General features: G+C 48.9%; 27 protein-coding genes (1 of these 27 cut by a window edge). 23 read left to right on the top strand and 4 right to left on the bottom strand.

Going from position 1 to position 40,962, the window contains the following annotated elements; all coding sequences use genetic code 11:
- Positions 1-340: 340 nt before the first annotated feature.
- Positions 341-532 carry a hypothetical protein gene (locus RBB63_RS17430; protein ID WP_309386269.1) on the top strand — a complete coding sequence of 64 codons (192 nt, stop codon included), beginning with the start codon at positions 341-343 and terminating at the stop codon, positions 530-532.
- Between the two features lie 84 nt (positions 533-616).
- Here the strand turns inward: RBB63_RS17430 and RBB63_RS17425 are convergent, their stop codons facing one another.
- A complete protein-coding gene (locus RBB63_RS17425; protein ID WP_309386268.1) occupies positions 617-1,489 on the bottom strand; it encodes an ArdC family protein in 873 nt (290 codons plus the stop codon).
- A 526-nt stretch (positions 1,490-2,015) separates the two neighbouring features.
- On the opposite strand from RBB63_RS17425, the gene RBB63_RS17420 reads away from it, so the two are divergent.
- The 5 genes from RBB63_RS17420 to RBB63_RS17400 all read left to right on the top strand — a co-directional run bounded on the left by RBB63_RS17420 (position 2,016) and on the right by RBB63_RS17400 (position 7,727).
- Positions 2,016-2,717, top strand: a complete 702-nt coding sequence (locus RBB63_RS17420; protein ID WP_309386267.1) for a hypothetical protein — start codon at positions 2,016-2,018, stop codon at positions 2,715-2,717.
- Complete coding sequence (locus RBB63_RS17415; RefSeq protein WP_309386266.1) at positions 2,714-6,403, top strand: LamG-like jellyroll fold domain-containing protein; 3,690 nt, start codon at positions 2,714-2,716, stop codon at positions 6,401-6,403. Before RBB63_RS17420 ends, RBB63_RS17415 begins: the two co-directional genes overlap by 4 nt.
- A 2-nt stretch (positions 6,404-6,405) precedes the next feature.
- Positions 6,406-7,200: a PEP-CTERM sorting domain-containing protein gene (locus RBB63_RS17410; RefSeq protein ID WP_309386265.1), complete on the top strand. Its 795-nt coding sequence runs from the start codon at positions 6,406-6,408 to the stop codon at positions 7,198-7,200.
- An 18-nt stretch (positions 7,201-7,218) separates the two neighbouring features.
- Positions 7,219-7,446, top strand: a complete 228-nt coding sequence (locus tag RBB63_RS17405) for a hypothetical protein (RefSeq protein ID WP_309386264.1) — start codon at positions 7,219-7,221, stop codon at positions 7,444-7,446.
- Between the two features lie 125 nt (positions 7,447-7,571).
- Positions 7,572-7,727: a hypothetical protein gene (locus RBB63_RS17400; RefSeq protein ID WP_309386263.1), complete on the top strand. Its 156-nt coding sequence runs from the start codon at positions 7,572-7,574 to the stop codon at positions 7,725-7,727.
- A gap of 101 nt (positions 7,728-7,828) precedes the next feature.
- On the opposite strand, the gene RBB63_RS17395 is transcribed toward RBB63_RS17400, so the two are convergent.
- Positions 7,829-8,167 (bottom strand): IS66 family transposase, encoded by a 339-nt coding sequence (locus tag RBB63_RS17395; protein ID WP_309386262.1) that lies wholly within the window; start codon positions 8,165-8,167, stop codon positions 7,829-7,831.
- Between the two features lie 116 nt (positions 8,168-8,283).
- On the opposite strand from RBB63_RS17395, the gene RBB63_RS17390 reads away from it, so the two are divergent.
- The 7 genes from RBB63_RS17390 to RBB63_RS17360 all read left to right on the top strand — a co-directional run bounded on the left by RBB63_RS17390 (position 8,284) and on the right by RBB63_RS17360 (position 20,223).
- On the top strand, positions 8,284-9,252 hold the full coding sequence (locus RBB63_RS17390; RefSeq protein ID WP_309386261.1) for a hypothetical protein: 969 nt from the start codon (positions 8,284-8,286) through the stop codon (positions 9,250-9,252).
- A gap of 121 nt (positions 9,253-9,373) precedes the next feature.
- Entirely contained in the window at positions 9,374-9,517 is a 144-nt protein-coding gene (locus tag RBB63_RS17385) for a hypothetical protein (RefSeq protein WP_309386260.1), read from the top strand.
- Positions 9,518-9,875: 358 nt separating this feature from the next.
- A complete protein-coding gene (locus RBB63_RS17380; protein ID WP_309386259.1) occupies positions 9,876-10,061 on the top strand; it encodes a hypothetical protein in 186 nt (61 codons plus the stop codon).
- 454 nt (positions 10,062-10,515) lie between these two features.
- Positions 10,516-13,314, top strand: coding sequence for a golvesin C-terminal-like domain-containing protein (locus tag RBB63_RS17375; RefSeq protein ID WP_309386258.1), 2,799 nt, complete (start codon positions 10,516-10,518; stop codon positions 13,312-13,314).
- Between the two features lie 113 nt (positions 13,315-13,427).
- Positions 13,428-15,773, top strand: coding sequence for a glycoside hydrolase family 2 TIM barrel-domain containing protein (locus tag RBB63_RS17370; protein WP_309386257.1), 2,346 nt, complete (start codon positions 13,428-13,430; stop codon positions 15,771-15,773).
- 307 nt (positions 15,774-16,080) lie between these two features.
- Entirely contained in the window at positions 16,081-19,518 is a 3,438-nt protein-coding gene (locus tag RBB63_RS17365; protein WP_309386256.1) for a hypothetical protein, read from the top strand.
- A gap of 3 nt (positions 19,519-19,521) precedes the next feature.
- Positions 19,522-20,223, top strand: coding sequence for a hypothetical protein (locus RBB63_RS17360; protein ID WP_309386255.1), 702 nt, complete (start codon positions 19,522-19,524; stop codon positions 20,221-20,223).
- Positions 20,224-20,244: 21 nt separating this feature from the next.
- Here RBB63_RS17360 and RBB63_RS17355 read toward each other — a convergent pair whose 3' ends face one another.
- The gene (locus RBB63_RS17355; protein WP_309386254.1) at positions 20,245-21,174 is read right to left on the bottom strand and encodes a LacI family DNA-binding transcriptional regulator; all 930 of its coding nucleotides are present in this window, start codon (positions 21,172-21,174) and stop codon (positions 20,245-20,247) included.
- A 499-nt stretch (positions 21,175-21,673) separates the two neighbouring features.
- Between RBB63_RS17355 and RBB63_RS17350 the strand changes: the two genes are divergently transcribed.
- The 9 genes from RBB63_RS17350 to RBB63_RS17310 all read left to right on the top strand — a co-directional run bounded on the left by RBB63_RS17350 (position 21,674) and on the right by RBB63_RS17310 (position 36,859).
- Positions 21,674-22,408 (top strand): PEP-CTERM sorting domain-containing protein, encoded by a 735-nt coding sequence (locus tag RBB63_RS17350; protein WP_309386253.1) that lies wholly within the window; start codon positions 21,674-21,676, stop codon positions 22,406-22,408.
- 466 nt (positions 22,409-22,874) lie between these two features.
- Positions 22,875-25,256: an FAD-dependent oxidoreductase gene (locus tag RBB63_RS17345; protein ID WP_309386252.1), complete on the top strand. Its 2,382-nt coding sequence runs from the start codon at positions 22,875-22,877 to the stop codon at positions 25,254-25,256.
- 88 nt (positions 25,257-25,344) lie between these two features.
- Positions 25,345-26,706, top strand: coding sequence for an MFS transporter (locus tag RBB63_RS17340; RefSeq protein WP_309386270.1), 1,362 nt, complete (start codon positions 25,345-25,347; stop codon positions 26,704-26,706).
- Positions 26,707-26,745: 39 nt separating this feature from the next.
- The gene (locus RBB63_RS17335; protein ID WP_309386251.1) at positions 26,746-28,812 is read left to right on the top strand and encodes a beta-galactosidase; all 2,067 of its coding nucleotides are present in this window, start codon (positions 26,746-26,748) and stop codon (positions 28,810-28,812) included.
- A gap of 293 nt (positions 28,813-29,105) precedes the next feature.
- A complete protein-coding gene (locus RBB63_RS17330) occupies positions 29,106-29,855 on the top strand; it encodes a helix-turn-helix transcriptional regulator (RefSeq protein WP_309386250.1) in 750 nt (249 codons plus the stop codon).
- Between the two features lie 186 nt (positions 29,856-30,041).
- A complete protein-coding gene (locus RBB63_RS17325; RefSeq protein WP_309386249.1) occupies positions 30,042-31,700 on the top strand; it encodes an alpha/beta hydrolase in 1,659 nt (552 codons plus the stop codon).
- Positions 31,701-31,849: 149 nt separating this feature from the next.
- The gene (locus RBB63_RS17320) at positions 31,850-34,027 is read left to right on the top strand and encodes a hypothetical protein (protein WP_309386248.1); all 2,178 of its coding nucleotides are present in this window, start codon (positions 31,850-31,852) and stop codon (positions 34,025-34,027) included.
- On the top strand, positions 34,024-35,592 hold the full coding sequence (locus RBB63_RS17315; RefSeq protein WP_309386247.1) for a sulfatase: 1,569 nt from the start codon (positions 34,024-34,026) through the stop codon (positions 35,590-35,592). Before RBB63_RS17320 ends, RBB63_RS17315 begins: the two co-directional genes overlap by 4 nt.
- Before the next feature lie 565 nt (positions 35,593-36,157).
- Positions 36,158-36,859, top strand: coding sequence for an IS5 family transposase (locus RBB63_RS17310; protein ID WP_309386246.1), 702 nt, complete (start codon positions 36,158-36,160; stop codon positions 36,857-36,859).
- 576 nt (positions 36,860-37,435) lie between these two features.
- On the opposite strand, the gene RBB63_RS17305 is transcribed toward RBB63_RS17310, so the two are convergent.
- Positions 37,436-38,473: a LacI family DNA-binding transcriptional regulator gene (locus tag RBB63_RS17305; protein ID WP_309386245.1), complete on the bottom strand. Its 1,038-nt coding sequence runs from the start codon at positions 38,471-38,473 to the stop codon at positions 37,436-37,438.
- Between the two features lie 314 nt (positions 38,474-38,787).
- Here RBB63_RS17305 and RBB63_RS17300 point away from each other — a divergent pair, with 314 nt between their 5' ends.
- On the top strand, positions 38,788-40,962 hold the 5' portion of the coding sequence (locus tag RBB63_RS17300) for a sodium:solute symporter family transporter (protein WP_309386244.1). 72 nt of this gene lie beyond the right edge of the window; 2,175 of the gene's 2,247 nt are visible here — the first part of the coding sequence; it begins with the start codon at positions 38,788-38,790; its stop codon lies off the right edge, out of view.

Raw genomic sequence — 40,962 nt, 5'->3', positions numbered from 1 at the left:
TACTCCTTGGGTTCACGATAGCAAAAATTGGTTAACAATTCGTTGAGAACATCGTTCATCGGAATGCTGTTTGGTGGACATGAAAAATCTTCTTTGGCTGGTGTTGTAGAGCCGATTCCCGGCTCGTGCGATTCCTTTGGTCATATCTCAGCGCCCGCAGTCAATCGAAGCGCGGAGGCTCCGCCCGCAGGCGGAAACCGTGCTGGCAGGTTGACCAGTAGCGGATATGGCCCCATCGCGCTGGAGCCGGAATTCGGTTCCATTCATTTAGCCGAAAATTGCCTTCAGCCCGAAAAGCCACTGGCTCGATACGTATTTCCTAGTGAACCCCAAAATTATTATGCAAAACTCCAAGAATCAATTGACCAAGAACATTCCCGTCGCCTCAATTGGCTCCAAGCTGGGCCAATTCCGTGTGCAGAATCGCAGCAAGATTTTTAGCGGCCTGTCGGTCAATGGGATGAGTCGCGATTTGTTAGAGGGCATGAGTCCATCAGATACCGTGTCCAATGTCCTTCGGGACATCAAATGATTGGCGAAGTACCAATTAGAATGATCGACAATGAAAGCCCCGACTCAGGCCGGGGCTCTCTTTCTCATGTAATATTTAGACCAACTATGCCGCTTTGCTCTCAGTCTCCACATTTCCCAGAATCAGATTGGCGGCCTTTTGCGCAGCGCTGGCGGCGTTGACAACCAGCTTGCTGTCGCCCTTAAGCGTCTTAATCCACCCGCTCAGGTAAGCGGCCTGGTTATTGATCACGCTGTTGTCGATGCCGCATTCTGCGCAAAGGAATGCTGAGGTCATCTCGGCAATTAACTCTTCACGAGAATAGTGGTTGTCGCCGAAACGCTTACCAAACTTCCGATTTAGGCGATGCCTTGCGCCCGTCGAGTGCCCAAGCTCATGAAATAGCGTCGAATAGTATTCCTGCGGTGAGATGAAGCTACTTTGGTTAGGCATATCCACGACATCAATCAACGGGTTATAGCAAGCTCGACCACGGTCTTCCCGGATTTCAGGTCGATCCTCCCATCGGGTGACAATCTGATCCGCAGCCAAAATGGGCTGGAACTCCGTCTGGTTGCGAGGCTCCGGCGTCGGAAAGTCAATGCCTTCGATTTGCGCGGCGTTAAATACCGTGAAATGTTTTAGAAAGGGAATTTCCTTGGTGCGGTTCTTTTCGCTCTGGGCGTGTTCGTCCTCGACGCGAATCGTTCCCCAATAAACGACAGGAAAACCCTTGCTGCCTTTAATGATTTGGCCGCCCTTGTCCCTGACCTGCTTGAAAGTCATGAAAAGGGGAGCCTGAAAGGCCATCGCGTTTAACAGGAATAGGTTGACGCCCGAATACTCATGCCTCGATGCGAAGTTCTGAGGGCGAATGTTCAATATCTGCCACGGCCTGCGCCATGGACAAACGCCCTGTTCAAGTAGATCGATGATGCGCTCAGTTACGCGGTCATAAGCGGATTTGGATGGTTTCATGGTTATGCTCCTTTGGTTACGGCTCCCGTTGTTGGTTCGCCTGTTTTTCCCTGCCAAGCGGCGAGCGCACGCGAAAGCGTTCCCGGAGCGATGGCCTTTAGGCCGCAGTCAAGGTGGAGATTTTTCCGCGTAGAGCGCGGAAGCAAGGAGCGTAGCCGACGAAGCTGCACAAGCGGGGAAAAATACGAGCTTGACGGCTCGGAGCGCAGGGATGGCACCATCTTTTCCTGCATGGCAGGAAAACCAGGCGAAAAGTTGTTTTTACCGTCTACTGATAACCCAAAATCACGCCCTTTGTGAGTGTGGCAAATGCGTTACGGTCAATTCATGAAAGCCCCTAATGTTTAAGGGGGACAAGTTTTATTGGCTATTTTCTAGCTCAATGACCATTGACTAGTGATAGATGTTATAAACTATTCAATTCATGAATTTCCACCCATTGATAGCTGCCTTCCTGTTGCCAATTGTGGTTTCCGCTAACACACCGATCACGGATGCCGAAGCTGACGCCATTGTCGCAACCAAAATGGCGGCTAAGGAAGCAAAGCGGCAGGCCGAAACGCCCAATGTCACGGTGTTGCAACGTCGCCAAATTAGCCTTGGCGGGGGTCAAACTCTAACCATTGAGAAAGCATCGGGAGCGAACCTGCCACAATGGCCCACCAAGCCCGATGCGCCGGAGATGACAGAAGAACAAAAGGTCGCTCTGCAAGCTGAGATGGACGCAATCAAGACGATTTCGGCGAGCGTTTGGGTTTATGATGGGCGTGTGTCGAGGATACATTGGCAGCATAACGATCAAACCTACATCGCGTGGATACCTGCCGACCTTAATCTTTGCCGCACAATCAGAGATTTTTCAGTGGGCGAGCAGCAATATCAGCTATCCTTGTTCTTACAAAATGAAGATACAAAGCTGCTTGAGGAACGTCGGAAGGCCGCGCTGCGCGAAGGCGTTGACCTGAATTTACCGCAAATCCCTGAGCTGCCCGCATCCAGTAGCGGCTTAACGGAGTATTTCGTAGAAAGCGACGATCCAACCATACTTAACAACGCCGATGCGTTTGAGGGCATCGAAGCGCTGCTGAGCTTTATGGATACCAACAAGGCTGATCTTACGGCGGCCCTACATCGTCAAACGGCTCTCTCAAAAGCACAAAAGCGTTACGAGGCGGTACACCCCGATACTAGCGAGCGAAAAATCACTTTCATCAGCAACGAACAATGAGATATTTTTGCTGCACCTTATTTTGCGCCTTGGGCCTACTAGGCTCTGCTTATGCCCAAACCGCAAAGGATTTAGATGCCGGTCTTCGTGTTGTGGAAGGCACTGCTGCCGATACATACAATGCCCAATGGTGGGGCATCGGATCGCATGCATACGTGCTCGAATATTCAGATGATTTGTCCACCTGGCTTTTTGATGATCAAGTCTATGTCGGGCAGGATGCTATTTTAACCAGTGCAGATAGCGTTTTGATCCAAAACGATGATGATAAGCTATTTTGGAAAATTCGTCGATCTCCCACAGCCTTGACTGAGCCTTTGTTTTGGGACCCGGATCAAGATGGAGTCGGGGCACAAGAAGAGTTGGATCACGGCTATAGTCCCGTCAGTTTTGTGAACACTGATAGTGACGTTTTTCCAGATGATTGGGAGATGATCCGGTATGGCAATCTAAACGACACAGGATCCGGTGACTATGACGGCGATCATGTCTCAGATTTTGACGAATTTTCTCAAGGTAGCAACCCCGGTGATTTCGATCAAGACACCGATGGTAACATCGATTTTATCTATCAAGATGACCTGATTGCGTTCTGGAATTTTGATGAAAGGAATGGTGATACGATCATAGACAAATCGGGCAATGGACACGATTTTACTTTGATCGCAGGAAGCGAAGTTGGTGAGCAGGGATATGAAGCATTCCTTCGTCATCCGTTGAGCCAAAATCAGTCAAGCATCCAGATTGCGAATTTTTCTGGAACGCAATTTGTCGATGATTTTTCAATCTCAGTCTGGATCAGATCATATCCGGGACAATATAGGAATTTCACCTTGTCTTTGAGTCAGGTGATTTTCACAGAAACCAGCTTCAACTTTTACTTAAGATCAATCAATTACGATGATTCCACAGGGCAGCTCATGTATTATCACGCTAATGATGCAACCGATCCCGTTGTTGATGTTTATCAGTTTGAGTTGATGGACATTGCCAATACCCTTGGGGATGGACGCTGGCACCATTTGGTGCTGATCGTTAGTAGTGTGTCCGCTGCTATGGATGATGGCACGGTCAAGTTCTATCTGGACGGCTCGCTTCAGCAGACCATTTCAAATCTAGGCAAGATCGACTTTACTGAAGCTTCTCTTCAGCTAAACCAAGCAAGCACTTACATTGATGATATTCGAATATTTGATCGCGTGTTATCTGACGAAGAAATCAGCAGTCTTAATTTTGGTTTGCAGCACTTACCGGTCCGCCTAGATGCGGTTGCGCCATCAACGCCCGCTAATCCATCATTCAGTTCCTTGGGCACAGTAGCATCGGCCAATTGGGATGCGGCAACCGATGATGTGTTGCTAAATGGGTATATCTTGATCCGCAACAATAGGCCTTACCAGTTCCTAAAGGGAGAATCTATGACCGATAAGGTTCATGGAAATTTTAATTATTCGCTTCAATCATTTGACTACGACTTCAACACCTCTGGCTCTGTAGAGCTAGGTGTTCATAATACGAACTTTCCACCGACAGGAAGTCTTAAAATGGGCGTACGGGCTTTCGAGGAGATTGGATTTGACCTCGATCAACTCGTTCTCGGGGATCACCATCAACTGAGAGTTGATTACTCCGAAATCACCGATGAAGATGGAGCCGTGACGCGAGTTGAGCTATACGAAAATGGCATCCTCAAACAAAGTTTAAGCCCTGTTGGATTTCTGAATTTCGTCGAATCTGGCTCCCCGGGCAATTATTCTTATTACCTGAAAGTGTATGATGAATACGGATCATCGGTTCAAACAAACACGATCACCTTTGATATTGTATCAACGCCTGACATTACCATTCAAGATTCAGACTATCCCCTAGAGAGCTTGCTGCTTTCAGCAGAAGCAATGACGTCACCACTGACATCCATTAAGTTGGATTGGCCTGAAGATTCGCGCGTTGCAAATTACATGATTTATAGAAAATCTCTTGCAGATGAAGTATGGCAGCCCATTCAAATTATCACTGGAACAACGACCGAATACACAGATGCAGGTGTAAATACTGGTGAAATTTATGAATACCGTGTTCGTCGAATTTACGCAGGCTACAATGAGGATACGATTAACAAGGGAGCCAACGCATACGTTAGCGCAGCGATTGAGGCACCATTAATCGACAGTAAAGGTGTTGTGCTCCTGCTGATTGATGAAACGGTCGAAGTAAGTCTGCGCACTGAGATAGATCAATTAAAAGAAGATCTAATTGGTGATGGATGGAGCAAAGTAATTGAGCACACAGTTGAGCGTGATGTCGATGCTTATACCTCAACCATTGACGATACGCCCGACCCGCTATACAGTAGCCGTGTTCAAGCGGTTAAAAATCTAATCATTGCTGAACATCAGAATCAACCTGAGGGTATCAGTTCAATTATTCTACTTGGTCGTGTGCCAATTCCTTACTCTGGTCAAACCGCTTGGGATGGCCACGGAGATCACGTCGGGGCATGGCCTGCGGATATGTACTACGGTGATGTATTGCAAATTGAGGGGGATGGAGCTTGGGAAGATGTAGCCGAGTCGGATTCTCAGACAATTCGCTATGCGCGCAACAGAAATCTGCCCGGTGATGGGAAATTTGACAACAGAGAAGCACCATCGGCAATTGAGATTCCGGTAGGGAGAATCGATTTAGCTGATATGAGCTTGTTTTCCTCATCGGAAACGGAGCTTTTGAGGAATTACCTTAACAAGAACCATCAATTCCGGCATGGCGTGCTCGCCGCCCGAGAAAAAGGCATCATCGACATGGATGAATCTTATAGCCAAGGCCAATTTCTTATCAGGGATTATGCAGCACCTGCGTTCAATAATCTGTCAGCTATGTTTGGGCACCAGAATGTTGACGCCAGCAATCGAAACAACGCGGACTACTTTGGCTCTACAATTTCCGCTCTAGCTGGAGACTCCTATTTGTTTGGTTACGGCGCCGGCCCCGGCGGGCCAACTAGCGCGGGAAGGCTTTTCTCTGATAGGAGTGCAGCAACGCCTGCTCGATGTGCTAGTAACTCAACAAGCACTAAAAATGGCTATACTTGTGATTTTGCCGACTACGACCCTCAGATAATGTTTTCTGTGCTATTTGGGAGCTATTTTGGGGATTGGAGCATCAATAATAGCCTTCTTCGCGCCCCTATTGCGGCTGATAGTTATGGTCTATGTAGTTTGTGGGCGTCAAACGGATCGTTTACTAACGCTTGGATATTTCACAGAATGGGCATTGGTTACAATTTTGGTGACTGCTTACTCTTGTCACAGAACAATCGTGGGCTGTTCGGAAATGCATATGCTCAAGTTGGGCAGATTCCTCTAGCCTTAATGGGCGATCCAACCCTTAAACCATTTGTATGTGATCCAATTGATGGTTTAAGCTCGTTGGTGACTGGTAACGACATAGAGCTTTCTTGGAACGCATCTACCAATCCAAACCTAGTGGGCTATCACGTCTATCGTGACAACAACGGCACCTTTGAGCGATTGACCACGGCTCCATTGAGCACCACGATTTATAACGATATCGATTTGGATGCTGGTAGCTATCAATACATGGTTCGCGCCATTGAGTTGCGAACGACCGGGAGCGGATCATTTTTCAATGCAAGTCAGGGCGTATTTGAAGACGTAACGATAAATTAGCCATGAAAAATCTAAATATATCTTTTATTACACTCATTTTACTAGCTGGAACAAGAGCGAGTGCAGGCCTTACAACAGGCGCTTTAGTCACTGGCTGGGATTTTTCTCAGTATGACAACACGGGCGTCACAATGATTGGTAGCGAAGTCGTTGATACGTTGTCAGCCAACTATTCTGACTTCGCGTCAAGCGAGTTTGGGGCTGGACCTAGCGCGGCCTTCTCTGGAACCCTCTATTATGATGGTTCATTCGGATCAAGTTCTGGCAGTGTGGTTCCATTTCTGGTCAGAGCGACATCCACAAATCTTACGAGCAACGTGGATGTCTCGCGTGATACCATATCAAACCCGAATTTAGTTCCCTTCAATTCCCTGCAAACACTGTTGGATGAGGGGCAATCAAATGCCAATCCCTTTGGTTTGCAGATATTCGGTGCCGATACATCACTTGTTTTTCGATCAACACCATCGTTCGGTCTTGAATACAGCGCCTTTTCATTCGCTGGAATGAGCCTTGGAGATGATGTGAGCGTAGACGTGGAGACGTCAGTGGATGGGGTAAATTTTTTCAACGAAGGTTCTTTCATCCTAACCGATACCGATAGTGCGTACCAGTTGGACATCGACTCCTTTGCAAATGAAGTGTTTGTTCGGATGACATTTGATACAGCGCTAAACAGTGTAGTCATCGATAATGTCGCCTTTATTTCATATATTATTCCTGAGCCGTCAACTTACGCTCTGATTGTTGCTACTGGCATCTTTGGAGTGATATTGCTGCGCCGCAAGAGAGCTTGATATACTTATACTGCCCAAATGAATCCACTAAGTTTCCTTGAAAAAGCAATCAACGAACATGGATCGAGCAGTATCCTAAAGGAGCGCCTTCAGTTAGTTAAGGACCAACTTGCCAAGGTGTCTGCTGAGAGGGATCAGCTCCAAACCCAATTAGCCGAAGCTATAGCTGAAATCGTCTGCTTGAAAGAAGCTGCTCCAGATAAACGCTTTGTGGAATATTATGGTGTGAGATTTAGAATACAGTAATCCGGCGACCTTGAGCGAACGGTCTATTGTATTCATTGTGGATAGGGAATGGCGTCTTTGACGCCCGGCCTGCCCTTCTATTTTTCAAAATCTAAGCGTTCATAAGCATCAACCAATATTTTCCGATGAAACGCCACTATTACCAATCCCTTTGCCTGACGCTCGGTTCCTATCTAGTGCTGACTGGCGCTCTTGATGCTTCATTGAGCGTCACCAATAATCGCAGCTTAGCCTATGACATTGCGCTCGATCATTCGCCGCTGATTCTGGATCAATCGTAAACGTCCGGCGCTCGGCCCTATTGACGCGGAGTGCTGCTGGGCAGGTATGACCCTATTTGGCAATGACGTGACGTCATTTACCAAAGATTGATGCCGTGAGGTCACGTGGTTGGTAACGACCATTTGGATGGAGCCAGTGCGCTGATGTCGTCCTGGTTGGTCATCTTGGGCAAGCGGGTCAGGACATCCCGGAGGTAATCGAAGGGATTTACGCCATGGCGCTGACAGGAGACCACGATGGAGTAAATGATGGCGGAGCGTTGTCCGGCGTCGGGATGTCCGATAAACAGGAAGTTCTTTTTGCCCAGAGCCGAGGGGCGGATGGCGTTTTCCTGAAGGTTGTTGTCGATTTCGGCAACACCGTGCTTGAGGTCGGCCACCAGCTTCGTCCACTGCCCGAGCGCATAGGCGCATGCCTTGCCCAGGGCGGATTGAGGCAATGTCCCACCAACTTCAGTAGCCGTTATAGAGAGCTGTGTGCAACGGAAATGTTCTGAGCCTTTAGCGGTATTTCAACCAACAGGAAACTATACCAGGTGCCATTTCTTAGTCGAGTTTGCGAGTTCTCGAGCCAGAGGAGCATCTGCAAGTGCCGCCGCCCAAGCCTCGGACTCGCCGTCAGGGCTTATCCACAGGGCTGCCGACCGAGGCGGTGCGACGCAATCACGTATGGAGCTGGGACTTCGGCGCGAATGGCACCATCAGAAATATGGATGACCTAAACGCCTTCTTTCAATACCATGACCAGTTTTCGCAGTTCAATAACGGCAACGGAAGTTATGGTTCGGATACCATTGCCCCCAATGGCAATACCGCGCTACCGAATCAGCTGATCGAAGGCAGCGCGACAGGCGGGGAATCCGTGCGTGAGTTTTTTGCCGAGCACCTGCGCACTTATCTAGTGCCCTTGTATGGGGCGACCACGGTAGACCCAGAGCAATACAATGTTGGTTGTGGTTCGTTTGTGGCCAAGTGGGAATTGCCCAATGGCGGGTCTTTGCTTGGGCAGGATATTATTTGGGAAACACGCGTGCGCTACGAGACGCCGAAATACTTCTGGTTCGCGATTTGGACGACCGGCAACAAGTGGAAGCAAGGCGCTGAGATGGATCTCGTTGAAAGCTTTGGATACAACAACGGAGGTGGCTACACCAACTACGACGGACGGTATTGGCACTCCGGCAGTGTTGGCGGCACAGATGACACCAGCTACCAAAACTGTGGCAACGCCATGTCTTCAAAAGGTATCGTTAACTATGATACGGCGGAGTATCACATTTGGACCTGGGTCTATCGAAAGGACAATACCTACAGTGCCTATGTCGATGGCATCGAGGTGCAAAGCGGCAGCATTTACTGGACTTTCGAGGCCACCGCGAACGGCGAACCCATCGACATGACCTTTCTCTTTGATGGAGCCTGGGGGCACACCAAAGTCTCCAGCGTCAACTTCTCCATGCCTGCGAGCGAACTGGATGGCGCCTACTATGATTGGGATTACAGTCGCATCTATCTGCGGCCCTGATCAACTATTGGGATGAGGGAGTAAGCGGACTGAGGCCCGTATCTCGTACTACCTAGAAATTCTTCCGACTGCATAAATGCAAGGATTGCGGATGCCATGCTACAGCGTCATTTTTTATCCAATGGAAGGGGAAGTTTTGCTGGCAAAGCTGCTGGCGCTGTTCGCGGATCATTTGAATCAGAAACTGTTGGATTCAATTGATTATCTTCAGGAGGAAATTCGTGTGTTTCAACATCATCTGAAAAAAGTGTCCCAAATTGGTTAATGCTCAACGTAAGGGGCTTGCGGAGAAAGCTAGGGAATTGGGCAAAGTCATTGAGAAATACGCCAATGTTGTCGCACCGGATACGCTGTATTGCTGGCATAGAAGGCTTTTTGCTCAGAAGGTTTATAGTTCGAAGATGTGAAAGTATTTGGGCCGACCGCGAAAACCGAAATTTGTGGAAGAGCTGGTGGTTGATCTTCGGGGGTATGACCGAGAGTCTTACTGGCGAATGGTGCGAGCAGCAAGCCAGATAGCTGACCGGTTTGGGTGGTCCGATTCAAGGCTTTGGCGCAGAGGCTGCCTGATTTATTATCGGGTCAGTTATCTTACCTGAGCATTTGGTAAGGCTTTTCGCAGCGTGAATATCAGGCCGCTCAAACTTCCGACGCGCTCACTCAACCTGAATGCTTTTGCCGACGGTTTGTCCGATCCATCAAGCATGATTGCTTGGAATCAGCTGATCTTGATCGATGAAGGTTCTGTGCGTCGTGCCATCGAGCAGTATTTGGAGCATTATCACTCAGAACAGAATCACCAAGATTAGGATAATATGATTCCCTTTTATGGCCCGGAACATGAACAATCAGTGGGCGACGAGGGTAGGGTGGTCAAGCGCTCTCGATTGGGCGGGCTGTTGATCTATTACCATAGCGAAGCTGCGTAGCTTTTGGTTGGAGAGATTTTGCTGCACTGAATGCAAGTGATATCAGCTTGCCCTTTGTGCTGTACGGGTTCAATGAAAACGGCTGGCTTGACTGAAATTTGCTTACGAGAACTGCAAGAACGAAGTTTCGGATGAAAGTTTGGCGATTTTCGGGGAGTCAGGCAATCTTCAGGTATCATGAAAAATCAGCTGACAGCTGCTGCATTGAGACAGCGACAAGTTTTTGCCGACGAATGCTAAGTAGAAGGAATTGAATAATCGCTATTCGCGTAAAAAATGTAGGGAGGCTGATACCCCTTAAGCAGTCATTCTAAATCTACTGAAAGGTTGCCCCATGAGAAATGTTGGTTACTCAACATGCGTTGATTTCTTGCGTCTAATCAGGTCTGGTTTTGGTTGGGCGTTTGTTACGGCAATCGTATTGATGCTTTCTCCGCTATTAAACGCCGACACATACGAGTGTGTCGATTTGCCGACTTCCGTATCCGCGGGCGATAATTTTGCAGATAAAACAAGCACGGAATCAGAGCTGGCTTCCCATACATATGTGGCGGCTTGGCTGAATGCGGTAGGCGATTATGTCCAGTTCTCAGTGGACGTTCCTGTTGCGGGGAATTATGGGGTTTGTGTTAAGAATCGAAGTCAGGATGATAATGGCGTCTACCAATTGAAATACAGCGAGGATGGAACTTCTTTCGTCGATCTTGCCAATGGCACTTTCGATCAGGGGAATGTCTTTTACCTGCCTGTTCTGGAGACGAATTATCCGGGTTTAGTCACAGTTGAGAGCGCGGGAACGAAATATTTTCGATTTGAAGTAACGGGGCAAAATCCTGATGCAAATGATTTCGATCTAATGCTGTGCGAAATCGAATTGATTCCTGTATTATCCGGCAGTGTTTCAACAGGAAGCCTCAGTTACTATGCGAATGTTGATGCTGAAGAAGGCTACTATCTGCGTTACAATGCAAACGCCGTAAATCAGTCAGTGACCTTTACGTTGAATGCATCTGAAGCCGATGATTATGTAGTCTTGATCAGAAACGTATTCGCGAATAATCGAGGCCAATATCAGTTGTATGTTGATGGAGTGGCTCAGGGCGGTGTGATTGACCAATATGATGCTTCTGTATCGCTTCCATTAACGAATCATGGGGTTGTCAATTTAACGGCTGGCAATCATGATTTCGAACTGCGAACAGTCGGCAAAAACGGTGCATCTAGCAGTTACAAGATCGGGGTAGACAGTGTCATGCTCTGTGAAACGGATGCCATCGTAAGGGTTGACTCAGGCATGAATGCTGAGCGCTATTTTGGCGAATGGGATAAATCCACGTATAACCCGAACTACTATGGCAGCTACTATCGTTATGCGCGACCTGGTTATGATCGCTTCATGTCTTCCTATGAGTCAACCAGCAATATTGCGACGATTGCTTGGAAACCCTGGTTCTCGGATGGGCAGGGGCTGCTCGTTGCCGGGTGGTATGATGTCTCGTATTGGTTGCCTGATGGCTCTAGTAATCGCGCCACGAATGCTCCTTTTACGGTGCATGCTATGGATGCAGATTATACGCATTATGTTAATCAGCGAGGGGCTGGTGGCAGTTGGGTGACATTGGGGACGTATGCTTTTCAAGCAGGTCGTGCAACTGACTCTGGATATGTAACATTGAGTAACGACGCCGATGGGTTTGTGATTGCCGGACCAATTAAGTTCGAGTACCGCGGTGACATTTCGACGCCTTTGCCAACGCCTCGATCAACACAGAGCGGAGGCTCGGGAACTTACAGCGTTCGACACGGTATTCCCAAGCAGACCATTCGTGGCCTCGGTGTTGAAATGCAATTTGAAGATATGAAAACCGGAGATCGGAATCGAGTTAAGGGGATTCCCGGTGCGCTTGTTTCATCTGAGCGAACCCGATTTGCCAACGAGCTTTTGGGATTCGGGAACGGCTTTAGGTATGTTCGCTTCGCTGCAGGGATCTACTACAGTGGAACCAGCTCAAATGACAAGCAACTGCAGCAAAGCTGGAGTACGGAGAATCAAGAACTCAGCGATCTGTTTACGCAGGCGGGTATTGATGGTGTGAATTTTGAGTATTGGTCACCCACTCCATATTTTAAGTCGAATGGCATTTACACGGGCGGAGCCCTCAAGCAATTCGACAGCACGTTCCTTTCCGAGTTTGGGAATGCGATTGTGGCTGATCTGCAATACGTGAATGACAACATTGCGCCGGTTAAAATGTTCTCCTTGCAGAATGAGCCGCATGTCAGTGAAACCAGCTACGCATCCTGTGAGTACACGGACAGCGAATACTATGATACGTTCAGTGTTGTTGCGCCAATCATCAAAAACGCTTTTCCTGATGTTTTCATCCATGCGGATAGTGGGGCGGGTCAGGAAGGGGCAGGATCTGCAGAGATACAGGCTGACGCTACCGCGTTATCCTATGTGGATGGATGGTCATGGCACCGCGTTGGTCGGAGCTCTGATGATCAGATTGTTCGCGCTGGCAATCACTTCAATTACAACTCCAATGGTAAAGAGGTTTTCAGCAGTGAGTTCGAATACCTGACTGGTGCTGGCTCGGCCTGGCGAACTGTAAATACTGCGCAATCGATTATGAACTGGTTTGTGTTTATGGAGTCGGAAACGTGGTTTTGGCTGCATGCTTTGAAACCAACTAGAAACGACCTGACTGAGCGATTCTCGCTTGGGCAGTGGCGACCGGATTCGGACCACGAATACCTAGCCTTCCCCGAACTGAAGAAGGGATACTGGTCATATAACTACTATCATTGGAATTCTGTGGTCGGCTTCTTGAAATACATGCCGTGGAATTCGGCCCTCTATCAAGTTGATGAGGATCAAGTTCGTCATGATAACCGAATTATGGCCTACAAAACACCGCAGGGCAAACTCGTGATCGTGCTGACCAATCGGTCTGCTGACGAAACCTTCACTTTTAATATCAATACTGGAGTGGGGCCTAGTTACACCGGGCGCCGGATTGATTCAGAAACGAGGAACAATTCCGGTTCTTATCTGGCGCGGCAGTATGGGTCTTCGATTAGTTGTGAGGTGCCGCCTCTGTCGATTGAGTTTTGGATTCAAGATCTTTGATTTAAATTGGGGTTCGTCTTTCTACTCGACATAGCAATTTTTATATTGTAAAACATTTACATAAAAAATGAAACAAAAACAAATTGGTTTGTGCAAGGCCATCTGGTTTAGGTATGGAAAAGGAAATCGATAGAGAAGCAGCTCCAGAAGCTGGAGTTGTGTCGCCGAAGGGCATTGCTGGTAATCGGCGTGTTGAATTGGATAAAGACTGGGCCTTCAGCATGGACGGCCAGGAATTTTCTGAGATTTCATTGCCGCATACCCCGCAGCTCTGCGACCTGAACGGTACGGATATGTGGACCGGGATCTGTTTTTACGAGCGTGATTTGCTGGTCGAGAATCTGGATGGCGTTGGGAGCGCACTCTTGCGCTTTGAAGGCCTCATGCAGCAGGCTGAAATTTGGCTGGATGGGCAACTGGTTGGCACGCATTCCGGGGGCTATTTGCCGGCATGTATCGATATTCGAGAGCGCCTTGTTGCTGGCCAAAAGCATCGACTGGCAGTACGCTTAGATAATCGACATAACCCTGAGTTCCCGCCTGGCAAGCAGTTAGACCAGCTTGATTTCTGCTGGCATGGCGGCTTGTACCGTAGCGTTAGCCTTGAGTTGAAGCCGCACCTGCACATTACCGATGAGGCTGAAGCGCAGGTGGTTGCCGGTGGCGGCATATTTGTTCAATTCCCCCGGGTGACGGATGAGATCGCCGATATTTCGGTGAGTGTGGGGGTGCGCAATGGCTATGAGACAAGTGCGCGTGGGGAAATGCGAGTCGAGTTGATCGACACTGAATCCAATGTCGTTTCCAGTGCGAAGAGGGAATTCCAGGTTCAATCGGTTGAAGATGCTCAGGTGACCGTAACGCTTCAGGTTGAAAAGCCTAAACTGTGGTTCCCGGATGATCCTATTTTGTACCGACTGAGAGTCGTGGTGGAAGATGAGTCTAATATAACCGACACAAAAGAGTGCCATATTGGCATTCGCCGATTTCAAGCCAGCCGGAGCAACGGGCTCGAAATTAATGGGAAGCACTATCGGCTGCGGGGGACGAATCGTCATCAGGAGTATCCCTACATTGGTTATGCTTTGTCTGATGCTGCGCAGTGGCGTGACGCTTTGAAGATCAAGAACTCTGGCTTCGATTATGTTCGCTGTGCTCACTATTCGCAATCGCCGGCATTTTTGGATGCCTGCGATGCGCTTGGCATCATTGTTATGAATTGCATTCCAGGTTGGCAGTTTTTCGGAGGACAGGAATTTCAAGCTGCATGTGAAACTGCCGGACGTGAGTTGATTCGCAGGGATCGCAATCATGCGTGTGTATTTTTTTGGGAGTTATCACTGAACGAAACGGAAATGACGGATGAATTCATGGAGCGTATGCAGCGGGCAGGGCATGAAGAATTTCCGGGCGACCAGTTCTACACCTGTGGCTGGATTGATGCATTCGACATTTACATACGCAGTCGTCAGCATGATGGTTTGCACACCTATGAGAATGGTGAGCGGGCCCTAATTATCGCGGAGTACGGGGACTGGGAGTTCCATGCGTCAAATGCCGGCTTTGATCAGCACAATCAGTGGGGGTTGATGGATCCCATTTACTCTAGTCGACACTTCAGGGGGAATGGTGAGCGGGCGTTGCTTCAACAGGCCGACAATTTTGGAGAAGCGCTCAACGAGAACATGACTACGCGGGCAATTGCCTGTGGCCAGTGGGCATTCTGTGACTACACTCGTGGAAATAATCCTGAACGTGCGGCGATGGGGGTGCGTGATATCTTTAGGCTACCCAAATACGCGCACTATCTTTATCGAAGTCAGCGAGGCATAAGTTCTGTGGACAAGCCATGGGATTGTGGAGCTATGGTGTTTATCGCTTCGCAGTGGAGTGAATTATCATCTCCACGGGTTACGGTCTACAGTAATGCTGAGCGGGTTGAGCTATTCCTGAACGGTAAAAGCGTCGGAATTAAGGAGCCGTCAATTTCTTACCATACTCAGCATTTGCCTCAGGCGCCCTTCATTTTTGATTTGGGCAAATTCACACCTGGTAGGCTTGAGGCGCATGCGATGGTAGGAGAAGCGGTTGTGGCGCGTGACATCAAGCAGACTGCTGGTAATGTTGCTGGTTTGCGCATCGTTCCGTCACTTGAGGGCATTGTAGTCTCGACTTTGAATACGGATACGATTCTGCTGCATGTAGAATGTGTTGATGATAAAGGGTTTATGTGCACTGAATTTGAGGGGCCTGTTACGGTTGAAGTCAGTGGCCCGGCACAAGTGGCGTCGCCTTCCCAGCTTCATCTGGAGGCAGGCATCGCTTCCACGGTTCTGCGCACGCTGCCAAAGCCCGGAGACATAGTTGTTACGGCTCGCTCTGGCGATTTGCTCGAATCAACATTTGCTCTGGAGCGCACTCATTTGTCTGCGCTGCCTGAAATTGTTTCCGTATCGTAGGCGTAAAAAGGAGCACTCGGAGGAATCTTTTACTGTATAGTGAGCTATTAAGGAAATGTTCGTGCTTTTGTGTAGTTCAGTTTGGTCGATGGAATAAATGACTAGTTATTTTGAGTTTGTGATATGTTTTTCAACTTGCGTAAGAGTTACATTCCGACGATATTAATTAAATTGCCTCATTGTTAAACCCACCTTATATATGTTTCCCCGAAGAGATAGCTCCGATGTGACGTCATTATCCGCGAGCTCAAAATGCAAGTTTTCTGGCACGCGTAATGGATTCGCTCTGGTTGTAGCGCTCGTATTGATGGGGTTCATTTTAACGCTGATCCTGAGTCTTTCGACGATCCTGCAGACGGAAGTGGCTATTAGTGGCACGACTCAAGTGCAATCTCGAGCACGTCAGGCCGCTTTGCTGTCGCTGAATACCGCCATTGGTAATCTTCAATCGATGGCCGGACCTGATCAGCGGACGACTGCTAGGGCTGATATTTTGGAAGGTGGCTACAGTGGTTTAATACCAGTGGGACCGAAGCAGAATTGGACAGGAGTTTGGCGTACTGATGATGTTGATCCACTGAACCCTGGCAGCAAAACCTTTGTTGGTTGGTTAGCATCAGTTCAGGATAATGAGGAGGTTTTAGGCGAAATTGAAAGCGGGCTGGTTGATCCGCGAGAGTTGGTTAGTCAACGGGTGGATAGCGAGGGTAATATAATAGCGGCCGTAAAGGCGGATGTTATTAGCGTGCCCGAGTCCAATATGGAATACGCTTGGGTTGTCTTGGATGAAGGAGTTAAGGCTAAGGTAAATGCGCGGACATGGGAAGAAGAGGCTGGCGTCTATGCTGGCGAAGACCAATTGAGGCAAAGCCTTCGTTTTGGCCCATCAGAGTCAGCGAAGGCTGGGGTTTTGAGCGGGCTGGAGTCATTTAATACATCAATTCCAGCCTCCATTCGTAGCCATTTTAGTGATGTGTCAGAATTGGATATTGAGCTTGGCGCCGGGGTTGGCGATCCCTACATACACGACCTGACATTGCAGGGGTTTGGATTGTTAGTTGACGTCAAAAATGGAGGTTTGCGTCGTGATTTATCACGTGGCCTGAATGATCAACTTTCTGAGCTTTCTGGGAAGGACGTCATCAGCGCTTTTCCAATGAAGTGGGATAGTCTGGCGGCTTGGGCGACCATGTATAAATTATTGGACGATCCAGCGGCAGATGTCCCCACCCTAAAGCCACGTGATACCCTGCCGGCCTCATGGACTGGCGCACGTGAGGAATTTAACGCGAGCAACATTAATTCCGAGGATATAGCGCTTGGAGGAATTGAGGGCTGGGAGCTAACTTCGCATCCCATTGCTCCCGTAGTTCAGCAATTTATTTGGCGCATTGGCGGTTTGATGGTAGACTATTATAACGAAGAAAACGTTCGTTGGGAATGGCGTAGTGATCGGCCGTCGCCAGGCGGAGCAGATCGCAATAATCGTGAAAAATATACCAATGTCATGACAGGACGTCATGTTCTCAGTCCTCTCGTTGTGCTATGGAATCCATACAACGTTGCACTCGACGCCAGCGACTATCGTATTAGCTACGATCTAGATGCAGATATGCAAATCGTAGTGCGTGATCCAGACACTTCGGACAAACATAGCCTCTACAATTCATCTGAAAGCATCATAGACCTATGGCAGGCAAATGAATCCACCACGCGTTCGGGGCATTTTACCATGTCGCTTTTTGAAGATTATAACCGCAACGGGAAAGAAAATCTGAATCAGACGGTTTTACAACCGGGGGAAATGAAGATTTTCGCACTGCATTTTGCGGATACAACCAGCGGCAGTTGGCAGCAGGTGAATGACAATAGCGGCGGTTTCGGCAAGTGGGGTAATCAGCGTTTACCAACGCAACTCATTGGCCCGGAGAATGGAATCCCTCACAATGGTTTTCGCTCCGTGGTTGGCAGTCGTGATATAGACCTGACCAAGACTCACTCAAAGTGGATTTTTGATAGTCTCGATTTGGACTTCGGTTCAAATCAAAGTGCTACTGATCCGAATGACTTTCGTATGACCTTGGCGTTGACTGACGCCAATTACAATGGAGGGGACCCGAATCCTGGTTTTGTCGTTCGTGATGTCTGGGGGTTGCGACCACCTGCAAATTACTCAGGAAATTTTCCCTTCTCTGAAACAACTGACGGCACGCAAAACTTAAGTCTGTATCGCTACACTACTATTTTAGGAACCAGCAACACCTTCACCTCCGCAACGGAGTCTGACATGTTTTATGCCGCAAGCATCGTTGCGCGCTTAAATACCAGTGATGCTGAGATGGGAGCAGATTCAGTCCCATTCATTGCCAATTATAATCCGCTTGCCTGGCATACGAGACCCAGTGATAGCGATGAGGTTTATTCGCCAATTTGGGATGTCTCCGTTTATAATCGAATCGATTGGAATTCTTACCGTTATAACAACAGTGTAGTAAACGCTGGCATTCCCAAGGGAGGGAATTCGATCACAAGCTTTGGGCAGGATCGCGTAATTTTGAAAGAAATACCGCGCCAGCCACTCCTCTCTGTTGGTCAGTTTATGCATGCGGAAATTGGGGTATTTGACACAGTTCCCCTTTACACCGTTGGCAGTTCCTACGCTCCGCCTTTTGGGCCGCGCAATCAAGTTATCTACGATGGGGCTGAGACGGTCGACGGTCTTGGCACTAATCTCGAGGCAATTGATTTATCCTGGTACTATAATGATGTGCTTTTTGATTCCTATTTCTTCTCTACTGTACCAGAGCCGGGCCAAAGTGTGGCGTATCCTCCGTTTGAAGATTTTGACTTGGACTATGTTGGCAGTGGAAAAAAATTGCCCAATAGTCGCTATCACTATTACTCGAAAGAGAGCCTATTTGATTCAGCTTATATGACGGGTCTTCGCGATATCGACACGGCAGCTTCTAGTTTGATAGTGGATGGCGCTTTTAATGTAAATTCGACTTCGGTCGAGGCTTGGAAGTCTGTATTGGCTACGCTTCTGCAGTCCGAAGATTTTCGATATTTTGATCTAGAAACGAATAGTATTGAGACGCTGACGCCAGCTGATCTCGGCATTCCTGTGCCGCGATTCATGCATCCACTTGCTTCCAATGAGTCAGCTCAAGATGGCGATACTTCTGAGGCGTGGACTGGTTTTCGTTCGCTCGATGATGCTGAGTTGACTGCGCTTAGTGAAGCGATTGTCGAACAGGTAAAGTTACGGGGGCCTTTCCGCTCGCTTTCTGATTTCATAAATCGTCGCCTTGTCGCAGACGACACCGGTAGTAAGGGCGCATTGCAGGCTGCTCTCGATGATACTGTAAATAATGTTGATGATTTTGGCGGTGAGCCAACTCAATCTAAGGTCTGGGGGACAAGCGTCGATTGGGACGATCACGCTCCATCCAGTGGCGCTGGTGCGCCGGGTTGGGTGATGCAAAATGATATTTTACAGGTGCTTGCTCCGGTCCTATCTGCGCGCAGTGACACTTTTCGCATAAGGGCATATGGGGCAGCGTTGAATCCATTGACGCAAGAGCCAGAAGGAACAGCCATGTGCGAAGCTATCGTGCAGCGCGTTCCCGATTATATTGATGGCTCTCAAACTCCGGAGGAGACTCCTATTACTGCGGAAAACATTGGTTTTGGCCGTAAGTTTATTATTGTCAGCTTTCGCTGGCTAACAGAGGACGAGGTATAATTGATGAAACGGTACGTATATCTGGCTGTGGCCATGTTTTTGGCGTTGAGCGATATGGCGCTAGGGAATCTTGTGGCGCAGGAGGATCAGCTATATTCGGCCGAACTAAGATTCTTTAATCCGATGGAGGATACGCGTGGTTTGTATTTTATGTCTGAAGGTGAGGATCAAGAGATCAGGGCCACTTTTAATGGTCCGTCCAAGAGCTATACCTTCAAGTCAAACTCGCCAAACTTGATTCTCTATCGAATTAAAAAAAATGGTGCGGCTGTGGAACGTAATCAAGTTGCACAGATTCCTCTGCCGGAGTCAGGGGGCGAGTTTTTGGTATTCATGTCTCCTAATGGCAGCAATGAAGAAGACCAGTATCTTGGTCGAGTGTTCGACGATAGCTCTACCACTCTAATTAAAGGGAATACGCGTATTCATAATCTGACGGAAGAACCCATTGCCATGAGATATGGCGCCTCAGAATTCCAAGTAGCGCCAAGTGATTCGAAAACATTGCGTACTAGATCTGGTGCTAAAGGTGACAACGGAACTGAAGTTAGCATAGATTTTCCTGTCCATATCGTAATGAATACGGAAGGGCGTTGGAGATCTGTCTATCGGTCGATTTGGTATCCGCGAGAGGATGCCCGCGTGCAGGTATTCATCATGCCGCAGTCGAAAAAGGCGATTCGGGTATACCAAGTTATGAACTAGTGGAGTAGTCTTCGGAGCAGCCTACACGGATTCGCGTTCAACCAAGTTTACGGGAATAACACGTTGGCGTTGAGAAACTGTTTTTCCCTCGCAAAGATCATGCATCATAGTGGATGCGGCTTTAGCCATATCAATGAGAGGCTCATAGACAGTTGTCATCGGCGGTGTCATGAATTCTGATACCGCTTCACTTTCGCTGCCGATGATGGCTACATCCTCTGGGATGCGTTTACCCATAACGTATTGTAGCACGTGCATACCTTGTACTGCTTGCATGCTAGTGCCAGGTATGAAAAGGGCATCGGCGCCATTTCTCACGGCTCGAGTGATCATCGTAAAGATGTTGGTCTTCTCATCCCCAAGAAAGAGCAATTTTTCATTGGGAGTCTGTCCTGCATCCTGAATGGCGTCCCGATAGCCTACGAGTCTTTCTCGGAAGGGCTCTAGGTCGCGGCTAATAAAACCGAGTTTGCTTTTTCCGCGTTCGATAAAATGGCGCGCTGCAATGTAACCAGATGCTCGATGGTCTGAGTTCACGGTCGCTTTTTCTGTTTTGCCTAGAAAATAATCGATGTAAACAACGGGCATGCGTTGTTCTAGGCGCTCAAGCATCTCTAATAGTCTAGTGGAGTAGGTTACGGCAATTACGCCATCGAGGTAGTAGTCGGGTAAAAGGCGCTCTGGATCTGAGGGAAGCAACACTCCAATGCGTTTTTCAGAAAGAGCATAGGCGAGAACCGACGCCATTTTGGCCGAATATCCGGTCTGTCGATCGGGGAACTCAGGCGCCGTAACGATGGCGACCTCGCGGTTTCGAACCGTTGCTTGCGGAGTCAGGCCTATTTCACGAGCTAAGTTCAGCACCCGCTCACGTGTGTCAGGGTGTACGCGCTCGCGATTATTTAATACTCGACTGACTGTGCCGGTTGAAACGTTGGCCGCTTTGGCCAAGTCGTATATGGTCGCTCTGCGCGGTTTTTCTGTATTGTGCCGATTCTGAGGCATTTAAATGATCAATACCTCTAATTCTGCGACAGCAATGAAAAAGTTCAATCTTTAATGGTGTGTGTTCTCTGCGATTGTTCGTGCTTTGTAAGCAGAAAATGGCTCAGAAAGTAATGAATGTGGCAATGACGTGTTTTTGATGGTGATTTCTCGATGAGAGTGTTTTGGGGCAGAGGCGAATTGCGCACTGGATGTATCGAATATTCTTTTTAAGTTACTATTAAACAATGGTTAAAGCTTTTATGGGAGCTTGATCGTTTGCTGGTGCTATTTCACTTTTGATGGCGACTATAGCGGTGAACCTGAGATTTGAGCGCGCACATTTGACAACTATTTTGGGGGCATGGACCATCAATTTGCCTTGATGATTTGGTGGATGTCCTAGAGAGTCTATTCCATGAAAATTCTACCTCTTCTTTCCATTTCTTGTTTAACTCTCACATCTGTGCTGAATGCGCAGGTCATTTATTCCTACGATTTTAATGGTCCTGATACCTCTGTCAGCGGTGTAACGGTTAACCCAGAGGGGGGCTCGTGGGTTACTGGTGGCGGAACCATCGATCAAAATGGTTCGACCGCTGGCACGGGTGGGGCTGTGCTGCCTTACAGTTTTGGTACGGGCATTTACGAGCATACTGCTGATATTAATACGAGCATGCTCGGCACGACTAGCACATCGCTTGCAGCGATTTATTTTACCAACAGTGATCCACTTGCGGCTGGGTATGTAACTAATTCGGTGTCGCCATTTGCAACCTTCGCGCTTCGCGGCAATGGAGACTTCGACATGTGGGCAGGTGAGGGCACCTCTGGGAATGTCGATGGTGGTAATTTGAGTGACTACGGTTACAGTGTCTCGACTTCTACGGATCGTATTGGTCAGCTCCGCTTGGTGCTTGATACAACTGCTACCAACTGGACGTTATCTGCGTATTACACGCCTTCGAGCATTGGAGCTTCCGAGTTTCAGATCGACCTCAATGGAGCCAGTGCGGGTGGCGATTACACCTACAGCACCAATCCTGCGGCTTTCACTGGCTCTGGTGTCATGACTAGCATTTCGACCGGTGATCAAGTTTTCGCTAATTATACGCTGACATCCATTCCAGAGCCTAGTTTTTATGCGATGCTTGTTGGAGTGGGTGTGATGGCTGTCGTGTATCTACGTCGCCGTAACTAGCCTCCACCGTTTACGTTAGTTTGCTTAGCTCGGTAGCTTTTGCTACCGGGCTTTTTTGTGGCTATTGCTGGGAACTCGTAATGACTCAAATCTCGTGGTTGCAGGGCATATAATTTTTCATGCTGCATCTCACTGGGAAGTTGCGGCGTCTTTAAATGAAAATCTCGGCTGCAATTGGGCATGCATGTCATAGGGAGTTAAGCTGAATGACGTATGGTTGCTTAGGTTGATGTATGAGACATAAAGGGGAGTTATTGGTGAAATGCGGTAGCCAATTACTTGTTCCTGATACCTCCATTATAACACTCAATCTGACTGTAAATATTGGTCGAAACTTGTCTTTCATTCGCAAAAAGTTGGCGGTCCGGTGAGGCTGGTTGAAATGACTTGTGCTGGCTCTGCATAAGGCGCTAAAGCCATATGTATACGAGGGCACAGATTGTTGCGGACTCCAAAAAATATAAAGATGAAATACCTCACTGAAGAATACGATGTTGTTGTTTGTGGCGGTGGCTTGGCAGGATTTTCTGCTGCAATTGCTGCTGCACGTCACGGTAGCAAAACTTGCTTAATCCAAGACCGCCCTGTGTTTGGTGGCAATAGCTCCTCGGAGGTGCGTGTAACGCCACACGGAGCAGCGAATTTTCATGCTTACAGTCGTGAAACAGGGATTATTTCCGAAGCGCTGATTGAAGAGCGTGCCCGTAATCATGAGCCGATCAGCGAGAATGGTTGGACGAACAGTGTTTGGGACATGGTGCTCTACGACATGGCGATGGAGACGGAGAACCTGACCTGCCACCTGAACACTGCAGTGCTCGATGTCGTTATGTCTGACGGTTCGCGAGGATCTGAGATGGCTAGCGATATCTCGGAGAAAGAGATGAGCGTTGGCTACATTCACCGTCAGGCCTGCAACTCAAGTCGTGAGATATCTTCCGTCATCGCGTTGGTTGCCAATGCTGAGCTTCAGTTGGAGATTCAAGGCAAGTTCTTCGTTGATTGCACTGGAGACGCGCTTGTCGCTGATCGCGCTGGTTGTGAATGGCGGATGGGGACAGAAGGTAAAGACGAGTTCGGGGAACTTCATGCCCCTGAGAACCCATCTACCGATACGATGGGCAACTCCATTCATTTTAAGGCCAAGAATATGGGGCGTCCTGTTCCGTTCAAGGCTCCCGAATGGGCTGTTAAACACACCGATCCCGACTATTTCTACAAGCAAGGCCGTGCGCCGCATGGTGTTGATAGCGGCTACTGGTGGATTGAAATTGGTGTGCCGTGGAATACGATTTTCCAGTCTGAAGATATCCGTCATGAGCTAACGCGTCATTGCCTTGGTATTTGGGACTGGCTTAAAAACAAGGATCCAAAATGGAAGGAAGAAGCTAAGAACTATGCTCTGGACTGGATCGGACAAGTTCCTGGAAAGCGCGAAAGTCGCCGCATCATCGGTCGCTATTTCATGACGGAAAATGATATTCAGGCCAATACGGCATTTCCGGACGAAGTTGCTTACGGTGGTTGGTTCGTTGATCTTCATACGCCGGGCGGCTTGCTTGCTGCCACGAGTGAAGCCAATAGCGCGGAAGGGTATGCGCAGGATACCGATTATATGGCTAAGAGTTATGTCGGACCCTATAGCATTCCGCTGGGCATCTGTCTGGCAAAAGACGTAGATAACCTGATGATGGCCGGACGCAATGTTTCGGTCAGCCATGCAGCTCTTGGCACCGTACGAGTGATGGCAACCACTGCCTTACTGGGGCAGGCTTGCGGCACGGCAGCAGCTCGCGCCATTGCGGAAGGTAGTTCGCTGGCAAAAGTGGCCGATGAGCGCATCAAACTTATCCAACAGGATTTGCTGCGTGATGGCTGCTTCCTCCCTAACATTCCCAATGTTGATGAAACGGACTTGGCTCGTTCTGCCACTCTTTCCGCGAGCAGTGAAGCGTCAAATCCGGGCGTTGGCCCAGACACGCCTTATGCAACCAACGGACTGATGCGGGGGCCGAGCTCTGAGTTCGCTGAAAACCTTACTCACGACCGAGCTCAATGGATTGGCGCTGGACCTGAGGCTCTTGAAGTTGTTGAGGTCTGTCTTTCTAATATATCCGGGCAAGAGCAAGAAATCTCTTATCATGTGGAGCGGGTTGATTCGATCTGGGATTACCGTGTGGATACCGGCGCAATAATTTGCCAAGGTACGATTTCTGTTCCGCAGGGGGAAAAGCTCTGGCTTCCTTGCGCAGTTAAACCTGAGGGTGCCGATCTACCAAAGTCCGGCTTCATACGCTTAGTTTTGAAGAAAAACGTAGAAGTTGTCTGGCATTCCAGCCCGGCGGTGGAAGTTGGCCAGGTTGCCGCATTCAAAATGAGTGGCAAAAAATACCGGCGCTTCGGTGGAGGTTTTTCCATGTCGTATCGACTCACTCCAGCACAGGCGTGCTATCCTGCAAGTCATGTCTTAAGCGGTCGTACGCGTCCCTATGAGTCGACAAATATATGGCGTTCCGCACCCGAGCAGGCGCTCCCGCAGTATCTGGATTTGAAATGGGGCGAAGAGCAACAGGTTGGAGTTGTGGAACTGACTTTTCCTGGGCATTTATTGCGGGAGTATCATGCGGCCCCTGCATTGTTTGCTGATGCGCAATGCCCTAAGGACTACAGCATCTTGGCTGAGGTTGATGGCAAGTTGACCGAGTTGGTTTCGGTGAAGGGTAACTATCAGCGACATCGCCGACACACTTTGGACAAGAAAGTGAAGGCGAAGCTTGTACGTATCGTAATTTCGGCGACCAACGGCGATCCATCCGCAGCTGTCTACGAAGTGCGTTGCTATTCTTGAACTGAACTCCCAAATTACAATTATACCCCAATAGAGAAGTAAGATGTCTGACACTCCGAGCAACGCGCAGGGCTCCAAAGTGCTGCCGATGTCACAGAAGCTATATTATGGCGTTGGTGCTTTGCTGGCCTTTGCCGGTCCACAGATTCTGGTAGCGCTTACCTTTCCCATTTTCAACATTGAGTTGGGAGTGGATCCGGCGCTGATTGGTTTAGCCATTATGATCGGTCGGATATGGGATACGGTGAGTGATCCAGTTACAGGGGTTATCTCGGATAACACCCGTAGCCGGTTTGGACGCCGACGCCCCTACATGTTCGTTGGGGCGATACTGTGTTTCATTTTCTTGCCAGTGGTATTCTTTGTTGGCGGCGATTGGTCGGAGCAGGATAAGTTTCTCTATTATGCGGTAACGTCGATTCTCTTCCTGACTGCCTATACGGTCTACTCAGTGCCATATTGGGCGCTGGGTAGTGAGATGACGCCTGACTACAATGAGCGAACTCAGGTAGTGGCGATTCGCACGATGATTGGCATGATTGGCGCAAATATCATCGCGGCGTGGGTATACCGTCTGACTCAGCTTGAGGTATTTGGCACTGCCGCCAACGGCGCGCGCTACATAACGATTGTGATTGGCGGCGCATTGGCGTTCTTCGGGCTGATAACGGCTATTAAGACGCGTGAGCCCTATTTCAAAGTCGCTAAAGCGCAGAAAAAGGTGGGGATTTGGGAATCCATACGTGGTGTTTTCACCAATGACCAAGGTGTTCTGGTGCTCGCCGTATTCGTGATTAGCAACATGGGCAATGGAATGGTTCAACACCTCGGGATCTACATCAACACGTATTATATCTTTGGTGGAGACACGATTAAGGCGGCGTCCTATGTGGCGGTGGGTGGTACTATTGGAGCATTTCTTTCGTTCTTTTCAATTCAACCCCTCGCTATGCTGTCCAAAAAGATCGGTAAGCGAAATTTGATGAATCTTTGCTTTATCATTGGGTTTATTGGTTCGCTTCTAAAATACTATTTTTTCAGCGCGACTATTCCCTGGCTACAATACATTCCTGTTGCTTTGATGACTATTGCAGGCTCCGGCGTTGCGTTGATGATCAGCTCCATCAAGGCGGATGTGGTGGATTATGATGAGCTAAAGTGTAGCCTGCGTCGCGAAGGGGCGTTCGGCTCGGCATTTGGCTATATCAACAAGGGCATCTCAGCCTTTACTGCGCTCATTGCTGGTTTGCTTTTAAATTTTGCAGGTTTTGACCAGTCATTGGGCGCGAATCAAAGCGAGGACTCGATTTTCACTATGCGCCTGATGTTTGCCGTCATTCCGGCAGTATTTCTATTAATTGCTTACTTTCTGCTCAGGTATTATAAACTAACTGAGGAGAAAATGGTGGAAATTCGTGGCGAGTTAGAAGCTCGGCGCGGCGAAGTATAATTGTAACCATTTTTTTTTCTGAATGTTGAGCGTTCAGAAGTGACAAAACTCCTAATCTCGGTAACCATGCTTAACCCTTTTCTTGCCCAAGGTCAGCCCCTCTACGGCGCTGATTACAACCCCGACCAGTGGCTTGATCGCCCCGACATTCTGGAAAGGGATATCGAGTTGATGAAGCGCGCTCATTGCACCTCTATGACCTTGGGGGTGTTTTCATGGACCTCGTATGAACCGCGAGAGGGCGTCTATGACTTTTCGTGGTTAGAGGAAGCGTTTGAGCGACTGCATGCCGCTGGCATACGAGTGATCCTTGCGACGCCCACGGGCAGCAAACCCATGTGGCTCTCTGAAGCTCATCCTGAAGTGCGACGGGTTAATCGTGAGGGTGCTCGTGAGCCAAGTGGCGAGCGGCATAATCACTGTCCAAGCTCACCGGTATTTAGAGAGAAGTCGCGAAACATCAACCGACAACTTGCTAAGCGATTTGGGCAGCATCCTGCGCTGATTCTATGGCACTTAAATAATGAGATTAGCGGTGAGTGCTTTTGCAATAATTGTCTGGCGGGCTTTCGCACTTGGCTGAAGGAGCGATACGGCAGCCTTGAGGCGGTCAATGCGGCTTGGTGGGCAGCGTTCTGGAATCATACGGTAACCGATTGGGAACAGATCACGCCTTTCGATATGAGTGTTGATGGGCAGCAGTTGGACTGGCGACGTTATATGAATGAGCTGCATGTCGAGACACTGCAAAACGAAATGGTTCCATTGCGGGAGCTTACTCCACATGTCCCATGCACTACCAATTTCATGAGCACCTTTGACACCAACGATTATTATCGCTGGTCGAAAGTTATCGATATTGTTTCGAATGATCGCTACCCGCTCCACGATGATCGCGAAGAGTCCTGGCGCGTCAGTATGCGGACAGAGTTTATCAATGCGCTTATGCGTGGCATGGCTGATGGAAAATCCTGGATGCAAATGGAGTGTTCGCCCAGCTCAGTCAACTGGTGGCGTGTTAATAAGCTGAAGCGACCGGGCGTACATTTCTCAGAGTCGATGCAGTACCTTGCGCATGGTGCGGACGCGATACATTACTTTCAGTGGCGTAAAGGACGAGGTGGTTGCGAAAAATATCATGGAGCCGTGGTTGACCACGATGGCTCGGCCGACACACGCGTGTTCGCGGATTGCGAGGCGGTGGGAGCTGCTTTGGAACAAGCGGCGCCTTTGGCGGGTGAACCTCGCGATCCGTCACCTGTAGGCATTGTTTATGATTGGGAGTCGAAATGGGCGATTCAATATTCCAACGGTCCGCGAGCGCCACGACTTGAGTATCCGAAACCCGATGATGTTCATACGCAGACTGCTCGCGATCATTACAATGTTCTAGCTCGATTGGGCATCAGTGCTGACATTACCTTTAAGGATCGAGACTGGAGTGCTTTTAAATGCCTGGTGCTTCCGTCATTGTATCTCATCGATGAGGAGTTGGTCGCCAAGGTCAAAGCCTTCGCCGAACAGGGTGGGGTGGTGATTGGCTCCTACCTGACAGGCTATGTGAACCAGTCCAATTGTGTTTGGTTGGGCGGTCTGCCGGGCGCAGGTTTAAGGGAGCTTTTCGGCGTTTGGAATGAAGAGATCGATTACCTTTTTGAGGAAGAGAGTAACACGGCCAATTTTGATGGGGAATCCTATCTCATCCAAGACTATGTCGAGGTTTTACATGCAGAGGCGGCAGAAGTTATCGCGACCCACGCAGGAGATTTCTATGCTGGCAAACCGGTGGTCACCTGTCGTCAGGAAGGGGCCGGGTATGCCTATTATTATGGCGCTCGTATCGAAGAATCTGGTTTGCTGAGTCTCTATCGTAATGCTTTGACGAAAGCAGGTGTTTCGATATTGGCGGATACCCTGCCACAAGGGGTGACTTTTCAGGATCGCCGTGAATCTACGGGGAAGCTGCGTCGCTTCATCTTTAATTTTACTCGCTCATCACAAGTTCTGCCATTGGAGGGTGACTGGGTGAGCTGTTGTGGTGGTGAGCCTATGCCAAATGAGATAACTCTGGATCCTTACGAGGTCCGACAACTTTATTCCGTTTAGACTATTGTTGGCAAAGTATACATTGTCATTGTGCGAAATTTTCATTTAATTTAAGGATTTTGGCGTTAATTTTCGTTGGCTCCCTTATATACCCCAATCAACATTAGGCTTACCGCATGAGTAGCAAATCAGCTTCGAATCGTAAGACGAAGTGGTCCACTCCTTACAAAGAGTGGTTGTACCTGAACTCGCGCTTATTCTGGGTCTACGATGATACAGTCCAGCCTGGCGCGCTTGAGACGGAGCGTTTCATTACGAACTATGCCGTTTGGTATATTCGGGAAGGCAACGTGATGGTTGAGATCGAGGGGCAGGAAATTTCGGCCAAACCTGGAGAATGGGTTTTTCTGCGCCCCGGCATGCGCCGACAGCGTTTCACGCAAAACTCACGTATTATTTCTGTCCATTTCCAGGCATGTTGGCCGAACGGGCGGAATCTCTTCGAAGATGGCTTGAGTTTAGTTGTGAATGGAGCTGACTTTCCTCAGCTTGAAACGAGTGCCCAACGATTGCTCGATAGCTTTCGCCGCTATGTCTCAGTTAGCAAAAAACAGAGTATAAATTGGCTGAATATCGAGGACATCAATCAACGTGAGCTTTCCTTGACGGAGTTTTTGCGTTTTCAAAAGCCGTTTTCCAACTGGTTGTCTGCCTTTTATGACTGCCTGATTGCCAGTGGGCTGATTCCTACTCGGCTCAGTGATATGCACCAGAGTGTATTGCATGGGCTGCAGTTGATCGAGAGCCTGCCTAAATATCAGCCGTTTAGTCGTGATCAACTTGCAGCGCAGCTTGGGATGAGCGCTTCAAATGCAGACCGGCTCTTTCAAAAATATGAAGGGAAAACGATGTTTCAGGTTTATGATGAGACACGTCTACGTTATGCACGTGACCAGCTTTCCTTGGGCATTGTCAGTATAAAGAGCCTCGCATTTGAGATTGGTTTTCACGATCTATCAAACTTTTCACGTTGGTTTAAGCGTCTGACCGGCTTTAGCCCCCGCGATTACAAGAACCGATTCAGCACCACGTTATTGGATTAAGGCATGTCCGGAATGGTTGGAGCACTTTGTCATTTATAGCCCCAGTGTTGATGATATAAGATAAGTTTTTGCCAAGTAGGGACAATCCTTGTAAGTGGACATCTTTCTGGGGCTTGATGAGTATAGATTCTACCGTTTGCTCACCCTAAGCCCATAGACTTTCGTATGAGATTACCGATTTGCTTGATGCTTTTTATATTGGCCTCGACTAGCGTTGTGACTGCCAATCGATTCCCAAGTTGGGAGGAACTTGAGGAGAAATCTGAGAAGCACACCAGAGAATATCTGCAGGAGTATCCCGATGTACGTTCAGACCTCTACGTGTTCAAAACGATCACCTTACCCAACGGAGGTGAACTGGAACTTAACTTGCGAATCGAGCGCCCTAAGGAAGGTGGACCTTTTCCCGTCGTTTTCTATGTCCACGGTGGCGCATGGGTGACTGGGAGCAAAGATAACTTTTACCGTCAATCATTTCGCATGGCCTCGGAGAATGGTATTGCCGGTGTTCGTATGGAATATCGTTGGAAAGGCCACGGTGGCGACTTTGATGATCTGATTGGGGATGTCATGGACTCGATTGAATTCATTCGTAAGCATGCGGATCAACTTAATCTCGACTTTACGCGGGTCGGTATTGCTGGCTCATCGGCGGGTGCACACTTGGGGGCTATCGCCGCACAGCGCACACCGGAGTGCATTGTTTTCGATGGTTTCAACGGGCTCTATGACGTATTGGACCGTAACCAAAGCCGCTTCGGTGGTGACACAGATTTTACGGGGAGTTCAACTGACGAGAAGAAACAGGCTTCAGCCTATTGGAACATCCGCGAAGATTCACCGGACACTTGGTTATATCATGGGACACATGACTTGACCATCGACTGGGTTCAGAGTCGTCGATTTGCTGATAAGTTACGGGAAAACGGAGGCAATGCTGAGTTGCTGATTTACGGAGGTTATGGCCACGGAGTGAATCGATTGGACGCTGAGATTTATGAAGCGACTACGCAGGCATTGCTGGCTCATACTGGCTATGTGTTCGGCATCCGCAATGTTAAGCCAAATCCCACTGATTACATCGTGAATAAAGATATCGAACCGATCCCCGAGGGGTTTTCATTGGAGGGGGTTTGGCATCAGGAATCCAACTTTGATCGCACCTTCACGTTTCTGCCGGATTATTCTGCGATTGGGACAAATGGAGAAGAGCTTGGCTGGAAAAAGCTTAAGGGTCGCTACTATATAGTTTGGCGAAGTGGGCGCTTGGGGGGGATCAAGATTTTAGAAGCAAATAAGGTGGAGATGGCCTCAAGCACTTTTATCAAGGATGAGTCGATGGCAGTTCCAACCGTAAAGGACGCTGCGCCATTTAAGCTCGTGGGAACTTGGCGTCATGTAAAAATACCGGATCGCGAAATGGTTTTTCGCAGCGATATGTCGGCTATTGGTCCGAACGGAAAGGCTCTTGGGTGGTCGGAAAAGGACGGTGAGTATTTCATCGTCTGGCAGAGTGGAAGTTTAGGCGGCATTGAAGTTTTAGGCTCAGACACCATTGAAGTCGCAAATAATACTTACGTAAAAGCTAGCGAAGAGGAAAAGACTCAGATAGGCGGCGCCAAGGCGTTTGACCTTGTTGGCACTTGGCGTCAGTCGAATAATTCTGCGCGCACATACATATTTCGTGATAACCATACGGCCATGGCGCCCAATGGAGATGCTATTGGCTGGAAAGAAGAGGACGGAAAGTATTACCTAGTTTGGCAGAGTGGAAGCTTGGGTAGCATTGAAATTATCGACGAAAATACGGCACGACTTTCAAATGTTACTTACATAAAAGATTAATCTCGTTCGTAGCCGACCGTTACCCCTTGTATAATATGTTTAATCGATTTATAACGCTATCGCTAGTTTCGATTGTTGGATCCTCTTCAGCCTTTAGCGTCGCTCATCTGCCGAAAAGCAAACCACTTCCAGCAAATTCAGTTACCGTTTTGGAAGTAAGCGGTGAGGGGAGTGCGAATGACTTGGCGACGATTGTTGATGGAGACCTTGAGACCTCCTGTGACAGTGTGTTGACCGAGGAGTCCAGTGGAAAAGGCTTCTTACGTTTCGGTTTCGACCAGCCTTATGCCATTCAATCAATTCGCTATCTCGCACGACCAATCAAGGATGTAGGTAAGGAGAACGACATGACGTTCTTTAAGCTCAGTCTCATCCCTGAGTCCGGCGAAGAGGAGCACGTGGCTTATGAAGGAAATTTTCACGGCGCCAAGCCTCGCGTTAGCTTTATTGCGACTCATGCCGAAGGAGCTCGAATTGATTTCGAGCAGTTGAAGTGGAATCCCAACAACCGTCCTCTAAACGTCGCTGAAATTACATTTTACGAGCCTGCTTGGAAAGTTTCAGTGGATGGTCAGCTTACGCCTGAATTAGCCGATGAGCTTCAAGGTGATCCGATCGCGATCGGCATGCAGAAGAAAATTGTTATCGAGCTGGGCGAACCACAGTTGATCAGCGGCATTGCATGGAACGAGTCCCTGCAAGGGACGCAGATTCGACCCTCCGTAAAATTGGACGGAAGACCAGCCGAAGGCATTAAGACCGACCCAAATTGGCGGTCACTACATTTTGATGCAGTTGAAGCTCAAGAGGTAACACTAACTTTCTCCGGTCCATCTGGGGAAACGCTTCCGTTGGCTGAGATTGACCTTTACCAACCCATTGATCGTGAAGGCGCTGAGTTGGTTAAAATTAGCTTTCCGGAGGAGCCCATTGGTGAGCGCATTAGCCCGCTCGTTTACGGGGGGAACATTGAATACTGGATCGACGATGACGCAGTCTTGAGTGACCCACATTTTATCGAGGTCGTGCGTGACACGCCCTTGACGCTGCTACGTTTTCCAGGCGGAACGGAATCCGACCGTTATCTTTGGCGTGAGCACAAGCTCTATGATCCAACGATATGGCCCGAGGTGGACGGTCCACAAACAACCGACACGGATGAGTTTATCCGCTTTTGTCGTGAAGTCGGTGCGGAGTCGATGATTTGCGTGAATACTGAGTATGCATTCCACGAAAATGATATTCAGTTGGGTGCGCAGTATGCTGCCGACTGGGTCCAATACTGCAAAGACAAAGGCTACAACGTTAAGTATTGGACGATTGGAAATGAAATGTATTGGCGGCTATCCTTTACGGTCGAGGAGTATGCTGAGCTGGTTATCGCCTACGCAGAAGCCATGCGGGCTGTTGATCCCGATATCATCATTGCGGTTCCCGGTGAAATCGACCTCGATTCAGTTGGCAAGAAGGATAAGCCGACAGATGAAGGTCTAGCTAAAATGATGGAAGTACAGCGCCTGCAAAATGAGAAAAAGATAACGCCCAAGGAGCGCGTGACTCGGCATAACAAGCTCATGCAGGAGTATCGCGATCCCAATCCGCCTTTGTGGTGGCCCACGTTACTGGAGCGGGTAGGAAAGCACATCGATATGATCGAGGTGCACGTCTATGCTGGGGACGCAGAGAAAGCATTCATTAGCGATGAGGGCTACGCGAAGGAACTACGTGACCTGAAGGCTTTTGCCGAAGAGCTTATGGGGAAGGATCTTTTGTTAGCCGTTACCGAGTATAACAACAGTATCTGGTGGGCAGACGGTAAAGACGCCGTTGGCATGGAGCAGGCGCTCTTCATTGGTGAGATTCTCGGCCGTCTCATTGAAGGTGGGACGGACTTGGCGACGTTTTGGCCAATTACGATGCAAGGACAGTGGATAGCAAAGGCGCTCTATGTGGAGAAGTCTCATGATTTCCTGCCTTCTTACTATACCTTTTCAGCAATGGCGCGTCACCTACGTGGAAACCGCTTGCCGGTTGTGGCTGACAATCCATCAGTCTATGCGATTGCGGCAATAGACGCAGACTCAGCGACTTTGATAGTCATGGCTCGACCCACTCGCATCAAGGGGCCCGTAACGTTACAGATCCCAACTGGCGATGGGCCGCTTGCTGGGATGGCCCCGGTTGGAGCACAAGTGATCTCCGCTCCAGAGCGCCGATCTTATGAAATGACTACCAGCTACCCAGCGTGGGATGAGGTTGAGGAAAGCCATCTCGAGCTCACCGTCCCGCAGCATGCATTCAGCCTCATTAAATTTATCCGTCCGTGAAAAAGTATTCCAATAACTGGTTTTGGTTCATTTGTATTTCTGTAATTTTGTTCGCGTGCTCCCTGCGCGCAACTGAACCAGCAAAACCGAACATCCTCTTTATCATCGTCGATGACCTGATGCCTCGCATCGGCGTTTATGGTGATGATCAAGCAATTACGCCCAACATGGATCGGCTGGGCAATGCGGGCACGGTATTCTTGCGCGCCTATTCGCAACAGGCCTTGTGCAGTCCGTCCAGGGTTAGTTTCTTAACGGGTTTACGTCCAGATTCACACTACGAGGTGCGCACTTCGCAGCGAATGCGCACGCTGAATCCTGACGTTGTCTCCATGCCAGAGTATTTCGCACAAAATGGCTATGGCACAAAGGGGATGGGCAAAGTGTTTGATGGGCGCACGGTGGTAAATAACGACGAACCTTCATGGACTGAACCGTACTTCAGCTCTTGGAATCCAGATTTTCCTGGTCCTCAGGGTTCGCCTGTCGCGCACTACTATCAGAATCCAAAACTCAAAGCCAAGTATGCCGAAGACGAAGGCAATGAGGTATCGCCATGGTGGAAGGAGAGAAACAGGCTCTTGGCAATGGGAATGCGGCCCGCGGTGGAAGCTGAAGATATCCCGGATGCAGCCTATTTTGACGGACTCATGGGAGATGAAGCAAAAGACTATCTGATCGACTATGCCAGTGGTGATCAAGATGAGCCATTCTTCTTGACGGTCGGTTTTCTAAAACCACACCTGCCTTTTGTCGCGCCGAAAAAATATTGGGACCTCTATGACCGCAATGCTATCGAACTAGCTGCGTTGCCAGGCTATCCAGTTGGGGCGCCGGAAATAGCGCAAAATGACTATCACGAGATCAAGGACTACAACACATCAGCAGGCGAATTTGGCGCCTATTCGCCCGATGTGCAGCGTGAGCTCATTCATGGCTATCTGGCCTGCGTTTCGTATGTCGATGCACAGGTTGGCAAGTTGATGAAAACGCTCGTGGAGAAAGGTTTGGCTGACGACACGATCATTGTGCTCGTGGGTGATCACGGTTTTCACTTGGGCGATAAAGGTGAGTGGGGGAAGCATACCAACTATGAAGAGGCCAATCATGTGCCACTGATGTTCTACACACCTGGCATGCCACGCGGCATACGTTGTGATCAACCGGTCGAGCTGATTGATATTTTTCCGACGCTGATTGACTTGGCCGGTTTGCCGTTGCTTCCTGAGCTTCCGGGAGAGAGCCTGCGAGTAGCCCTGGAAGGCAAGCCGCTACCGGAGCCAACTTTCGCCATCAGTCAATACATTCGCAAAGGCTCCATGGGCTATTCAATTCGTGACGAGCGCTATCGCTACATCGAATGGCGCAAGGCTGGAACTGACCGTAAGAGCGTTGAAGAAGTTTCTGGTGAAGTGATTGCCCGTGAACTTTATGACTACGGCAAGGCAACGGACTCAAGTGGTGAAAAGGTAAACCTTATTAACGATCCGCAGTATGCAACCGTTATTGATCGCCTGCAACAGGAGTTGGCTACCACATTGAATTATCTGCCTACAGCAAAGTAGTCGAGTATACGTGATTGAGTCCGCTTGAATCGTTAGTCTGGCGCTTTAGTGAGCTAACATCGATCTACAATGCAGCTTCAAAATACTTACTGAGGCCCACGCAGAAATTGCCTTGCTTCAAGAAACACCCTTTGAGGAGAAAATGGTTGCAGCCCCCCTAAAGCCGGCCCATTGCGAATGAGAAGATTTTCGGTCATAGATACCGTAAAATCATATGAAAAAGGATGCCGCAGCCCCGAATATGGTCTCGCTACGCAAACTAAGCCAGTGCATTTGTTAGTCTGGCTGGGGTGATTGGATGGTATAGTTGGTTAAGGAATTGAAACTATGTTGCGGTAGGGATCTGGCTATTTCAGAAATACAAACAAACATCTGTAAGATTATTATATATTGACCCATAATCTTCTCTTTTATTAGGTCCAGGGAGTGTCTGGGAATTAAGCTGATTAAAAACTTTGCTACATTGCCCGCAGTCGTAAGCTATTGCAGTGCAAAGTTATAAAGAAGAGTTAACTGATGCAGACTTTGAGTCTCTCAAAAAATTAATGACTGGCGTTCGGTCCGGTTGAGTACCCGTGGTCGCAAACCGCAAAACTTGCGGCGAACGTTGGAAGGTATCTTCTGGATTCTTCGAGCCGGATCACCTTGGCGCTATTTGCCATCACATTTTGGACCATGGCAGAGCATATATGACCGCTTCCGAACATGGTCGCGCAACGGACTGTGGGCTCACCTGCTCAAGCACTTTCAAGGTTCTTTGGCTGACATGGAGTATGTCATGGTCGACTCGACCAGCATCCGTGTCCATCAGGACGCCGCACGCGCTCATCGAGGACAGCTTGCTGAAGCCATGGGCCGATCCCGAGGCGGCCTGACCACCAAGCTGCATCTGGCCTGCGACGCTTTGGGCTATCCCTTGGCCTTCATCGTCACTTCCGGCGAACGCGGGGACGCCACTCAAGCAATCGCCCTGCTCAGGCAATGCCTCAACCAGCCCAGCGCTTGCCTGCTAGATGGAGGATATGACAGCGACGCCATTCGTGAGTTTATTGTGCAAAGCTCCAGCATCGCCGTCATACCACCCAATCCAAGCAGAGCAACGGTCATCAAAATGGACAAGCATCTTTACAAAGAAAGGCACAAGGTCGAAGTACTCTTTCAAAAGCTAAAGCGCTATCGAAGAATCTCCACCAGATTTGAGAAATCTGCAGGCCTATTTGGAGCCATGATTGCTATAGCTTCGGTATTAATTTGGATAAAGTGCTAATTCCAAGACACTACCTAGAGGTCTTCTTGTTGGGGCGGCTCCCTTGTGCTTTGGACTATCAAGCATTGAATTACAGATGCTTCTTCTCATTTGCGAGTTCACGAACTAAGGCTAAGATGGCTTGTCGTGATTCAAGGGAAAGATTGGGCCAATGCCTCAGAATTTCAGCGGGAGTGCATTCTGGAGTGCGCCCGGTGTCGTGTATTTCGCAAGATGCAAGTTTACAATAACTTATGGATTTTCTTTGGCTGGTTCGATCCCAGCCCGGGCAGCCATTTAAGGCGTTGTGCCTTAATGTGCCAGATAGGACCTGAGCAGGTCTATCTATCTTCTACTCAAGGAGTTGCAAATGCGAAACCTCGTCCTTGTTTGTGCCACGCCGTGACAGCTTGGGACTCTCAGAGCCGGTCGCGGGAGTGCAGTGATTGCCGCTAAAAAGCGTCTTCATGCTTTCTGTCTGCGTTAGCTTACGAACGTTCATATAATGCCGAGGGAGGCAGATGGTGCTTATGTGATCTGATACTGATCAGTGGGAACAGTGAAGCTCTACGCCCTGTGCGGGCGTTTAAGTCTTTCTTAGCTCTGTGTGCTATTTTTGCTAATCAGGGATGCTTGAATGTTGGTTTTTTTTCGCGTTAGCTTTTTGCCATCCATTAGCTTATCCAGAATTTGAAACATTTCTGAGACCATTTGAGCGGGATCAATTTCGGCTATTGTAATGTGGTCTTCCCAGTATTCCAAGCTGAGGGATCCTTTGTTGGCGTGACTGACAATTTTGAGGTCTTCGCCGATGCGGATACCGTATTCCTTCATTTGAAGGCAGGCGCCTCTTGCCAGCAGGTCGTCGGTCACGACCATGCCGTCGGGCAGATTCTTTTTTCCGCCGCAACATTCTAGGCATTTGCTTATCCACTCTCTGCCGAGTTGTTCGTGCACGTCGAAGGGTGGATCCTTTTCGTCCTCAGGGTGAATGACTGCTTCTTGTTTGATCTTTATGCCATATTTCTGGGTGGCCGCGGTGAAGTATTCGTAATGTCGGGACAAGATGCCAAGTAGGCCGACTGTGCGGCAACCTTGAGCGGCTAAGTGGGCAACGGAGTGCTCAATAAGTTGGTTTGAATCAATGCCGACGGTCGGGAAATGTTTTGATGGGGCCAAAGCGACTGTAGGTATGTTTTGGTTCGCTAGCCATAGTTCATAATTATCGTTGTTGATTTCACAGGCAAGTAGCCCGTCCAGTTTTCTCTGCTTGAGCGCAGTATCGAGTTCCGGGTTAAATTGTCCTGCTTCTATAGGGGTGTTGTACTGCTTTGGTGAGAGGAATAATGAGAATTGATAGTTCCCTATTTCTGCGGCCCTCTCGCACTCTTGAAGTAACAATAAGTAGAAGGCGGAACTGCCAAATCGGAATATATTCCGCCCGAAAACCAATCCGATCCTTTTGTCCAGCAAGCCATTCGATACGTAGATGCCGCTTCCTTGGCGGCGAGTGATGACGCTTCTAGTTTCGAGCTTAGCAAGTGCCCTGTCCAATGTCGTCAGGGTTACGCCGAATTGTGCGGCGAGCTGCTGAGCGGTTGGCAATTTCATTCCGGGGCCGTAGTTGTGAGCCATGCGGGTTAGCTCGTTGATAATGTAGGCCTGTTTGTTGCGGGACGGATGATTCGTTGTGCTCATTGCTCATTTTGATTTCGGCATCTGGTGGACGTGCCGCTCACGATTTTGGGTCTTGTGTAGTGTGGTGCTGCGGAAAAATCAAATATTAGTATTGATGTATAACAATTTCTTGTCCTGAATTCTCCGGAAGTCGTCACGCTGCCGCCCCTATTTGGCATAAGTGACCGTGTTTTATATATTCTATTTTAAAAGCTGTTATGCATTGGATAGATTGGATTATCGCAATTGTGCCTGTGGTTGTTGTAGTCTACATGGCCATTTACAGTCACCGGTATGCGCGTGGAGTAGTTGATTTTCTCGCAGCAGGGCGTGTGGCTGGGCGATATGTCTTGTCGGCCGGTGATTTGACCGCTGGCTTGAGCGTAATTACTCTGGTAGCCTTGGTTGAATCCAAATATCAGGTCGGCTACGGGCTGACTTTTTGGGAATATCTGACGGTTCCGGTCGGCATTATCATGGGGTTGACTGGCTATTGTACCTACCGATTTCGCGAGACGCGTTCCCTCTCGATCGGCCAGTTCCTAGAAATGCGCTATAACAAGCCTTTGCGCATTGTGGCGGCAACGATTCGCACTTTGGCCGAGGCGGTGACCAATGCAATCGGCCCGGCGGTGGCGGCCAATTTTTTCATCTATTTCCTCGGCTTACCTCACGAGTTCATGATTTTCGGGATCAACTTGCCTACCTTCGGACTGGTGGTCGGGTTTTCACTCTGCTTGTGTATGGTGATTATCTGGCCGGGGGGCCGGATCTCCCTGTTGATTTCGGACGCCTGCCAGGGACTGATGTGTTATCCGATTTTCGTCGTCATCGCAGGTTATATCTTTTTTAAATTCGGTTGGAATGAAACGATCGGCCCGGTGATGATGGATCGGGCGCAGGGAGAGAGTTTCATCAATCCTTTCGACATCGAAAAGCTGCGTGACTTCAACATTTTCGCGCTCTTTGTGACGATCATGGGGTCCGTCCTGAATCGTGCGAGCTGGATTGGAAACGATACCACCAGTGCCGCTCGCACGCCACATGAGCAGAAGATGGCGGGGATTGTGGGCCAATGGCGCAGTCTATATGCTGTTCTCATGATGCTGCTGGTTGCGGTGATGGTGATCGCTTTGATGACGCACAAGAACTTTGCCGAAAAGTCCTATGAGATTCGCAGCGAGTTGACGCAAAAGGTCGCTCAGGAAGCTGTGAGTGATGCCGGTTTGAGAGAGCAGCTCAATGCGAATCTGGCGCAAATTCCAGTCGCGACACATGAAATCGGTGTGGATGCGCCCTTGTCTCAAGAACATAATCTGGATACTCCCTACATGGAGACGGCGCATAAGGTTCTCGGAGGCACTCCGGAGGGTAATAAGGAATATCAGAAGTTCCGCTCGCTTTATCACCAGATGATGTTGCCGGTCGCCCTGAAAAACATTCTGCCAGTCGGCCTCATGGGCTTGTTTTGCCTGCTGATGATCATGCTGCTGATTTCTACGGATGACACGCGCATCTACAATGCCTCATCGACCATCGTGCAGGATATCATCATACCCTTCTTTAAGAAGCCATTGAGTTCACAGCAGCACATCTTACTGATCCGGCTAGTTTCGGCAGCGGTTTGTGTATTCTTCTTCATCGTATCGATTTTTTTCGTGCAGATCGACTACATCTTGATGTTTACAGTTATGATGTGCGCGCTCTGGCTCGGGGGAGCTGGGCCGATCATGATTTTCGGACTCTACAGCCGCTTCGGCAACACGGTTGGCGCCTTCGGTGCACTGATCTTCGGTTCGGGCTTTGCCGCATTGGGACTTTTTCTCCAGCGTAACTGGGTGGAACTGGTTTATCCCTGGCTGGAGTCGAATGGTTGGCACGATTCGGTCGGAAATTTCCTAGGAACTGTTTCTGGCCCATTTCATCCTTACATCGTTTGGGAGATGAATGCCGTGAAGTTTCCCATCAACTCTTATGAGCTCTACTTCATGGCGATGATCTCCGGGGTCGTCGCTTATGTGATCGGCTCTGCGCTGACTCAGCGCAAACCCTACAACCTCGACCGATTGCTCCACCGGGGCGAGTATGATGTTGCTCAAGAGTATAAGGAGCCATTCAAGTGGACCGTTCGTAACACCTTCAAAAAGCTAATTGGCATCACGCCAGAATACACGTTGGGTGATCGAATAATTGCATGGTCGATTTTTGGCTATGCGATCGTCTACAAATTCGGCTTCTGTTTTATCGGTGTGCTGATTTGGAATGCGATTTCGCCATGGTCGGTCGAGCGGTGGAGTCAGTATTTCTTTATCACCAGTCTCTGTGTGACTGCCGTGCTCGGTATGATTTCCACTGTCTGGTTTTTCTTCGGCGGTATTATCGATATACGCAGGCTCTTTCGTGATCTGGCAGCACGTGAGGATAATCCGCTCGATAATGGAATGGTC

The organism is Cerasicoccus frondis, assembly GCA_031296915.1.
GTDB lineage: Bacteria > Verrucomicrobiota > Verrucomicrobiia > Opitutales > Cerasicoccaceae > Cerasicoccus > Cerasicoccus frondis.
The sequence above is the reverse complement of the archived record's forward strand: the minus strand, read 5'-3'. Positions and strand labels throughout refer to the sequence as shown.

Bases quoted from the DNA above. Each gene is read 5' to 3' on its own strand.
- RBB63_RS17430 (WP_309386269.1), top strand. From the start codon at position 341: ATGCAAAACTCCAAGAATCAATTGACCAAGAACATTCCCGTCGCCTCA.
- RBB63_RS17425 (WP_309386268.1), bottom strand. From the start codon at position 1,489: ATGAAACCATCCAAATCCGCTTATGACCGCGTAACTGAGCGCATCATC.
- RBB63_RS17420 (WP_309386267.1), top strand. From the start codon at position 2,016: ATGGCGGCTAAGGAAGCAAAGCGGCAGGCCGAAACGCCCAATGTCACG.
- RBB63_RS17415 (WP_309386266.1), top strand. From the start codon at position 2,714: ATGAGATATTTTTGCTGCACCTTATTTTGCGCCTTGGGCCTACTAGGC.
- RBB63_RS17410 (WP_309386265.1), top strand. From the start codon at position 6,406: ATGAAAAATCTAAATATATCTTTTATTACACTCATTTTACTAGCTGGA.
- RBB63_RS17405 (WP_309386264.1), top strand. From the start codon at position 7,219: ATGAATCCACTAAGTTTCCTTGAAAAAGCAATCAACGAACATGGATCG.
- RBB63_RS17400 (WP_309386263.1), top strand. From the start codon at position 7,572: ATGAAACGCCACTATTACCAATCCCTTTGCCTGACGCTCGGTTCCTAT.
- RBB63_RS17385 (WP_309386260.1), top strand. From the start codon at position 9,374: ATGGAAGGGGAAGTTTTGCTGGCAAAGCTGCTGGCGCTGTTCGCGGAT.
- RBB63_RS17375 (WP_309386258.1), top strand. From the start codon at position 10,516: ATGAGAAATGTTGGTTACTCAACATGCGTTGATTTCTTGCGTCTAATC.
- RBB63_RS17370 (WP_309386257.1), top strand. From the start codon at position 13,428: ATGGAAAAGGAAATCGATAGAGAAGCAGCTCCAGAAGCTGGAGTTGTG.
- RBB63_RS17365 (WP_309386256.1), top strand. From the start codon at position 16,081: ATGGGGTTCATTTTAACGCTGATCCTGAGTCTTTCGACGATCCTGCAG.
- RBB63_RS17360 (WP_309386255.1), top strand. From the start codon at position 19,522: ATGAAACGGTACGTATATCTGGCTGTGGCCATGTTTTTGGCGTTGAGC.
- RBB63_RS17345 (WP_309386252.1), top strand. From the start codon at position 22,875: ATGAAATACCTCACTGAAGAATACGATGTTGTTGTTTGTGGCGGTGGC.
- RBB63_RS17340 (WP_309386270.1), top strand. From the start codon at position 25,345: ATGTCACAGAAGCTATATTATGGCGTTGGTGCTTTGCTGGCCTTTGCC.
- RBB63_RS17330 (WP_309386250.1), top strand. From the start codon at position 29,106: ATGGTTGAGATCGAGGGGCAGGAAATTTCGGCCAAACCTGGAGAATGG.
- RBB63_RS17325 (WP_309386249.1), top strand. From the start codon at position 30,042: ATGCTTTTTATATTGGCCTCGACTAGCGTTGTGACTGCCAATCGATTC.
- RBB63_RS17305 (WP_309386245.1), bottom strand. From the start codon at position 38,473: ATGGCTCACAACTACGGCCCCGGAATGAAATTGCCAACCGCTCAGCAG.